Below are 56,207 nucleotides of genomic sequence, written 5' to 3'. Positions count from 1 at the left end.
CATCCTTGTGGCCGATTTCCTTGCGGAGATTGAAGAGGATGGGATCGATCTCGTAAACAACTTTTCCTTCAACGAAGCGGGGCGCTGCTATCTTCGAACCCTCATGGCTACCCGTAGCAAGCTGCGCAACTGCGACGTTGCTGAGGCATTGAGCCGACATTTCAAGCGCGAGATTGAAGTTGAGCAAGAAGCTTTGAGACGGCGTCGAGAGGAAAGCATTGCGCGACTCAAGGCCCAAGGTTGATTTCGGGTAACGTTTCCCGGCCCTCTCGCATCTGTTTTAGGTTTACCAGCAGCTCCAAGAGCCCCAATATGAATGCACGCATGCCCCATGTCTTCCCCGTGATCCACCACCTGGATGCGACAACCACTTTCTCCGAGATTCTTGTTTCGCGGGCCTGTGGCGCTGCCGGTGTTTTCCTGATCTCGCATGAGGGCGCGGATCTCGAATTGTTGGACATCGCGCGCACCGCCATCCAAGAAAACGCAGGCTTCCCGATAGGGTTGAATCTGCTTTCCATGCGATGCGTCAAGGCAGCGAGGATGGCTATCGAAGTGGGGGCCCCGATGGTATGGGCGGACGACATGGGCGTTGACTCCCAAGGGCTGACGGCTGATGGCCGCGCGATGGCATCCATAGCCCGGGAAGAGCCCCAGTTGAAGCTTTTCGCGAGCGTTGCGTTCAAGTACCGTCCTCACGAAATCGACCCTGTCGGAGCCGCAGCTCAAGCGCGTGAGGCTGGCTTTATCCCCACTACCAGCGGTGAGGCCACTGGCCACGCTCCAGACCCGAAGAAGATCGTGTCAATGGGGGAGGGCGGGGCTCTTGCTATCGCCAGCGGTATGACACCAGAGAACGTGCATATCTATGCCCCGGCCCTGACTCACATCCTCGTAGCTACTGGGGTGTCCCGTTCCGAGCACCACATCGACCCTGCGAAGCTCTCTACGCTCATTGGCAAAGTTCGACCAGCAGTGCTCGTCTAAAGGCTGGAACTGGAGCCCCCGTGAGTCGCAGACTGCATACCATCCGCGGGAAAAACACTTTTTGCGGGCCAGCGGCCATCGCATCTGTTCTGGGGCTGACAACAGACCATGCGGCGCGTGTGTTGCGTTCCATAAGTGGGGATAGGCGCGTGACCGGCGTCTACCCGATGCATTTCCTTCAGGCCATGCGCACCCTCGGGTGCGAGGTAGAGCATTTCTTGATACCTCCAGCGCATCGCGTGCACGTGCGGAAGTGGCTGGTTGAACACGTCAACCTCTTCGCTGAAAAGCACGTCGTCATTGACTTCGCAAACCACTATGGCGTTGTCCTGGGTGGACAGTACCAGTGTGGTGTTTCACTAGGCCCTGTTGACTGGGCGACTCAGCTCATCCCGTGGGAGCGAGGCGAGGTGAGTGAGTACATGGTGATCAATCGCTTGCCCATGGCAGTACCCGGTGACACCGTCGCATCGGACCGTAGGCTGCTTCAACGTGCGCGCAAGCTCGCAGCCAGGTACGGAATCGATATTGCCCATGAATACGCTGGAAGCTTTGTGGTGTCATGCCCTGCGCTGGAGGATGATGACCCCCATGAGGGCTGGAGGGAGGCCGAAACTGCGCGGCAGGTGTTGGACCAGGTTGAGGACTATGTCGCCTGCCTGCTCAATGGGTACCTTGAGGCTGTTACCGATCCGCGCTTGTGGGAGAGCTCTACAGAGCAAGGATGGCTACCACTTTCAACCGCCCGAGCGGCGGACCGAGTAGGCCACTAGGCTGGCCCAGGACTTTACGGGACTTTAGCCCTGCAAGCAGTCTCTGGGTCGCGTAGCAATGTGGTTGTGGACGATGGTTCATTGCTGAATTGGACGCATGTTCATTGTAGAATTGGACGAAGAACCAATGCGTAATTGGACGATCCTTCCCCACCCAAATCTTCATGTCCGCTGCGTCCCAAGACCTGATCTATCGTCACCTCACTGGCTGGGTGAGCCTGTCGTTGATGGACACACCCGTTGTGATGGTGAATGGGCCTCGTCAGTGCGGCAAAACCACCCTGGTAAAACAGTTCGCCCAAGGAATGGCATCTACCGTTCCTGAAGCCCCGGAGCAGGTCCCATCGGAGGGCATGCCCTATTTGACTCTGGATGACCCAGCCTTACTCGATGCGGCCAGGAATGACCCGGTCGGGCTCATCAAGCAGCTCGACCGCGCGATCATTGATGAGGTGCAACGCGCGCCTCAGCTGCTGCTGGCCTTGAAGCAGTCGGTCGACCAAGACCGCCGCCCAGGCCGGTTTCTCCTCACGGGCTCAGCTAACCTGATGGCGCTGCCCCAAATCGCTGACAGCTTGTCTGGACGCGTGGAGATCCACACTCTGCTCCCCCTGTCGCAAAGTGAGCTACAAGGGCGCGCCAGCGACTTCCTGCAGCGTGCTCAAGAGCAGAACTGGCCCCTTACCAACAGCGAATGGGTGACACCTGCGGTGAACGGGGAGTCGGACACCGTCCTGAACGCCTTGGCAGGCGGATACCCTGAAATGCGGGCTCGCCTGAGTGCAGCGCGGCGTACTGCGTGGGCAAGGTCCTATATCCGCACCCTGGTGGAGCGGGACGTCCAAGATATCGCGCAGATCGAGCACCTGGACCAAATCCCTCGTCTGCTGGATGTGGCCGCGGCGCACTGCGGTCAGCTCTTCAATGCCTCGCAGATAGGCGGTCAACTCTCGATGGACAACCGCAGGGTGGAAAAGTACCTGGGCATTCTCGAAAAGCTGTTCCTAGTGCAGCGCTTGCCGGCGTGGGGGCGCAACGAGCTGGGCCGCCTGATCAAGACGCCGAAGCTGCATTTCCTGGACGCGGGGCTGCAGGCAACTCTCATGCGCCTCACCCCCGACATGCTGATCAAACACCGGGACCGCTGGGGCTCGACCCTGGAAACCTGGGTGTATGCGGAGCTGCGCAAAATCTTGGCCATGAACGACGAGGCCTGGTACTTGGCTCACTACCGAGACAAGGACCAGGTGGAGGTGGACTTCGTGATGGAGTCTCCACTGCGGCAGATCATCGGCATTGAGGCGAAGGCAGCGGCCACCGTGGGCGCCCAAGACTTCAAGGGCCTCAGGCGGCTGCAGTCCCAGACGGCCAAGGACTTCATCACTGGCATCGTCCTCTATGACGGCGACAAGGCCCTCTCCTTTGGTGAAGGCATGTGGGCTGTGCCGCTGGCCGCACTATGAGCCCCAAGCCCCAGCGCAACCAGAACAGAAGCCCCGAGGCTGTAGCAGCCCGAGCAGTGCACCTGTTGGACGCCCTTCCGCTGGAGTGCGATGGTCTGACACGCTCACTCTCCCATCTCCTGATGCGCGAGGGCATCGAGCACGTGATTCATATCGGTTCGCTGGAAGTGGGTGGGGTAGGGCACATCACTCTTCACTGGTGGATCGAGCTTCCAACGGGACAGATCTGCGACGCACGCGCACGCATGTGGTTGGGAGACGATCCCCGTGTGCCCCATGGGGTGTTTGAGCCCCGAGATGGTCTGCGCTACGTTAGCAAAGCGGTCAAGAGTTTCGACTACTCGCCCGTGATTTTCTGGGCGATCACCGAGAAGCCGATTGAAGAGTTCAACCTGCACGCGGACTAGGTGTGGATCAGTCTGAAGAAGGCCTGTGACCCTGCGGCGCCAAGCGGAGAATTCCAGGCCAGGCTGTCACCCGCGGTGTTGAGTACCCCAGTTGCTGGTGGAGCGCATTCATCGCCGTGGCAATTGCAGGTGCAGGTACCACATACCCCTTCAGCTCAAGGTCAGGAATGCCGCAGACGCGAGACAAAGCGGTTTCCCATCCCGGGAAATGTGGCCATGGCACGAGCACGTGGGTGCCGTTGTGGTGCGTGACTCGCACCCAATACTGACCTTCTCGTGAGCTGAATAGTGCCACCGACGTGTTTTGGCGATGCTGCCACGGCCAAGGGTGTTCTGGCCGAGGAGGTGGCGGTGGCGGGGCAGGGCGTCGCACCGGGGCAACTTGAGCGGCTGTCTGATATGGCATCACTCGAAGCCGCGCTTGCGAAGCTGCTGCAGCCGCAATCAAGGCCTCCTGCTCTGCCTTGAAGCGCGCGATCAACTCGGCGGTGTTGGTCGCCAGCATGTTGCGCTCTTCGTCAGTGAGGGGATTGCCCTTGTCGCCCCCGCCTCGACCTGCATACAAAGCCTCTCCCAGCGCAGTAGCTCCACCGTACCTTTTGGCAAAACATGTTGAGCCCAGCACAAGAAGATCCTCTTCTTCCTGCACCACGTGAATCGCTGCATACACCTTGTGGCCGCAACCAGGCTGCTGGCACTGGACGGTCTTATTTGGATGCACGGACACGATTGCGAGAAGGCGGCCGGGGGTAGTCATCGGTAGCTCAAACGTTGGGGGTCAGTTACGCACCTTTTTCTCATCTTCTCAGTGTAAAACGGGAGATTCATACTGTTACATTCACTGCGCTAGTTTGTGAAAAGGGTTGGGATGAAAACAAATCGTGCGATGACTACGCTCAAATCGCTTGTGCGGTTGCTTGCGATTGCTTCTGCTGCTGCGCAGGTACACGCTGCTGCGTTGAGCGACCTCAGCGACGGCACGACTGGCCGGTTTGAATACGAGTCCTTCAGTCCGCCCAACCGGCACCTTTACGCGCGGCAAATCAAGGCCGGTTCGACGCCGGCAACGATCTCCGCAGAGCTGCTGATGCCGAAGGGCATGGCCAAGGACGCCAAGGTGCCGGCAGTGGTGCTCAGCCATGGCAGCGGTGGAGTAGAGAGCAACATGCGTGACGTCTGGGCCAAGGAATTGAATGCCGTGGGCTATGCGGTGCTGATTGCAGACAGCTACAAGCCTCGGGGCGTGACAGAGACCAACACGAACCAGGAGCGGGTTCCATACCCAGCCCACGTGGCCGACACCATGAATGCGTTGCGAATGCTGGTGACCCATCCGCAGATCGATGCGGCGCGGATTTTCAACATCGGCTTTTCTCGTGGCGGCAGTACCGCATTCGACACTGCCTGGCCCACGTGGTCTGACCCCGTGAACACAAGTGCGGTGAAGTTCGCGGGGCATGTGTCGTTCTACCCTGGCAACTGCAACATCCGCTACCGCACCGACGACAGGGAAAAAGCGACCGCTCCTATTCTGGTCTTGTTGGCAGAACGGGATTTGGAAGAAGCGCAGGACGTTGGGGTTTGCCGCCGCTGGTATGACGAGCTGATCGCCAAAGGCAACAACATTCGATACAAGGAATTCAAGGGCGCTCGCCACGGTTTCGACACGTTGAACTTCGCGTACCGGGTCAATCCACGCACCACCAGCGCCAAGAATTGCGACATGGAGATGTACATGACCATGAAGGCGGGTAGCGGCCTTGGGAATAACGTCTACGATTTCAAGAAGAAGCAGTCCATGACCACCGGGCCGGAATTCACTGCTGCGGCTAATGAGTGCCAGGCAATAGTTCCGGGTTCGCGCGGCGGCGGGGAGGCAAAAGCAATCCAAGCGGAAGCCGTACTGGACACCATCACATTCTTGAAGAGCATTCCCTGAGCCCCTTCCCTATGCCAACTGCACGCCAGTCCCTCTGGGAGTAGCCATGGACGAAATCCGAGATGCCATCCGCGTGCTTGCAAAGCACAAGTACAGGTCCATGTCCAACGTGGTCGGCGAATTCATCGAGAGAGAAGTCGCCCTGGTGCTTGAAGGCGTGCAGGCCAGCCACTGCATGAAGGGCTTCGACGTTATGACCAAAGAGCAGCGCAGGGTAGAGGTCAAGTCACGCAACGCTGAAGCCAAATCGTGGCTGTGCCAGCTCCCCGCTCACAAGGTGGATGCGATGGATGACTTCGTGCTGGCCATCGTGCGGGAGGGGGAGATCGAGAAGGTTTTGCTCTTCAGAAAAGAGACTTTGCTTTCCCTGCGCGGACCATCCGGCATGGTCTACATCGACAAGGGTCAGCACGGGCACGGGGAGGACATTACCCACCTGTTTCGCACACGGGAACCAATCTCTGAAGAGCTTGCCGTCCTTACAGCGGGCAAAGCTAAAAACACGCAGTAGCCTTCAGGACTAAAGAAAAACTAAAGGAAGGAATGTGAATGCCGTTGCCCCTCATTGCTGTCATTGCAGCCCTTAAAGTGGGCGGCAGTCTGGTTCCCCACGCTGCTGGTGGATTGATCGTTACCAGTGCTGGTGGGTATGTGGCGGGCACATATCTGAGTTCGGCTGCAATCTATTCCCTGGTTGCTGGCACAAGCGCAGTGCTTGGTGCAGGGGTGCTGACCGTAACGGGCGTTGCGAGCGCAATCATTGGGAGCGCGGGATACTTCGGAACCACCCTAGGGGCAAGCGGGCTCACGGGGATCTTGATGTCGGCGGGAATCCTGCCCGCCACTCCCATCGTCGTTCCCGTCGTTGCAGGCCTAGGCATGAGCGGTGGGTTGGGTTACCTGACCTACTTGCTGTTGAGGCTGCGGAAGAAGCTAAAGGCTGCGGGCAGAGGTGATGAGGTTCAATTTACCGAGGCTGAGGCAAAGATCTTCGAGGCCCTCATCCGACGCTTCGCGAAAAAATCGGGGGACGGCGCCAATGCTCAGACGTGAATTGGACTTGGTGCGCCGATGATCGCACCAAGAGTTGAGTAAGGCGATGACTTCTCAGTAGCCCAGTTCGCGCATAGCCTCATCCTCAAGCTCTCCTTGCGGCGGAACGTGTATGAGATCGCTGCTTGTTGAAGAACTCGGCTTTCTCCCGCCTGCGCCGTCTTTAACTTTCGGCTTTTGACGTGGGAATCGGTTCCGCAGACTGTGCTGTCAAGGCTCAGTAAATCTGTGGGGCTCAACCCTCCGCGCTACGGCTATGTGATGCTCCACTGTCTATACGCGCGCACGTGGTCGAGAACTTCCTGCGCTGAAATTTCGGACGCAATAAGTAAGACCAACGACACGCTCTTCAGGGCCCCCAGGTCATATAAAACTGGATTGGCCGCGTAGTCGCGCTCCAAGGCGCATTCGATCTCATCCGGAAAACTGAAGTCCTTCGACAGTTCGCCGTATTCCATCATCAGCGCCGTTCGCGTCTTCGTTGGCATGACTATGGTGCCTTGGTCAAAGCCCCAAGAGGGCACCCATGCGCTCCTGAAGGCTCTTTGCAGGTATCGTCCGTGCCGCTGGCTCCAGGTGCTCTGCCGCCACGGGGTTTTGCTTCGATTGCAAGAAGACGCGACGGAGGGTCTGGTTTTCTTGCTCCAGCGCCCGGTACCGCTCCTCCAGGGCATCTATCTCACCCTGACGGGCCTCGAATCCCTCATTCCATTCGTAGGTAAGGGCGTCCTGATGTTTTCTCGCACGGGCTGCTTCTGCTGCTGACAGCAGGACTTCAGTTTCGAAGAGCAGATCCGCGCCCAAGGACCTGATGGAGCCCCTGGTGCTTTCGTCCAAAATGGGTTCAGACTTTTCCGCCTCTTCATCATCGTTGGCGCGCTGCGCAGCCTCCATCAGGCTTGCTATGGCCATTTCAGTGAAGCTGGTGCCCCTGGCTATTCGATGAGCGATGAGAAGATGGCCGAGGCCGGGCCACAGGTCATTGCGCCAGATGCGGGTGTCAAGACGGTGCCAGCCCTTTGGCGTTACGTAGAACGCTTCGGGCTCATCCTTGGCATCGGTGGTGGAAGCAATGGCAAAGTGGACAGCCAGGTCCCTCACCTCGACCCCGAAAAAGTAGGCACCTTGACTGGGCTCGGGGTCGAGCTCCTTTGCCAACTTGTGAACGACCTCATCCGGGAGCCAATAGGACGAGAGCATCGCGAACAGAGGAAATGGGGATGACGAAAAGCGTGTTCCCCCGTCTCCGTTCAAGAACACCCGCCCCTGGAGACCCAAGCCCGCGCAGTCACTTTCCGCGTCCTCGCGAAGGAGGGCCACCATGCGAGAAGTGCGTTGCTTGATCTCTGCCCACTCGGGGCTTTGGAAGCGTGATTCCCTCTCACTCACGGCCACGCTTTGCCCACCACCAACTCGCAACACCGCTTCATCCAGATCCTGTTGCTGAGCCACCCCTTCCAGGGCGTTGGTGAGGGTCATCAACAGACCGCTGAATTTCTTGTTGTGCCGGTTCTCTTCATGGGCGCGGCGCAGTTGTAGCTTGCGCTCCTCGCGTTTTTTCTTTTCTCGCTTCTGGTCCTTTGTGAGCTTCGACGCCATGACCGTGCCTTACGTGTAACTGGTAGGGAGGTGGGAAGGCATGTGCCCGACGATGACCTTTTGCTCCTCCTCGTCGTAGCAAAAGTACACCCTCATGCAAAAGCGTGGATCTCGGGCATTTCCCTTGATGAGGTGCTGATCCAGAAATCTGCGCCTTCCTCCCCTGCGAACGAAGTACAGCTCACCCATTTCGCCGGCAACGCTCGGGTCAACGGAACCCCCAAAGTCGATACCAATTGAGCGGGCCTTGTCCCTGAAGGCATTTCGGTCGGCCTTGCCAGTTTTCACCTGGGTGTACTCGTTGGCCAGCAGCTCCAGGCATTCGTAGAGCAGGGCGGGTTGCTCAAAGGTGCTGCGCTTTGTGGCCGAAATCGCCCGTTGCATGATGACGATGCGATGTTCGTTCGCTTGGGCCCACTCTGCTATGTCCTTCAGCTGCCACTGCCGGGGGGCTCCGGCCGAGTCAGGCGGTGCAGGCGGCGCCAGGAATGCAGGGGGAGGGGAGTAGGTGCTCTCTGCGGCAATTGCGGCCTTGCTGAGCGATTTAGCCAGGTGCTTCCAATACTCCACGTCGGCTTGCAGCCGTGCGAGCAGGGTGGTTTCCTCTCGAACTGCAGTGACACCAGCGGGGTTGCTCCCAGCGGCCACCAGCTCGGAAAACGTGGGATATCGGGCGGCGGGGTGCGTTTCCGATAGCAAGCCCGCGAAGACGTCCATCCACAGCTCATCCAGGGCGTCGCTCGCTGGCGTGTCGCCCATGCACAGGCGGCGCCCCACCAGAGGCTGTCCGGTGCTAGCCGGCAAGAGGAAAGCTTCCCACACCCCTTGTGTTGCTGCGTCCATCACCTGAGCGGCAAACCACTTACCAGTGGGGTCACACCACCACTGGACATGCAGGCGATCACCAGTCATCGACCCGATGGTGTCACCTGCAGGCGCGCGCAAATGCGGGTCGAGGGTGGCCAGCATTTCCCAGAAAGACTGCGCCAGCGCTGGGTAGCCTGCGTGGCTGCTGTCCAGGCCGCAAACCTCGCCTCGCCGGCATCCTGTACTGACCTGAGCGTTTAAGTCCATAGCGGAATTTGACCACGGGTTTGAGACGGTGTACGGGTTCAGTTGGGTGCGTGGCCTATGCAGATTCAATACGCGGGTGTCATATGGGGCTCGGGTGTTGCGTGGTAAGTTAACTGTCGTTTTTGTGAAAATCGTTAGTCAACCTTTTGTTGACTGTGCAACAAATCTTGTTATATAAAACTATTGTTTTCTCTAAAAACGACAGTTAACTATCTATGCAAACACTCAGCGCATTTGCCGCAGCGATGACAGAAGCGCAGAAGGCGCGGAAGATCACCGCCAACGCGCTTGCTGAGCGCACAGGGCTCACTCCGCAGGCTGTCCGGCAGATCCTTTCCGGCCAAGCAGCTCCCCGCTTGACCAATGCCATGGCCCTCGCCTCGGAGCTGGGGCTGGAACTGGTCCTGTTGCCCAAGGAAGCGGCCCATTCGCTGACACAAGCTCCCCGCGCCGAGCGCGCTGTGCTAACCGACGTGGAACGCCGTCTCGGCCTCGGAAGGGGATAGATATGCAGTACCGCGCTGTGAACGTCTTCCTTGGGCCGCAAAAGCGTCTTGTGGGGCTCCTATTCCAGTACGGCACGGGGCCAAACGCCATCACCCGCCTTGTGCCCGAGCCCCAGTTCTGGAACGACAACGAAGCCCCAGTGTTCTCTCAAAACGCACTGGTGGCAGATCCGCAGGCCCGCGCTGCCTTCTTGGCGGAGTACACGGCCCAGCCATTCTTCAACGGGGAGGGTGACCAGCTGCCGCCGTTCTTCCTGAACCTGCTGCCAGAGGGGCCGCTGCGGCGCCACCTGGAGCAGATCGGCCACCTCGACAAGGGTGACGACTTCGGCCTGCTCAGCCTGTGCGGCACGGATCTCCCCGGCGCGGTGTACGTGGAGCAAGCCCCGTTGGACAACAAGAGCGTGGCCAAGGTGGTCACGCAGGACAACGATGCGCTGGAGATGACGGTGACGCCGATACCGCTGCCCGAAGCAACGTCCCTGTCTGGCGTGCAACCCAAGCTCTCCCTCGTGCAGTCAGGCGGGCGGTACGTCGCTCGGACAAAGAACGCACGAGGCATCCACATCATTGCCAAGCTTCCAACGGTGGAATACCCGCTGCTTCCCCAAGTGGAGGAACTGTCCATGCGCCTGGCTGCGGTGGCCGGTGTGAACGTGTGCGAGGTGGAGCTGGCGCCGCTGGAGAACATCGAGGCCGACCAGCCGTTCGTGCTGGGGGAAGGGCGGCAGTTCCTTGCGGTGAAACGCTTTGACCGCACCGAGTCGGCGCACATCCATTGCGAGGACTTCGCCCAGATTTTCGGAGTGCGGCCAGAGCTCAAATACAGCCACCCGCTGGCGAGCTATGCAGCCGTGCTGCGGGTTCTGGTGCAAACGCCGGGGCTGGGCATGGACGCTGCGCACGAGATGCTGCGCCGCATCGTGGTCAACGACTTGCTGGGCAACTACGACGCACACCTCAAGAACCACGGGCTGATCTACCGCGATGGCCGGACGCCCGAGCTGTCACCCGCCTATGACGTGGTGGCGTACGCCGCGTACCTGGCGGGCCGGGGGCACGCACTTCGGTTTGCGTCGGCTGGGCCAAAACATGCGCGAGTCACACCCCAGGTGATTCGACAGCTCTGCAACGAGGTTCCGGGTCTGCTGGAGCCGAAGGTGAACGCCCTGCTCAGAGAGACAGTACGCAAGGCTTTCGATGCTTGGCCCGACATGATCGCCGCGTCAACACTCTTGGACGAGCAGAAAAGCCGCTTGCTCAAGCACTTCGAAGCCACGCCAGCCATCGCCTCACTGCGCAAGCGCGCCAGCAAGATTTCCGGAGAAAAGCCATGACCGTCATAGAAAAGCCCGAAGCCTCGACCAAAGCGACCGTCGCCGTGGAGGAAACAGCCGTAGCGCGAGAGGTAGCCACGCTCTGGCCGCACCTGTTCGGCCCCGGTGTGTTCGTGCCGCTCAAGGTAGGCATCGACAAGGCCCTGGCCATCGACGCTGAGCGCCGGGGCTCACTCCTGACGCGCGCCAAAATCCGCTTGTTCCTGGGATGGCATGTGCGCAGGGTTGGATACCTGGAGGCCGCGAAGGAAGGGGTTCCACGTCACGGCGTGAAGGGAATTCCCGAAATCGCGCGAGTCATCACGGAGGCCAACGTCGCCTATGCGCTGGAGAAGCTGCAGGCGGTTTTGAAACGTGATGACGCACCATCAGTGTCCGACGTCGATGGGGAAGAGGGCATGGCGTGGTGGAATGGTCTCGACCGCCGAGAGCGGGCCAAATGGATGAAGGCTGCGGGCGAGACAGCTGTTGCAGCCGATGCCTGGAATGCGTTCAAAGTGGCTCTTATGTCGCTGGTTTGACGAGCTCGGCGAATGAATGTTGAGCCACCTTTGTCCTTTCGCGGATCTCCTGACCCGCGTGCGTTCATCGACCCAGGCTGGAAACCCCTGCTGACCCAGATCACCACGCTCAAAGACGCACTGGACCACGCCTTCCGTTGGCAAGGCGAGGGAGGCAACGAAGAGTGGATCAACGCCGTGCTGAGGCGTCACGGGCTGGCGCTTGAGCACTTCAAAGGAACATCCCACCAAGAGGGCCCGCATTTCGCGGATCGCTTCGTTTTCATGCTTCTCGGCGTGGAGTTTCGTTCGAAGTTCGGAAACGGCGGCGATCAGATGATGACTATCCCGCCATGGGCAGTTCTGGGATGGGTGCGCAAGGAGTCATACAGAGACACACCCTCCGCCCCCATGAAGAAATTGAAGTTTGAAGCGCGGGATGCGAATGAATGGGACCCCGAGGGGTACACCAGCTTTTGGAGTGGTTTTCCCTTGTTCCTGGCCGGCGAAGGAAAGAACCGGACGCAGTTGCATCGTCTTGCAGGCGTGCACAGGCGGGCGCCTGTTCATGAGATGCCGTTTCCGGTCATCGAAGGTTTTGTGGCTAGTCCAGTTCCGTTTTTCCCGTGGGCGGTTGCCATCCGCAGCGAAACTCATCCCGTGCAGGTGCTTCCGTTTCGGGGGCTCACCCAAGATCTGGTCGGCAGATTGGGGCTTCAGTGGAGCCACAAACCCTGCTGGCGCGCCCTTGCGAAGCTCATGGGGATGGTGCGACCACTGGAGTTCGCGCGATGGAGAAAGCTCGGCCCAGGTAGAGGTCTTGGTGTCTATCTGCAGATGCGCTTGATTCGCGCAGCGCGATGAGGTGAGCCGCTGGGACGCACGATATCTACTCCTGACTGATGTGAAGTGGGCTCGACTGAACAGCGATGAGATGTAGCTGCGCCTCATCGCGAGAGGCGCTTCATAAGGCCGATTTACAGCACTTTTCTCATAACGTTCAGTTTTAGCGTGCTTTTCAGCCCTGTTTGAAGCGGGTGCGCCGGTAACACTTTGTGCATAGGTGGTGAGCCTTTTTTGGTTCATCAATCGATTGCTTCAAAGACCGGTCACCAAGTGCTTTCTTCTTCACTGCTTTTCGATTTGCGATGCGCAATAACTTGCGCATGCAGCTTCTTCGTTTGCTCCACCGTGCAGGCGGCAGACGTATTTGCACCCCCGGCTGCTGCAGTTCCCAGTGTTTCGGCCGAGCAAGAAAGTCGCATTGCGCGGCTTGAGGCATCGCTCGCCAGCGCCATCGAAAAGATCGGCAAATCGAATGATTCGGTAAAGCCTCCAGACAGCGGGATCAAGCTTAGTGATCCCCTGCCTCTGCCCCTCCCATCGAAGGGCAGCGCGCCTGGCTCCTTCGTCATCGCCAAAACCTCGACCGAGCTGGTGAAGGAGCAAGAACGCGTCCTGGGGGTGATGAACGACTTCGAGATCTACGTCTATGAAGGCGTCGTTCGCAAACGGCCCGCCGAGGCATCCACCCTCACGCTGCCCAAGATTGCAGGGGGTGGCAAATGAAAGTCGCTTCTTTCCGACTGCTGCCACTGCTATCACTCGCCGGTGTGTTGGCTGGATGCGCGGCATTTCCTGATTCCGTAGACAAGCTTCCAGTCCGCAGTGAAGTGACCAGTGAGATGGAATCGAAGTGGGCCAGCTTGCCTGCAGTCCAGTACGTGCGTGCTGAGACCGGAAAGAGTGTGCGCAAGAGGGCGCCTTTGCCGAGCAGCGTGGCGCAGATGCCCCTGAAGTTCTCGCTCAGCGCCAAGGCAACGTTGGCTGAGCTGGTCAGTGCGATTGAGCTGCAGCGCGTCCGAGTCGTGCTCAAGGCCAGCGAGGAGAAGCGGAATGAAACGGTCCAGATGACCGCTTTCAATGGCACCGTAGCTGAGTTCCTCGACTCCTTCGCGCTCGTCCACGACCTCGACTACGAATTCATTGATGGAGTGCTGCTCGTACGGCAGGGCGTTCGATACATGGTGACGGTCCCTCAGAACAGGGAGCTGATGGAGCGTATTCCTGTGGCCATGGGCGGGCTCGGTGCTACCAACATCAAGGCCGACATTGACTCGGGGCTTGTGACGTACGACGCGACCTCGACCGTCAGCAGGGATGTGGATTTGTACCTCCAGCGCATGGCTGCTAACGCGTCCATGGTGGCTCTGCAGATCGCCGTGATCGATGTGCGGCTCAACCGTGATGCGGGCCACGGCTTCGACTGGAACGAATTCTCGGCCAAGTGGGGCTCCGGCATTGATAAGCCAGTGGCGACCGGCGTGAACATTCCTGTCACTCCACAAGGCGTCGGCGCTGCAGCTGCGGCTGTGGTGACCCAGCGCGTCCTTGGCTCAGTTGCGTCGCTGACCGGTGGGGGCTTCGGGATAAAGATCGACGACGCGAAGTTCTCTCTGGTTGCCGCTATCAAGCTGCTTTCCAAGTACGGCAAGGCCCAGACAAACCAAGACGTCCTCATCAGCACACTCAGTGGTGCACCGGTAAAAATCAGCTCGGGCAGTCAGATCCCCTACGTCAGCAGCGTCGGCGCCGTCGCTGCGGTAGGTGGTGCAGTGGCAGGCTCAGTCAACACGAGCACGGTGAACTCGGGGCTCAAGATTGACATTGTTCCCAGATACGACGCTTCCGAGCACCTTGTCGTCACGAACGTCAAAGCCAAGCTCTCCTCTCTCGTGCGTTTCCGCGAGCTGAGCGCCGGCAACGCCGTGGGCACGATCAGCCAGCCCGAAATCCAAGAACTCGAATTCGAGAACATCAGCCGCATGCGGCCTGGGCAAATCATCATGCTCGGCGGCATCTCGTACGACCAGGTCAGCGAAAGCTACACATCGCTGACGGGGCTTGAGAAATCGAAAATCGGCAGCGAGGCATTGACGACCAACCGTCACGCCATCTTCATCGTGATTCGCCCGTCCATCACGATCTTCGGCGCAGATGTCGAAGCGCAGGCCACTCCACAGAGTGGAAGCTGAGGAGCCACCATGCGCCGAAACAAAAGCGTAAGTGCCTCCGACGCACAGGAATTCCTCGGTCGCCTGCCAATGCTGCTCGTCGTGGGCGCAATGGATGCCGAGAGCCATGCGGATGTGCTTGCCTATGCCCGCGGGCTCGCGGAGTCACAGGTGATCGCCAAGGACGCGTGCTTCATTGACGTCGTTAGCCACAACGGACGAAAAATCTTCGAAGTCCAGGAAGGCGGTCTTGGCCGCTCCATCACCGCTTGGGCACTGCAGTTGCTGGAAACCGAGCCTGGCGCTCGGGTCGACGTCCCACTGACGGAATTTCGTGTTGCCTCGATACGCCAGACAGGGACAGACCTGATCACCGTCATTCACCCCCCGGATGAGATTCGCCACGCAAAAGCTGCAGAGGGTATCGGGTCGCTCTTCTTGGGCAAGCCACTGGCGCCTTTCTACGGAACAGCACGCGCTATCCGTAGCGCAATGACAGCGCTACTCGTGACGAGCGCCGTCGTGTTCAGCGTCGCAGGGGGGGTGTATTTCCTCAAAGGGTCGGCCCTTGACGCGGGACGCTATACGCATCGGTTTGCTGCAATTAACCCCTCTTACAGAACCGACATAACCAATCTGCCAAGCACGCAGCTTGATATTGCCATTCAAAAGTTGACGACCAACGGCGGTTATCTGTCTTACATCAAGTACGGGCAGGGCCGCTGGTCCTGGGCGCAGGCAACTGGGTCTGCCGCGTCGCCGAAGAAGGGGGGCGCCAATGATTGAGCGTGCGGTGAACATTCGAATTGCCGTTGCCTTTGCAATCGCCTCAGCTTTTTTGCTGCTGACTTCTGCCTTTTTTATTTACGCTGCGAGCTCCGTGGGAAAAGCGCAGTCCAAGGAAATACTAGCTTCGCAATGCGTTAAGGAATTTGAGGCCTATGGCATTAAGTCTGCCATTCGGGCCCACGATCATGCAATCGTGTCATATCAGCCTACTACTGATTTGATGCAGGATCGCGTGAAGTCTTCGTCAATTGTTATCGGCCGCTGTGCCGGTTACAAGCTGGCGGAGTTTTGTGCTGGGAGCGGTTGCGCTAAACCCGGCGTGTTTTTTATTCTGGAACCTGTCTGAGGAAAATATGTTTAGCTTGATTATTTCTATCGTTTCGATTGCTCTGGTGGTTGCCCTCGCAGCTGCGACTATGTACTACGGCGGCGATGCCCTTTCGCAAGGTCGTAGCAGCGCCGATGCAACCGCGTACGTTACTGCCGCACAGCAAATCGGCGGCGCTGCCGTAATGCACATCACCACTCAGCCAGCAAACCCTGCAAGCGTTGCTGACCTGGTGACCAGCAATAACCTGAGCGGCGTTCCCAACGTCAAATCGCGCGTCGAAGGTACCAATGACTGGGTTCTCGTTGACGCTGTGGCAGGTACGTCGCCCCGCATGATCACCATCAACCTGGCCGGCACCCCCGCTTCCAATCAGAAGCTGTGCGACCAGATCAACAAAAACGCTGGTGCAACAGGCATGAACGCAACTACCGGCGTGATTGCAGCCCTGGGCACGCTCCCCTACGCATGCGTGGCTGGTGCTACTGGCACTGATCCACAAGTCTTCCAGTTCAAGTTCTAAAACGCGATCTAGGTAATCAAGCCCCGCCGCTCTGCGGCGTGGGCATAAAGGTCGTTCTGATGAGTAAGTTCAATAAAGCCCAGCACTACGCCAGATTCATGGACGGTTTACTCGCCGTCATTTCTGGCCTGATGACTATTTGGTACTTGATCACAGGGGATTGGGTCGCAGTGGTGTTCTGGGGCTTGGGTACGGTAATCAGTTTTGCGGCTTATAAATATCAACCTGCCAAGTGGCTGCTCAAGCACTTGACGGTGCGATAAGTTGGGATTGAAACATGTTTAGTTTGATTATTGCGGTCGTGAGTATTGTTCTGGTGGTCGCCTTAGTTGCTGCATCATTTTATTATGGTGGGGATGCCATGGCTGATGGCAAAAAACAGGCTGACACGGCAGGCCTTATCAATCAGTCTCAACAAATTGCTGCCGCCTTTGAAATGTACATTGCGGACAACCCATCCGTAACCTCTGTGAGCATCTCGGACCTTGCTCCCATTTATCTCACCTCTGTGCCTGATGGATGGACTCTTTCGTCCGTGCCGATGCCAGCCCTAAATGGGTATGTCGCGTATCCGATTGCGGGCACGGACTCGGCAAAACTTCAAACGTGCACGGAAGTAAACAAGAAAATGGGTATTACAGGGCCAGTTCCTTCTTGTTCTACCGTTTCCGCCAATTTTGCAGGTTGCTGCACCCAATAAATAGTCAGCAGTCCGGCTGAGCCATTCAAAAATGAAAATTCCTATTAAAAATTGTTTGGCACTTCTGGCGGCTGCAACCGTTCTTTGTGCTGCGCTTCCCGCCGCTGGCCAGAATTACTGGGTTATCAAGCCGGTCCCCGGTCTGAAGAACAAAACTGGCGACGTAGACACTGAGCCATCGATCAAACTTGATGCCGGTACCCTGCCGGATGCGGTGGAAGGCAAGGCGTTCATCTTTGACCTTAAGACGTACACGCACGTGACGGGCGGGCCCGGCATCACCTCTGTCCAATACGCCCTCGGCGGAGGATCGGTTCCATCCGGGATTTCGCTGAGCAGCGATGGTCAATTGGCAGGCACTCCCACCGCAAAGACCACGGCACAGGGCGCGAGCTTTACGGTGGTGGGCACCTATGAAATGAAAACAGGGCAACAGGTCTACACCCTCAAGGTAGGTGAGGCAGTTCTACAGGTGGTTCAGATCGCAACCTCATATGCGATGACGCTGAACTCCCATGCCTGCGCAGTAACGACTTCTGGAGCGGCCAAATGCTGGGGCACAAACAGCTTTGGCCAGCTGGGTGACGGGACAACTACCAACTCCAACGTACCTGTGCCGGTGGTTGGACTCAGTGCTGGCGTGAGCAGCATCTCAGTAAGTGGCAACACGACCTGCGCGGTCGTGGCGGGCGCCGCGAAATGTTGGGGGAACAACAGCTTCGGTCAGGTGGGGAACGGCACAACCGGCGTATCGCTTTTGCCTGCGCAGGTAGTAGGTCTTGCTTCGGGTGTTGCCAGTGTGTCTGCAGGGCACGGTTTCGCATGTGCAGCGACCACTTCGGGCTCCGCGAAGTGCTGGGGTAGCAATGCGAGCGGTCAGTTGGGCGATGGAACATCGGCCAACTCCAACGTGCCAGTGCAGGTGGCTGGCCTGGATGCGGGGGTCACCAGTATTTCCGCTTCTTCGGCGCATGCGTGCGCGACAGTAGGCGGGAGCGCCAAATGCTGGGGCTCGAACTTCAACGGCAACCTCGGTGACGGCACGACGCAAGACTCCAACGTGCCAAAACAAGTAGCCGGCTTGACTTCGGGAGTTTCGAGCCTTGTGGCGGGCTCATCTCACAGCTGTGCAGTTGTCTCGGGTGCTGCGAAATGCTGGGGATTAAACGGCCACGGCCAGCTCGGTGATGGATCTACAAATAGCTCCAGCACGCCCGTCGCAGTTGCGGGACTGAGCACCGGCGTGAGCAGCGTTTCTCCGGGTGGCTCTCTTACCTGCGCCGTAGCGTCAGGCGCGGCCAAATGCTGGGGCTTCAATCACTACGGGCAACTGGGTGATGGCTCGACGGCCCCTTCCGCGGTGCCGGTGCAGGTGCTTGGCTTGGCAACCGGCGTTACCCAGGTGTCAGCAGGCACCGTCTTCTCCTGCGCAGTCGTGAACAGTGCGGTCAAGTGCTGGGGATGGAACAACAACGGTCAGCTGGGCGACGGCTCCAACAACGCCTCTGGTGTTCCCGTGAACATCAAAGCAGGCCGCTAAACATTAACCACCTCAAACCAGATTAGAGCCATGTCGAACTATCGCCGCTTTTTTCTTCCGTGCCTCATAGCACTGTCCGCTCTTCACACTTCCGGTTTTGCGCAAACGCAGAACTACTGGATGTTGAAAGCAGTTCCAGCTCTCAAGCCCAAAGGGTCGGCTGGACCCATCGAGCCCGCTGTAACCTTGGACTCTGGTGCGCTGCCGGACGCGATGGAGGGCGCGGGATACAACTTTGACCTCAAGACCATCACTCGGGTGACAGCTGGGCCAGGTATCTCAAGTGTGCAGTACGCGCTGGACGGAGGAGGTTTGCCAGCGGGTATTTCGCTGAGCAACGATGGACTGCTCGCAGGTACGCCCACGACTAAGACCGGTCCGCAGGGAGCAAGCTTCACGGTTGTTGGCACATACGTGAACAAGACAGGCCAGCAGGTTTACACCATCAAGGTGGGCGAGTCGGTCCTGCAGGTGGTCCAAATTTCGCACTCGTATTTCTCAGCACTTACTTCGCACGTCTGCGCAATTACCACTGCAGGCGCAGCGAAATGTTGGGGCAACAACAATCTGGGGCAGCTCGGGAATGGTGGCGCTACCGCCTCCAATGTTCCGGTCTCAGTGCAAGGGCTGACCTCTGGTGTCACTACCATTTCTGCTACCGGTAACACTACTTGCGCCGTCGTGTCAGGCGCAGCGAAATGCTGGGGTAACAACAGTTCGGGCCAGCTGGGCGATGGAGGCAATACTGCCTCTCGCGTACCTGTCCAGGTGGCGGGTTTGGAGACGGGTGTGGCCTCCGTTGCAGCCGGACAGGCATTCAGCTGCGCAGTCACGTTGGCAGGCTCCGTCAAGTGTTGGGGCAACAACAGCGGAGGTCAGCTGGGCGACGGTACCACTACGAACTCTTTTTTGCCTGTGCAAGTTGCAGGGTTGACTTCAGGTGCCAGTGCCGTGTCTGCCTCTTCTGGGAGCGCATGCGCCATTGTGAACGGTGGGGTACGGTGCTGGGGCTCCAACACGTCGGGAAATCTTGGCGATGGATCTACGGTGTCCTCCAGCGTCCCCGTGCAGGTGTCAGGTTTGACTTCAGGGGTCACAAGCGTGAAGGCAACCACAAGCCACGGCTGCGCTGTTGTCAATGGCGCTGCCAAATGCTGGGGACTTAACGCCCAAGGCCAGCTAGGGGATGGAACGACGACTAGCTCCAGCGTTCCCCAACAGGTGGTCGGACTTACATCAGGAGTGAGCAGCATTTCGGCGGGCAACGGCGTCTCCTGCGCAGTTGTTTCAGGGGCCGCCAAATGCTGGGGAGCCAATGGCAGTGGCCAATTGGGAGATGGCACCACCACCGCATCAAGCGTTCCGGTTCAGGTTGTAGGCTTTACAGCAGGCGTGAGCCGTATTTCCATCGGCATCAATTCAGCCTGTGCCTCGATGAACGGCACGGTGAAGTGTTGGGGGAGCAACAATACAGGGCAGCTTGGCGATGGTACAAACACCTCGTCACTGGCTCCCGTCAGCACCAAGGCGGGCAGCTGATGACCACCCCGTCACTGGCCAGCAAACCGCTGGGCGAGATATTGATTGAGCGCGGCCTGATCAATCGGGACAAGCTCAATGCCGCGCTTCAGGAGCAGGGGGTTACAGGTGCCAGGTTAGGGAAAATCTTGGTGCGCAACGGGTTTCTGCGTCAAAAACGATTGCTTGAAATCCTGCACGAGGTCTCACCGGAATCGATGCACGAGGAATCGGTATACCTGCCTGAAGTGCCCTTTGAGTTGCTGATCTCGACTCGCACGATGATCACCGCTGACATTGGCGAGCAGATCTACGTTGCAACGCTCGGCTCACCCAATGTCGTGCGCGCCAAGCTGCAAGAGGTCTTGGGCGAACGTGAAATCATTTTCGCGCCTTGTAACCCAGCTCGACTCGCCGAGTATCTCGACAAGGCTTCTGAGATTGGCAACGGCTCTCCCTCGGGGAAGGGGGGCGCCTGGGAGGCTGTCGTTCGCAATGCGATGAACAAGGAAGCCTCTGACATTCACATCATCCCTCGCCAAGCAAGCTACACCGTCATGCTGCGGCGTCATGGCGTTTTGAGCCCTGACCATGAGGGATCGCTGGAGGAGTACACGGCCCTGGCCTCGCGCATCAAAGACTTGGCTCGGATGGATATGGCTGAGCGCCGCAAGCCCCAGGACGGGGGCTTCTCGGTTGAACACAACGGCCGAATCGTGTACCTGCGCGTAGTTGCAGTCCCAACGACCGACGGTGAGCGAATCGTCGTGCGTTTGTTGGACCCGGACTCGATGAACCTGTCCCTCGATGATCTCGGGATCACGCGAGTTGCCGACTGGCGCAAAGCGGTATCACGTCCCTACGGGCTTTGTCTCATCTGTGGGCCCACCGGCTCGGGCAAGACCACGACATTGAATGCCACAGCCCGCGAAATGAACTTCCTGGAGCGGGCTATCTACACGGCAGAGGACCCCGTGGAGTACCGCATCGCCTATGCAGGTCAGGTCAACATCAACAAGACCGTGAACCTCGATTTCTCCGAGGCGGTGAAGACGTTCATGCGGGCCGACCCAGACGTCATCATCGTTGGCGAGGTTCGCGACATTGAGACAGCCCGCAATGCCATCAAAGCCGCCGAAACAGGCCACCTGGTGATCGCCACGCTTCACACGGGTTCGATTTTGGGCGCGGTGGGTCGGCTGCGGGATATCGGGGTGGCCTCGTATGAGCTGCTTCACCTTTTGAGGGGCGTCATGGTCCAGAGGCTTGTGCGGACGATCTGCAAACCCTGCGCAGGGGCAGGATGTCGTGAATGCAGAGACACCGGCTATCGCGGCCGAACCATCGTGTCAGAAGCCACCTATCTGCCCAACGAAGAGGCGGTCGCCAAAGTCCTGAACAGCGAGCGCAACTGGCCCACCATCGTTGACGATGCCCTGGCAAAACTGCAGGCGGGTGAGACCGATATGCGTGAGATCCGCCGCGTGTTTGGTGCCGAAGTAGACGACGCGATAGAGATCCCTGTTCCCTAGGCCTGAGGTGGCACGCAACTTTGCTGCAAGCTCCGCCTTCCCACAAACCCAGCCCCCACATCCCTATGTTCAGCATTCTGATGGTGCTCATGTCCATTGCCATGTTCACCGCACTCACTGCCGCGACCTTGAGCTACTTGCCTGTCGACGCTCTCATTGCCTACAAAGCGAGATCGAAGGCGCAGGATGGGCTTCACCGCCTCTCTGACGGTGCCATTCGCTACATCAAGAGCGTCTCCGATGGGAACGGAAACGTTGCCTTGCCAGCACCGGGCACCGACCTGATCCCGACGCTGCAGCCCACGTTTGCCTTTCTGCCACCGGCACCACAAGGCATGGCCTGGTCCGTTCAAAGCTCGCAGTACGCGGGATTGCCGGCCGTCGCGATCTGCTTGTACCCGCAGATCGCGGTTGAAAACGCGGTTGCCAGCGGCGTCAAGAGCGCCAAAGCAGGATTTCCGGCCCAGGCGATGTTCGTGGGTACCTCGTGCAACGCAGTGTCCAACAGCGAGGGGGCATACGTCACCTACTGGGTCATCGCCAACCACCACGGGTGAACAGAATGCGCTCCTACAAGGCAACGATCAAGTCCTCGAAGGGCATTGAGTCCATCCTGGTGGCCGCGCGAGATCTGGAGGCGGCAAAGTACGAGGCCGCACGCAAGGGCAGGGTGATAAGGATCAAATTGGTTCCTCGGCTGGTCTTTGGCGGTGGGATGTCGATCAGTGATCGCACCGTGTTCTTCCAGCGGCTGAGCAGCATGGTTGCTTCTCGCGTGAGCATGTCCGAGGCGCTGCAGATCATTCACAGCTCTTTCAGTGGGAACGTACGCGAAGTCTCGGCCATCCTTCGCCAGCACATCGAATCGGGATCATCTTTGCCAGAGGCAATGGAACTCGCAGGTGTGCGTTTCTTTCCAGAAGCTGTGCAGGCATTGGTGCGGACTGGTGCACATGGTGGGGATATTGCCCATGCGCTGCGCGAAGCGGCGCGGTTCGAACTGGAACTCGAAAGCGTCAAGAAGGAATCCGGCCGGGGCCTGTGGAGCGCCGGTATGGGCTTCTTGGCGGGTGTCGCAACCCTGTTCGGGAGCACCTTGTACGTCGGCCCGATGATCATGGAGTCGGACCTCATGAAGATGGGGAAGAGCTCGGTGGACATTGGGTGGGTCACGACTCTCTCCAGCACACTCAATTGGACACTCGGTGTGCTGGTGGGCCTTTTCCTGGCAGCGTTTTTCTCGCTGATGATTCTTCGACCGATCATCCCCTCTGCTGTCGACCGGGTGATCCTGAGAATCCCGTTCTACCGCGACCTGCTTCTGGCCAAGCAGAACTACATTGTCTTTTTCGGCCTTGGCGTGCTTCTCACGGCTGGCCTGAGGCTCGAAGAGTGCCTGCGCCTCTCCCGTGACAACTCACCAAGGGGGGAGCTTCGGGATGACCTCGAACGGGCCAGGAAGACCATCGTAGGGGGTAGCGCAAGCCCCTGGCCGTACGTGATGACTACGCTCCATCCCACTGACAAAGCCGCCCTCGCCACTGCACAAGACCGTACGCAGATTGCCACGACCATCGGAGAGCTGGCCTTCCAGTACCGGAACTTGTATCGTCAGCGGATAGCGGTGTTCGTACCCGTTACCCAGGTCTTGGCCGCACTGTTTCTTTCCCTGGCAGGGGTGGTTCTATTCGGCGTTGCCATCGTTCCTTTGCTCCAGATGACGAGCGGGATCTTGAACGCCGTTTGAAGTCGCTGTTGCTGGGAAACTGGGATCAAGCAACATGATGCGCGGTGCCACGAAATCGGATTTTGACGTTGTAAAACCTTTGGGTATCAGCGCTTTGAACACGGGAAGGAACTTTGATGGCACCAGTTCGGCATCGCAGACATGGAAGGCGACGGAGCACCGAGCGGCAGGGCTCACTCATATTGGTGGCTGGCATCATGCTGCTCCTTTGGCTGTTATTCCGGTAGCGATAGAGCTTTAAGCGACTCTCTGGCACAAGCGCCATGCAGACGCGCCGCTAATGCCACACGGAGTCTGATGGCGGCAGCGGCGTGAGCATGCCATCGGGGCGAAAGATGAACTTCTGAACGGCCGGGGGAGTGCTCGCGACGGACTTCTCTGGGCACTTCTCGTAGTAACCCGCCGTCATCCTTGCATCGAGCCGCGCCCTAAGTTCAGTTTGGAACTGAATCACCTTGGCTGGCGGCATCGACATACAAATCGAGAAGTGAACGACTTTCGGTTTAAGCCGGACCACCTCGTCCACGCCCGGCGTAGCAAGCTCCGAGCGGACGCTACCGACGACGTACTCAGTCGGCAGGACCTGGACGTTGACGCTCCCTGGATTGCTCGCGCAGCCAGCGAACAGAGCGACTGTCAGAAGAAGTTTTCGATGAAGCATGGCAATGTGCGTCAGAGGATTTTCAAAGAGTATTCCAGCAGCACCAACTCGCGCTGTAAGCATTGGTCACCACCGCGTAGCCAGCTGGCCCCAGCATTCTTCGCGAGGCCTTGACGAATAATTTCTGACAAATATGAATTGCTATTGCTTTGCAATTGAGTGCAATTGATAATTGCACTCAAAGCAATTCAATATCATGTACCTTTCCCATCACGATGACATTTGCGCTAGCCCGTCGCAAGATCTAAAAGGGCTGCTCTCGGAAGACTGCCCCAGGTGTGCACCCACTGACAAACCCGCCCATGACGAGCCGGTAATTGCCGCTCCCCATCAACTGAAATCTGCCGGTCTCGACCAGGTGATGCGCGCCCTTCGCGCCGGGGGCTCAGTAGCTGTTCTGGCCAGCAGTTTCTACAGCGGGGGTTACAGCTACACCCACATCCTCACGACGAAGCGCGGAAAACAGTACCGGGTCAGCAAGCAGGTGATGCGAAGTGTTCCCGTGACCACAAGCCCCGCCCTGACCCAGTCCTAATCGAACGCGCGCGAACACTCATTGGAAAACCCATGTCCCTGACCGTCAGCCCAGAACTCATCGCCGCCACGAAATCCAGTGTGTTTCAAGCCAATCGCCAAGATGCCCAGAGAGTCCAGCGCGACATAGTGATCAACACAGAGAAGTTGATCGGTGAGGGCATGAGTGACCTGATCGCTGCAGCGCAAGCGGTGCAAGACAACAAGACCGCTCGCGCCTTGGAGTCAATCCTGTTGGCCAGGGCAGGCAAGTTCGACAAGCCGGTACCGAATTTCAAGGCTTTCCAGGCGGTGCTGTTGGCCTTTCTCAAGAGCGATCTCATCGACGGATGGATCTATGTCTCTGGGCCCGATGAGAAGCTTTACCCCCAGCTCGTCACAAATGTCACTTTCGAAAGCGGGCAAGACTATCGGCGCAACGGAACCCCCACCGTGACGATTGAAACCGCCAGCTACGGTTTCAGTCGAGACGGCAATTACAAAGCCACTTTCGGCGTGTTCACGCGCCGGCACGCGTTCCATCCCCAAATAGTTGCCAAGCGCCGTGTCGCGGACATTCTGGCGGAAGAGGGCATCTACAAAGAAACGCACGCGCTGAAGGCTGCGCATCAGTCGAGCCTCAAGCGACACAATGAATGCATTCAAAGCGCCTTTGCGGAGCAATTCCGCATCACAGGAAAAGCCTTCCACTGTGAGGCACGTCAAGGAAATGACGGCGATGACATGACGGGGCGCCGCGTGGTCCACGATCTGGAGTCCAAGGACTATGGCGCAGTGGTGCGCCATACCGACTCCACGTTATTTGATTCGGACGATGGCGTGGGTCAAGTGCCCGAGCATCCAGTGGTGAGGGTCTTTGACCTGAGTGGCCACAGTTACTACTGGGTTCACGCGGACAACATGGGTCCCTATGTCTATGACGAAACGCTGCGCCACAAGCTAGTGCTTCCAGACACCCACCGCGATCTTCTGGACGTGCTCACCACGGACCTCGATGCTTTCGTGAACGACTTCATTGAGGCCAAGAGCGCCACCAACGTGATCCTGTGCAAGGGCGTGGCAGGGGTAGGTAAGACGCTGACGGCCGAGGTGTATGCCGAGCTGATCAAGCGGCCCCTGTACGCGATCCACGCCGGCACACTGGGCACCACCGCTGAGGAGATCGAAAAAAACCTGAAGACGGTCTTCGACCGCGCAACGCGCTGGGATTGCGTGTTGCTGCTGGATGAGGCGGATGTGTTCGTAGTCAAGCGCGGCGACAGCATCGAGCAGAACGCCATCGTGGCTGTGTTCCTGCGGGTGTTGGAGTACACGAAGGCGCTGATGTTCATGACCAGCAACCGGGCGAACGACATTGACGACGCCATCATTTCCCGTTGCGCTGCCATCATCGACTACACCGTTCCAGGCGCGGAAGACGCAGCGGCAATCTGGCGGGTGATGGCAACCCAGTTCAACGCTGAATTGACCCCCGACCTTATCGCCCAGCTGGTGGATCTTTTCCCAGGCATAGCTCCGCGCGACATCAAGATGCTGCTGAGGCTGGCCTTGCGCGTCTCGAAGGCCCATGGCGATCCCCTTGATGTGGCCACATTCCGCCGCTGCGCCATGTTCCGTGCCATCACCATGAAAGCGGATACCTGAGCCATGACCCAACATCCCCTGGCGCATTCCGAAGCCGAGGTTCACTCGCTGGCGCGATTCCAGACGCTTCAGGCGGGCCAGTATTGGCGTGCCCTGGACAACGTGCCCGAAGAGGGCATTGACGCAGGGATGGTGCTGTTGATCCAGTCGATACGGCTGGCGGATGACAAGCCCCACACGGTAGTTCTGCGACCTCACCCGCTCAAGATCGGCCAGGACGTCTATCTGGAGGTCCCGAAGGAGGAGGGGGGAACACAGCGCACATGGTTCCGCTACGACGAACACCGGTTTTTGCTGAACGACTTCCTGAGCCGGTTCGAATTCGAGCCGGATCACGAGAAGATCCGCCACGCTGAGGTGCAGGCGGTGCAGTCCCGTATCGCCGACCTTCAAGGCGAGTTGGTGCAGGGCCAGAGTAACCCCGTCCTGATCGCCGCTCTGGTGCAGGAAGATGAGGCGGCGAAAACCGCGAAGGCGGCTCAGGACAAGAAAGCAACCCCCTCTGACACCCCCGGAAGCGCGCAGGAGCCCCCGAAGGTGCTGGCGACCCTTGCACCCCCAGTCAACGCGGCCGAGGTGGTGGGTATGGCCACCGGGACGGTTGCAGAGGCCATCGCGGGGGGGCTGTCGCCCGAGCGGATGGCGGCACTGCGTGCTGCAGCGAACCACCAGCATCAAATTGCCTCTGTACGAGCGAAGTGGATCGAGGGCAAGACGAAGGAAATTGCCAGCGTCATCCAGCAGCTAACCCCCTTCTACGCTGAACAGGCGGCTGCTGCTCTTGCGCAGACAGAGGATGTGCGCGCCTTCGTCTCCGATCTCCTCAGGGGGATAGAGTCACTGGACTTGTACCTGGGCAAGGACGTGGATGTTCTGACTGTGCGAGAAGGCAAGGGGGCTCACCGTGATGTGCCCCTGACCTTCGTGCAGCGCAAGTTGCTCGCCGACGAGGAGCTTGCCGTCTGGGCGGACGTCGACGAGCGCTTCGACCACTCGAATGTAGATCAGCTTTTCGATGCGCTGCGCGAACATGACGGCCTGGTGGAGCAGATCTTCCCGACCGAGCGCTGCGTACTGGTGATGGCAACCACGCGGCGCTACATCGACTACGGTGACGCGTTTTCTAACATGGCCCGCAACGCCCAGAACAAAGAGGTGTTCCTGCTTGTGCGCGACGGGATGAACATCCACAGGGTGTTTTCGCCGGTTGAGTCGCATTTGGGCGCAGCCAGGTTGTTCCCCACCCAGAACGATCAGGAGGGCATTTTTCGGGGGCTCGACGGCACCCGCATCAAGTTCGAGGACGTGGCCTATACAGACCGCCTGCGCAAGCATGAGCTCTTCGCCCTGCACTTCAAGCGCTTCCTGCTCCTGGCCTGCGGGCTGGATCATCGACTGAAATTGTTCGGTGACTTCTACGACGGCCCTGCATCGCTAGACTTCGTGTCCCTGGGGTTTCAGGAGCGGCACTGCCGTTTCCTGCATGACGACGATGCCAGCAACATGATCGCGGGCGGGCCCAAGCGTCCCGGATTCGAAGAATGGCTCACCAGCATGAACGGCTACCTGCGTTCTGGCTCGCGGGTTCTGTGCAACTGGTACAGCCTGATGACCCCTCAGACAGCACCAGGGGCTTGCAAGTCTTTCAGTGGCAGGAGCCGAGATGGCATTGAGTTCCGAGCCAGGCCCCTCGCGCGGGTCGAATGCGCTGTTGTCTACCGCGAGGCCGACCAACTGTGCGTCGACGCACGGGTGCAGAAGGACTCGTATCGCAGCGACCGTCAGTTCAACTGCAAGGTGTCACTGCTCAAGCTGGCGCGCTCTGACTGGGCTGGCGACGAGGTGCCCTACCTGGTACTGGATGCGGTCGACCCGGATGAGTTGCGCTGGTACATCCAGCACCGGGGAACACGGGCGAGGCATCTGGAGTACATCCGGTTCTTCAAGCGGGCGTTGAAGCTCATTGAGAGCGACCGAGCGGCCGAGTCCGGGGCGCGTTCCCAATTGCTGCAGGCCCTGCTTGACGGTGGCGTCGGAGAGGTATCGGAGCGCCCCAAGCTGGTGGACCGCGCGGTGATCGCCTGGCGGGCAGCGAACCGGGGCCAAGCGCTCCCGCGTTTCGACGGTTCCATCCCCAGCGAGGCCAAGGCCTGGAAATCGCTGCTGGACCAGATGTTCCTGATTGCGGGCGACGGCAACGAGGATGCTCGCAAGGCCGAAGCCGAGGCCTTGGCACGCAGCTTGGGCTATGAGCCCCTGAGACTGGTTCTCTCTGGCGGCGCGAGGTACATGCTCTACGCGGCGCCCAAGGTGGAAGAATGCGACAACCGACTGGAACCCCATGCGTGGGTGCACAGAATCAGCTTGGAGCGTGGCACAAAAGGCTTTACCGAGCTGCGACGTCGCTGGGAGGTACTGCCCAAGCTCGACGCCTCTGTCACAGTCCTCGCGCAGTGGCCCGATCCGCATGGGTGGACGGCGCGGCGCAGTCGGTTTGCCAGCGTCGGCCGTAAGGGTGCCATCTTCGCGGTGGTGGAGCGTTGGCGCGAGCAGCTCGCTCCTTTCACGGCGCCCATGGATGAGGCGACCTTTGAACACGCGGTGTCCCAATGGCAGCGCTCTCGCGATAGCTTGAAAGACACAGGCTACGTGCGAGAGATGCACCTTGCCATCCCGGTTGGCGCCATGCTGCAGGACGGAGAGGCTTGGTACCTGTGTGTTGGATCTGCCCAGCCCCAGGTGATCATGTCCCGACTGGCCCCGGACGCCAAAGTAGTCGAGCACTTCAAAAGTCTCTTCGTGAAGCCCTACCTGGACAAGGGAAGGGGACGGGCGATCTTCGCCGGGAACTCTGATCACCACGCGTGGCGGCTCTGCGCAGTACCTGCCGCTGACTACCTCGACCATGACACGGTTTTCGTGCACGACGACATGGGCGTCAGCATCGAAAAGCTCGCAGGTGAGTCCATCAGCCCGCTGCTGGGAGACTGGTTTTCAAGCTGGCGCACGCGCTTTCCCAATTCGGCCTTGTGGATGGCTCCAGGCGTGAGCGATCCCAACGGTCGGCTGGATGTTGACGCCGTCTTGTCCATTGCCCTGCCAGAGGATTACGAACCGGTTCATGTCCACGAAATCACACTGCGACCGCATGGCGACCGGGACAACACCCCCGTCTACGGGCACTGGTTTGACCTAGCGCCGCAGCCGGAAAACTCGAACGGGGGCCGGCGGAAAGGGTTGGGAGGCCATGATGAGGTCGACGAGTTGGTACGGGGCCCGAAGGCGATAGCGGGGGATCAGTGTGGCTGGTCCTGCAATTCGTGGGACGCGATCAGCCCCTCGAAGGCCATCGCCAAGATCCAGCGGGAAAACGCTCGCGTAGTCGCTGCTGGAGATCTACCCGAAGCTCCCCAGCCGCCCGCGGGCTACGTGCGCTGGTATGTCTTGCGCGAGTAAAACCCTATTCATGTGCTGTATAAATCGACTGTCACAACAAGTAACAGGCACCAGGCATGCAGTTCATTCCAGCGATTTGTCCACAGTGTTCAGGGAAACTGCAGGTGCCTTCCGGGCAAGTGTCCGCCCAATGCGAATACTGCGGTACTGACGTTTTCGTTCGCGAGGTGGAGAAATCTGACGCCAACAGGTCTGCACACTTAATCGAGCTTGCCAACGCTGCAGCGACCGCTGGAAACCATCAAGAGGCGTTTGGGTACTTCACCAGTGTCCTTGAGATCGACAGCAAGAATGTTTTGGCTTGGGTAGGTAAAGGGACCAGTGCTGGATACCTCTCAACCCTGGCCCACTCGCGTATTCCCGAGACGATGGAGTGCTACCGGACAGCAGTCAGGCTTGCTGAAAACGATGCGATGAAGAAAGTCGCAAGCATGGATTGCGCTGTGGGAGCGGTAGCTATTGCAAACGCCTACTACCAAACGTCTTTGAAGCACACGATGGAGTTCATCGCTGTGCCGGATACCCCGTATGAGCACGCAACTCGGTGCGTTGAGGCCGTTCAACTTTGCAAGCTCGCGCTATCTCTCGACCCCGAGGTCCCAGGTGCTTCTGACTTCATTCATACCGTCGCATCCCGAACCTTGAAAGTTGGGAAGCTGAGCGCAGACGAAAAATTGTTTTTGGCGGGCGAGCAGAGCAAGCATGCCCCCGCATCCTCGCCCGCTTCGACCTCAGAGAAAAGTGCTGACCAAACGAGCGCGGACGCGCTGATGAAATTTGGCATGCTGTTATTTTTTGGGGCCACCTACGCTGCGTCGTATTACCTCGTGAAAGAGATGGGTGTAGAGAGGACCTTCTGGGCAATTTTGTTCGCTGGTTTCCTGACCATCCCTATCTCAACCGGTGTCGGTCTGCTTGGCCTTTTGGCAGTTATGAAGATCCGCCAGAAAACGTCAAAGGCAGGCGCCTAGGGGCTAACTCTCAGCCAGAAGGCGCATCAGGGTCAGGGCGTTCCGCTGTCCCTGGTCCTCCTTATTCACATTGAAGACTATGTGCATGGCGTCTACCCGAGCGGCAATGCTCCGGATCTGCGGCACCAGCTCGCGCAACTCGTCGTCGGTGTAGTCGTAGTTGAACCTGTCCGAGGCCGCTTCACCCTTGATGTTCCAGGTCTCCTCATTGCGCCCGTGCAAGCGCAGCAACGCCAGCCGGGTACTGCTGATATCCCACACCGGCTCGACGCTGTTGTAGGTGTGCGTGGGGCTGTCAACGATGACGTGTGCAACCCCCAGCTCTCGTTCGAACTCCAGCGTGTCCGCGCGGTGCGCCTCGTCCAGCCAGGTCTTGTTGCGAAACTCGACCGCGAGCAGCTGGTCGCCCATGCGCTCAACGCACTCGCGCACGTGGGCATGGCCATCCCTGTTGTTGATGACCCATGGGGCGAACTGAAAATGCACAGCCCCGAGCTTTCCCGCCGCCGCAAGAGGCTCCAAGCACTCTTTGAACCTCCGCCATAGTTCATCGAGCACCGGGAGGGGAAGGTCCTTGTAGTAGAGGTTCTTCTTGGACGCCAGGGGCTCAGGCAGGGCCTTGCGAATGTCGGTGTGCAGCACCTTGGGCTCTGTCGCGTGCCCGGTGAAGAGCCGGAAGGACTTCACGTTGAAAACAAAGTCATCCGGAGTGCGCTCGGCCCAGAGCTGCGCAGTGGAAGCGCTGGGCATGGCGTAGTAGGACGAATCCACCTCCACCATGGGGAACAGGCTCGCGTAGTACCGAAGGCGGGCCTCGGCCGTCTTGGCTTTAGGGGGATAGAACTTTCCTGAAGCGATGAGCGACTTGTCTGTCCAGGAGGCGGTACCAACGAGGATGTTCACTTCGTGGGGCTCCGCTTGCTCGGGGGCTTGAACCCCATGGTTTTCATAGCGCCAGCAAGGCTCGTCGCCGCCTTGTCGTAGCCCTCCCAGCGAGAGTTGCCCACTCGCAGCCTCTGATCGAAGCTACGCACGGTCCAATGAGCCCCGCTGGTGAGCCCCGAAAGCTCATCCCAACCCACAGGTACCGAGATACCCATGCCGGGGCGCGCGCGGGCCGTCCAGGCGCTTGCAGTGGTGGCTCCGAAGCCATTGCGCAGGTAGTCGACGAAGATCTTGCCCACGCGGTTGCTAGGCCCCGACTTGACGACGAACCGCTGGGGGATGGTGCGGGCGAGGTGCGCCACCAGGTGGCGCGAGAAGTCTTTGACGGTGTCCCAGTCATGCAGCCGCTTGATAGGGACCACCACATGGAGCCCCTTGCCGCCGCTGGTCTTGAGGAAGCAGGGCAGATCGAGCTCGCTCAGGATGGTTCGTACAAGCCGCGCCCCCTCTTGCATATGCTCCCAAGGCACGTTTTCGCCGGGGTCAAGGTCGAATGTCATCCGGTCGGGCTTTCCGATCAGATCCTTGCGCGCGTTCCAGGTGTGGAACTCGATGGCGTTCATCTGGGCAGCGGCTGCGAGCCCCTCCAGCTGCACCACCTCCAGCAGGGGCTGATGGCCGGGGTTGAGGGAAGGAGGCATTTCACTGATGCCGGCGATGGAGCCCTTGTCCAGGTGCTTCTGAAAAAACATCTCGCCCCCGACGCCCTCCGGCGCCCGCACGAGGGAAACCGGCCGTCCAGCTAGGTGCTCCAGCATCAGCGGCGCGACGGTCGCGTAGTAGCGAACCAGCTCCATTTTGGTGATCCCCGTGCTCTTGTCGATGACGCGCTCAGGGTTGGACACCCGCAAGCCGGCGCCGGGGGGCCCGCTGGGGCTTTCGCTCGGGGGCTTCCCAGCTCGCATGCGCTTGGGCACCTCGCGCACGATGTGCTCTGGCCGCTTGTCGGATCGGACGCCGCGGAAGACGGCATGCCGAACCTTCCCTTCCTTGGTCCACTCTGCAAAGGAGACCTCGGCGAGCAACTTGGGCTCTACCCAGTGGACGTTCTTGGTGATGGCACTGGGATTGGAGAAGGGGCAGTCTGCGGTCTGGATGGCGCCCAGCTTGTCGTACAGATCCGCGAGGACACGGGCACTGAAGCCCGAGCCCACGCTGCCGGCGTACTTGAGGCCCGCATTGCCTGTGTGGACGCCAAGGATGAGTGAGCCGACGCCGTTGCGTGACCCTTTTGGGTCAGTGAAGCCCCCGATCACGAACTCCTGCCTGTTGCTGCACTTGAGCTTGATCCAGTCGGTGCTGCGGGTTGAGACATAACGGCCGTTGCGTCGTTTTCCAATCACGCCTTCAAAGCCCAATTTGCAGGCGCTAGCCACCAGGTGTGCCGGGGGATGCTCGAATGCTTCGCTAAAGCGGACCCGTTCCTCAGCAGCGCTAGAGATGATTGCCTCCAATTGCTCGCGCCGCTGCTCATTGGTCAGGTCGCGCAGATCCCGACCGTCACAATAGGGAAGGTCAAACGCAAAGTACAAGAGATCCTTGGATCTGCGGTTGTCGAACGAGTTTTGCAAAGCCCCAAAGTCGGGAACGCCGTTGTGGTCCATGACGATCACCTCGCCGTCGATCCAGGCGCTCTTGACGGGCAGTTTGCTAATTGCTGCAGCCAGCTCTGGCATCTTGGCGGTCCAGTCGTGACCGTTCCGAGTGAAGAGGCGAACTGTGCCGATCTCAATTCGCGCAAGGAGCCTAAACCCATCCCACTTCAACTCCCAGCCCCAGGCTGCAGGGTCAGGAGGCAGGCCATCCGCAAGGGTCGCAAGCTGGGGTGCCAGTGCGAAGGGGAGGGGGCTCAGGGGAGCCTCAGGGGTCCCTTTGTCCGCACGGCGGGGCATGGTTAGCCCCTCTTCTGGCCTGACAGGTGCTGGCGCACGGCTTCTGCCGAGTTGCCCACGGCCTTCACTGCAGCTCGCAGCTCATCTTCAGAGCAACCCAACGACTTGGTCCAGTCGCGCAACTCGTACTCTTGCTCAAGGCTGATGAGCTTGCGGTCTTGAGACGTGCTTTGCTTGTTGTCGGACATGAGGTCTCCTGCATTATGAAAATTCGATCCTAGACAAACCACATTGATGAGTTTGTAGGATCACTTCCATTGGGACTGGGCGCTGGCAAAGCAATTGGGCTCGTTCTTTGGACGTGGCCATTGCAGTGAACGGTCCAACGAGCAAAACGGTTCTGGCCGCGGATGGGGCCTTTCATCTGTTCATTAAATTGGACAAAACAAGGCGTTTCGCCTAGTATTCTGAACAGATGAAAACTGATCCTGCCGACTCTCCTGTCCTGCATCGACAGCTGCTGCTTCAGCTGGGTGATCGCCTTCGTCGGTTGAGGAAGGCTCGCAAGATGACGGCCGTCGAGATGGCCAATAGCGCAGGCATTTCCAGAACGACGCTCTATGCGGTCGAGGCTGGCGATCCGGGCCCGTCCATCGGCACGTACCTGCGCGTCATGGGGGTGCTTGGAGTGGCTGCAGACCTGGCTTTTCTGGCCGGAGACATGGTTCATGCCGCCCCGGCCGATTCTGCAGCCGCACGCTCTTTCAAGCCAATCCCCCAGGTGCAGATCACAGTCAGTACGGACAATAGGAGACACCAGGCTCAGGATCTACAAAGCTTGGTGCTTCACGAGCGAGCCGTGGAGCTGGTTCGCGAGAACCCAGAACTCCTCGATGAAGCCAAAGAAACGATTGTTCGTTGGCTCAGAGGTGGCAATAAGCAATCGCACGCCCTTTTTGAGGAGTGGTCGAAGATTCTCGGCGACAAACAGTGGAGCAAGGTGCTGGGTCGATCTCGGCATGCGCAAGAGTTGCGCCAGGCGTCTCCGCTCCCTACGGTGCTGCCCAAAGAAGTGCGCGAGAGCATCTTGAGCGACATAGCCAGCCTCAAGAAGGGGGTGGTGGTAGGTGGGGAAAGGTCGTCTCATGAACCGTGACGAGCTTGAGCACCTGATCCGCGCCAGTGGGGCGATCACCAACGAGTATGAATTCGTGATCATCGGCAGTCAGTCCATCCTTGGTCAGATTCCTTACCCGGAGCCGGAATTCAAAATGTCGGCTGAGGCGGACATATATCCCCGGTACGCCCCTGAGCTGGCCGACAAGATAGACGGTGGCATCGGGGAAGGTTCGGACTTCCACCACACCTACGGTTTCTACGCCCAAGGGGTCGGACCCGAAACCGCCTTCCTTCCAGACGGTTGGGAAACGAGGTTGTGGAGAGTGCAGAACGGAAACACGGATAGCCGAATAGGCTGGTGCCTGGACGTCACCGATTTGTTCATGTCAAAGGCAGCTGCAGCAAGAGACAAGGACCAAGACTACTGCTTGGCGCTCTTGCGCAACGGGTATGTTTCACTGGAGGCGGCACTGGAATTGGCGCCCGGTATGCCATTGGAGCCGGAGGAGCTGGAGCGCTTGATCGCGCGGATCAAGCGGTGGGCAAAGTTGGTTTAGGCCAGGCCTCGGTGAAGCGCAGGACAGCACCAACATCAAGAGAATGACCCTTGAATAGCTACCCTCAGTACAAACCACTTCGGAATCTGCTGCGCCAGTACAACCTGCGTGGCTCACTCGAAGACTTATGGTGGTATTTCCAAGCAGTGGACCATCCAACGAACAAAGAGTCGGTATGGACTGACGAGGGGTTTCGGAGTCTGAAGTCGCTCGTCTTCAAGTGGGAAATCTCCATCCTCGCGCGTGAAATCGTCCTGCACGCGGCGCCTAACGGAAAACTCCGGATGCGTCCGTGGAATGGCATGGCAAATGCAATCAACACGCTGCGCCGGGTAGGCAACGAGATGGCTATCGCGAACATGACGCCGGAGAGCTCGTTCAACAGCCTAAACCCCATAGGGCATCAACAGTTTCCCTGGCAACGACAACGCTTGTTCAATTCGCTCATGAGGCACTTCAAAGTGTTTTCAGCACCCGATGTTGAGCGGTTGGTAGTGCGCGAGACGGGTGTCAGCACGCGGGAATGGTTTTTTGTCGGCTTCGCGGCTGCTGGCCTTTTGAACAAAGAGCCAGCCATGTCCATTCGCCAGGATTACCGCGCCTTCGATATCGAACTTGAGCGAAGCGACACGATTCTTGAAAAGCTATCGCAGCCGCTGGCTGACCTCAGAGAACAAATCGTTGCTGCCGCTAGGCACGACGAAACTTGGGCTTACACGTGGAACCCGCTCGAAGCTCGACCACTCGTGAGTTTGGACCCGATGAGACCGGAACGAATGCACTGTCCAATTCCTCACTTCGTCATCCGGCGCGCCAGCCAAGGCCTCTTCTACGACATTGCACGGGCAGAGGGTTTCAACAACCCTTTTGGAGCATCATTCCAGGCCTACTTTGGAGACGTGCTGTCGGCAACATTCTCAAGCCCTAAGTTCACCATCAGCGAGGAGCGTGTCTACCACGTGGGGCGTGACAGGAAAGACGGTGTGGACTGGATATTGGCCGACGAAACGGGAAGCTTATTCGTCGAATGCAAAGCGAAACGCATGACTGTCGGCGCGAAGTCATCCATAGACCCATTGATCATCGGTCAGCAGGTCGAATTCCTGGCGAAGGCAGTGATCCAGCTCTACAAAAACATCGCTGACGCCCTCGAAGGACACACTCACTGGGCGCCCAATGGGTTAGCTATCTATCCGCTCGTTGTGACTCTTGAGGATTGGTACCTATTTGGACCTGCCGCGGGTCTCCTGGCCGAAGGAGTGAGGGTGAAAATGGAGGAGGCGAATCTTGATCTAAGCTGGCTGGACAGCATGCCTTACACCGTCACTTCCTGCGCTGAGTTTGAAGAAGTGAGCCCGACGATTGGCCAGGTAGGGATCGAGGCATTCTTCAACCTAAAGCACTCGGGTGACCAACGCGGTTGGATGTTGCGAGAGTTCGCGAACGAACAGTTCGGCGAGGTCTATCAGAGGACGTGCCGCCGTGACCTATTCAAGCACGAATGGGTCCGAATCCTGCCGGAGAACGTACTTCCCTTTAAGGTCCCAAGCGCTGGCGAGGTCTAGCAGCCTGGCCTGGCTCATTGATGAGCTTGTCGCAATCAAGTTTGATCGCAAAACGTTCATCAGTGATCTGTTGGCGGATCACGGCGTGCGCTGTCCAGCCGTATCAACGCGGCAGACCTTCATCTTCTGCGCAACCATGATCGCCCACTTGGAACCGTAATCGGCAGAGCCCCGCGCCATGCGCTCGGCAGCTTCAACGTCTTCAAACGTCGGTGCGGTCAGTCCATGCTCTTGGGCGTACTGGGCAGCAGCTGCGAAAACCGCCTGCAGCTCCAGCTTGATCCACTCATCTAGCTCACGGTTTTTGCGGTGCAGCGCTTCTGCCTGGAATGCGTCGTAGAGGATGCTGGCTGGCGCTGTGCGCGGCCTGAAGACGTCGTAATGTTGGGTTGTGTGAGCCACTGTCATCTCCACTTTGTGCCTGAGCGAAAGCCCTCGGCAAAAGCAATGCGAACGATTTCTTGAATGGCTTCTTTAGGCGGTCCCATCGCCAAGGCCGCTTCGATCATCGACCCCGCGTTCGAAGTCATCATCCAGTGTTGGGCGATCAAGTCGGAGGCGACATGAAGTGCGCTCTCGCAATCCTCCTCGGCGCCGGTTTCCACCATTTCGACAGTGGTGAGCCACTCGTCAAATTCGTCCCAGAAGGCGCAACCCGCGTGGCCGGGGTCGGCAACAGTGGCTCGGTCACGGACCAGCACATCGAGCGCAGTGGCCATATCGGCTGGTACGGCTATCGGTCCCTGGAAATTGACCAGCTCGCTCCGGCTGAGAGCAGGCTCAGCTTTACCGCCCTTCTTGAACAGCATGATGGTGAGGTCACCCGACTCCGGCAGGAAGAGCAGTACGCGAAACCCCTGAAAGTCCGTGGTGGGGCTCACTGCCTCAAAACAGAAGCCCACCTCACCGTTGCCTGTCAGGGCGTTGTAGGCGGTCGTGGCGTGACCTACGGTCCCAGCGACCAGCAGGCACCCGCCGTCGGCATCGAAAAACACCTCCGGACCCTCTTCATCCCGGACTGGCAGCATGCCGACGAGGGTCTGGTACTCCTCTTCTCCAATGGGGGCCTCCAGGGCTAGCCATGCCTTCATGTCTGCAGGTGTGACACCGACCTCTTCGCAGAAGACCTTGGAACCGGATGGCCACATTGCGATGATCGCTTCGAGGGCCGGGGCTTCGTGGTCAAGCCAGACGGGCTCAGCAAAGGCTCTTTGTTTCTGCGGACTGATCTTCAAAACCAAGGCAGTCGAGTCCCAGTCAGCTTCTACGGTGTGATGCTCATGCAGGTAGCCCTGGCCTCGGTGGAGCCAGTGCGAGAACATGCTCAGATCGGCCTGTTTCATTCCTGGCCGCATCCCTTTCACCATGACCTCAATCGCCCGGTTGTCAAAGGCAGCGAGAGCATCGTTGGCATCGCTGAGAGGCTGGGGAAGGGATTCGCCCCGGCCTCGTCCGTCCAGCGCGGCAAATGCCACATCCAGGATGGAGGATGAATAGGCGGCGATGGCTTTGGTGTGCTGCACGGGACCACACTGCACGTCGATTTCCTGGGCCCATCCGACGAATCCCCGGTCGGACTCCAGTAGCCAGGGTTTCATCTCCAGCCGTTGGGGCATTCCAAGCATGCGATTGATGCCCCACGCCTGATTGAGGAATTCCGACACAGAGATGGGGGCGGCGGCATCGACCAGCATGCGGATCTGGCATCGGAAAGCCGGGACCACGATGGAATACACCAGCAGAGGCGTCAGCCCGGGATCAACCTCGGCGGCAATGCTGTCGTACGGCGTGACGCGTTTCTTAGGGTCGAGCCCCACATTCCGGGCCTGCTCGATGAGCAGGTACTGCATTTCCGCGTCGTAGATTTTTGCGGGCATTGGGGTCTCCTGGATCTATTTTCGCTGCTTCCGATAGGCGAAAGCAGGGGGCTACCAGCCGGGGCTTTCCTGCCGCAGCGGAGCCCACATAGCGCTCACGGTTTGCGTTTAAGCACGTAAGCCGTTGAATTGGTTCACCAGTTCGGGGTAAGGAGGCCTCTGCACGGATTGCGTTTAAGCACTTTTCGCGGCATTTCAGGGCGACTGTGTCTGCGCGTGATGTCTGTGAATCCTCCATGCCCCTGCGAATGCAGCACCAGCAGCCAAACACCCGGTCGCGAACTGCCAGGGTGACTCATAAATGATCGCATTGGAGAGCCAGAGCAGGCAGTTCATGCCGATCACCAGCCGGAGTCGGACCCCAGCGAGGAAGAAAAAGGCATAGGTGACACACGAGCTGCCCACGGCAAGGACTACCGAAATCGGCCCGCTCCATGTCACCGCAGCCGCAACCCACGTTGCGCCCATGAATGCGCTGCACAGAACCACCTTTTTCCGCAACGACAGCTTATCTGGGCGAATGGCCATGTAATTGCGCAGAAAGATTATTGAGCACAACGCTGTAGCTGTTGCAGAACCAATCGACGCGTTATGTGCGATGGTAAATAACGACGCCCAAAAGGCGTTTCTGCGTAATGCAGAATCATTTTTGACGATAAGCCCCGCAACGTTCAGGACTAATGCGATAATCCCTGTCGCATGGGCTGAGAGAAATAACCAGTCTATTTTTTCCATCCAATCCACTCCCCGATACCTGAAAATTATAAATGATGCAACCTGCAAATCTAAATCCAGAACTGATCATTCGTCTTGCCACAGACGAAGATATCGAATCAGTGGATCTGCTGCGCATTGGCGCTTACAAAAGTGCGACATGGTTCGCGGCTGAAGACTACGACCGCCTGAAAATGGCATCCGACCCCGAAGGAACTGTCGTTCTTGTGGCTGAGCCCCATGATCAACCCGGTACGCTGCTCGGAACAGTGGCCATCGCAGTCTCCCAGGACCGGCAGTCGCTGGAGAAAGCGGTCGGCGCCAGCCTGGAAGGCCGCAGCCTTCAGTTCCCCTGCGCTACTGTTATGCGCCTCGCTACCGCTGAGAAAGCCCGAGGCATGTGTATTAATCACATTCTCCGGGCCTGTTTTGTTGGACAGGCACTGCAGGATGGCTGGGAATTCTTCTGCTCCTCGCAGGCCAAAGGAACCCCTAATATCGAAGCCATGAAGCAACTGGGTTACCGCTTTGAAGAAGTGCCGTCAGCATTGATGAGTACCGTAAAGGTTGCCGACGACTCTCTAATGCTCAATTGGCTATATCGCGAAGACTTTATCGACACTCTGTGCAAGATAAACGAATACTTGGCGGCTAAAAATGCACCGCGCTGGCAACTGGTTGAACACCAAACCAACTAAAAGCGTCTTTTGAACTCATCGCCTCGTCCGTCATTGGTGCCGGCGAGTGCGAACACAGAGGAGAGCCATTCAGAAAAATTGGGGTGGCAATCTGGTGCTGGCCCAGATGGTCCTTCTGAACCAGCCCCAGTGGTTCAACTTGTGGATGAGCCAACGCCTGGACGACGGAATTGACACTGGAGCAGGCGATTCCTCGCGATCCCAAAATGGCCTCCCACTCCTGCGCATCCAGGCGTGAGAACGCCACCTGGAGGATGGCATTCAGCTCACCAGCACGATCTAGGCGCACGTGGTGCTCGGCGAAGTCGAGAGCAACGTGCTCTCCGACTCCCAGCAAATTGCAGAGGGTCGTGAATTGCTGATCGGACCCGATGGTCAGCATCAGGTAGGTGCCCTGATCGCAAAGGAAACGGCCGAACGGGCTGATAAACGGGTTGGCATTCCCGACAAGCGTCGGGCTGCGCCCAGTGAGCAATGTGGACTGAGCGAAAGGCCCAAGGAGCGCGAACCCCGAGGAGAACAGGTTCGCTTCCACTTGCCCGCCCTGGCCGGTGGCCTGGCGCTGGTGGAGCTTGGCCACAATGCCCAGCGCAGCGAAAAGACCGGTGGACTGGTCCAGGATCGGCGGCGCTGCCTTCATCGGACCGCAATCAGCGTTGCCAGTCAGGCTCATCCACCCGGAAGCGGCCTGCGCAATGGCGTCGTACCCAGGGCGGTGCGCGAATGGGCCAGAGCCCCCAAAGCCGGTGATCGAGCACCAGATGAGTTTTTTGTGCTCCTGCATGAGCTGATCTTTGCAGAGCCCCAGTCTCTTCAGCGATCCCACTTTGAAGTTTTCCACCACCACGTCGGCCTTGGCGATCAACTCACGGATGTGCTCCAGATCCGTCGGGTCTTGCAAATCCAGATGCATCAGCCGTTTGCCTCGATTGGCTGCGAGAAAGTGCGGAGCCACCTGCTCACGGTGAAAAGGAGGGCCCCACTTGCGCGCCTGGTCGGGGCTTTGCGGGGACTCCACCTTCAACACCTGAGCGCCCAGATCCGCCAGCAGCATCGCGCAGTACGGGCCAGAGAGAATCCGGCTGAGATCGACAACTCGGATTCCCTGGAGTGGGAGGGGCTGGTGCATGTGAATTCGCTTTCGGCTTGGACTTTAGGAGCTGTCGCGGCCCATGCCCACTTGAACCAAAAGCAGGCGCGCGGGTGCGCGGGTCTAGGCACTGATCTCCGAGGGGAGGGCTGTACGCGCAGCCGTTCAGCTGTCGGAGGCTGAGGTCAATGCCGCTTAGGATTATCCGAAGCCGCCCCCGCGTAAAGGGGGGCGAAAAGCACGCAAAACGCCTCTGTTTAAGGGTGGAGGCCGTTATTCGCTTGGAGATGCTGCGGGCGACCCGTCGGTGACTGAGTTCTCGCCCTCAAAATTTTTACGACACGCAAAGGTGTCTGCACAGGCTACGCTTGACGAAGCTGATATTTCTGAGATGCTGCGAGGGCTGAGTAGGCGGTTCGGCAAATCAATGCTGCCGCCTAGAACTGCGCACTCACCATTCAAGAAGGAGAGGGAAGTATGAGAAAGCTGGTTATCTTCGCAGTGGCTATTTTTTCTTTAATACGAATTGGAGAGGTTCAGGCCCAAGAAAAAACAAGTGGACTGCAGTGTATGGCTGAGCAACTGTCTAGCTGTAAACTGACAAATACAAGCGTGAATGCATCAGCTCTAAATACTTACAGTAGGGCATTCAATTGCATGAAATATGGCAGCACAAGTGGGACAAATTTTAATTTCAGTATTCCTATTCCGGAAGTTGGTCCGGTGGGATTTGGTTATGGGAACTCCGCTCAATATTCGACCGAGATATGTCGCGAAGAGATAAAGAAATTGGAATCCTCTAGCTTCGTTAAGACATATAGCGAGGTTTTCAGCGCTGATTGTGGAAAAACACTGGCAGGGCAGTACGAGCAATGCCTCGCAAAAAAGGTCGAGCTTGAAAAAATAGGCACTCCGGCGATTCAAAGTCTGCAGTGCAATGCCGTTCAATCTAGCCGGAATATGGTGATCAATCTGCGCTATACGCCTGCTGTGCAAGAGGTACCATCTAACTATACAGTCAGCTCGGTTGGCGGTGTAGCAGGTTTATCCTGTGAAAAAGGAGTTGTTCCAGGTATATACTCACCCACGTCTATGCACTGTGAGGTACCTCAAAACACTGGTAGCGAAACAATTATTGTGCGACTGGCGAATACAGTCTCTTGCCAAGTTCCCTTGAGAACGGAACGGGCCGTTGAAATATCTTCCGCAAGAAAGAATTCGTGTGCCAGTGTTCTCGGTAAACCAAACATCCTGGGAGACCTTGAGCCTATTGTTCGAATGAACGCAATCGGCATGTGTGACTCATGCTTGGCTGCAAATCTCGAAACTCCTGATAGCGACCAACGCACACTTGCAAGTCGATTGAGGGGATGCCTTGTATGGGCCACTCAGAACATTAGTGGAACTTCTTTTTGCTCAGCGCCGCCAATGTCGACAACGGGAACACCTGGATTCTCAAACCCGTTTGATACGGCCTCGATACCAACATTAGGCTCTCCAATCGGTTTTGTAAATCCATTTCAATCACCTGCCGATAACCAAAATGCAAAATGGGGCCACATTTCTATGAGTCAAATTTCCCCCGCTGAAATGCAGATCAAAACCAATCATGCAAAAAATCTCTGCATCACGTCAAGTGATACTGAGGTTCTTGTGCGTCGTTTATCAAATTCCCAAAAGATTCCTATTGACTATCTGGCCTCTCCGGAAGGGCAAAACCCTATGTTGGCAGAGCTCATAAAGGCAATAGATAAGGAAATTAAGTAATAAATGCGACTTGGGGTGGCGCTGCATAGTTTTTTGCCATGATCCATCCCGTCGTTTTATTCACTTGTGGCCTGTTGGATTGTCCAGTGATCGATTTATCGGGTAATATTACTAGTATTAGCCGATAAGTATGGTGTGACGCCCGCGAAATGAACAACACTCTTGCCGTTACGCCTTGCCGACTTCAACATCTTGAAGACGGGTCTCTTTCAGCGATGAAGGAGCTCCATGTGGTGTTTGATCTGTCCGTCGCAGTGTCTGTGGGTCGCCACTTTGTCTGCCTCGATCCTTTGTCGGCGACGGCGAGGCATGAAGTGACCAACCTGCTGGGCCGATGATGGGTTTGACCCCACCCCGCATTGACGTGACGGTTGTCACCGATTCTGGCGATACCCTCGTGGTGCCGCGTAGCGCCCTGTTGCAGGTGCCATTGATCGCTACGGTCGTGGACGTGACCCACGCCAACTACCCTTCAGGGGTGAAAACCAAAATCACTCTCACCGAGCAGATAAACGGCGTGGACGGCCAGCGCGGCTCTCGCACGTTCATGGTGATGGAGAGCTACCAAGCGGTGTGCATGCTGATCAAACACGCGGAAAACCATGACCACACCTGAGATCAGCGCTGAGGCGACGCTGAACGACACGCTCAAGCTGCTGGAGGAGGTGTCCGCCTACCTCAAGCGCTTGCCGCACGTTCCGATCACGGCCGAGTTGGTGCGCAAACTGGACGCGCACTTGCAGACGCCCGAGACCATGTCAGCCAGGCGCTTGGCCGAGGAGCATGAAAGAGCGCAACGCGCTCGGGGAGCCGCAATCTTGTCGCCGCTGGGTGTCCCATTGGTGGAGCTGGAGGTCTACGCAGATCGAGTGAAGATCCAGATCACGCCGGTGGAGCAATTCCAGGGCCATGCGTTTCAACGGCTGGTGTCACGAGAATTCATTGAGCTGCCACTGGGCCCGCCGCGCGAGGGGGGAAGCGTTTTCCGACGGCGGAAGCCGCCTCAGTAGGAGACACGGCGATTCAGAATCTCGGCTGCAGGGAAGGTCAGTTTTTGGCGGGAGCCGAATACCAGTAGTTTTCAAACACCAACTTGAAGATCATCCACCAGGCATAGATACCTTGGTGACTGCTTGGCGCACCAGGTGGAAGAAGGCCGTGAGCCAAGTCGTTGCGAATGTTGGGGCCCGTCTGATCACAAAAGACGGCTGAGATTTCAAACGTCCTGTCTGGGCCAAAAATGGACAACATCTCAGGCTTGGCGATGAGTGTGCTCAAGCCGTGCTCCATTGCCACGCCGTCCTCTTCCGGCCATGCCGTTACGACATTCTTACGCTTGAGCTGACAACGCACCATGTGTTCCAGCTGTGGTACCAAGAGGTGGAGTGCGGTGTCAAAGTCTCCTTCGAACCCCGCCTTCAGTCCTTTGGCCACCAATGGCGCACGCTCGTTTGGGACGACCGAGGAAAACGAGCAAATCCCCAAGAGATCCTGTTCCTCGATGAGGTGATCCAGAACAAGCTGATGCCACGCGGGAAGGATTGCCCCGTGACAGACGAGCTTCACCGAGATCATATGGTGCTCCACCATCTTGCGCGAGATCGCGGCGTTGTTCGTACCGCTGTCCGCTGTTGCGCCGGTGTCATAGGCTGGCGTTTTACGCACCACGCGCCCTCCGTCAGCTAGATTTACTGTGGCGAACAAGGAGCCGGCGACGTATTTCTCCAAGCTCTGTATCGCTTCCTGGCGGGCTGAGGCGAAGTGAGTCCAATGGTGGATTTCTGAGAAGGCGAGCAAAGCGTCAAGCAGTTCTTTGTTCTCCACAGAGGAGATAGCTGCGTCCGCGACCTCGCTTAAATCCCATGAAGGCCCATGACCGATAGGAAATTCCTCCAGCGACCTTGCTTGCGCTTCACCGTGAAGCCGCAACAGCTCATCAAGTTTGGCTTGAACGCCCCTGGTAGCGCGAAGCCGCGTTGGAATCGTCAGTAGTTCGTGACGTGCATCGTTGTACCAGTCCACGGCCGAGAAGAAGCTTGGACGTGGCGCACTGATGCGTCGTGTGGCTTCATCAATGTAAATTTCAGAGATCAAGACCGAAACGTCGGAAGTACCTTCATGGTCGTGCAGCAGGCGATACAGTCTTTTTGCAAGAGTGAGATGAGCCGTCGCCTGATAAAAGTTTCCCTGAATGCGTGCTTGTCTTGAGCGATCCACCAGCAGCCCAGCCAGGCTTTGATAACTGGTCGAGCCGAGGCTGAAATCGATCAACATGCCGACGACCGACAAGCTGATGTTCGTCTCGTTGCCAGGTGCCAGCTCAGATTCACAAACACCCACGAGTTTGTCGGTAACGCTTGAAATGTACTTCTCGCCTTCGTCCCTCTTGTACACCTGCAATGCAAGCGTTAGCCCGCGACGCCAGCATTGTTCACTGCCAAGTGTCAGCCATGAATCCAGGTCGAGGGGCATCTTGAAATAGGCTTGCATGGCAGCTTGTGCATGCAGGGGGTTTCTCTTGGGCTTTCCGGCGAGCCATGCAATATCCGCCAGGCGAGCCCTGAGCGCTGCGTCATTCACAACAGGGTAGACGCTGGCGATCAGCGAAACGTACGCTTCAAAGCTGCCCACGTCGCGCGGCATGTTGAATTCGGTGCGAGCTCTCGGGTGAAAAGGTTCATTCCGGAACTCCGCGCGCAGCTGGAGCGAACACGCATCGGCAAGGAGATAGATCGCTCTTGCTGTGCGGAATTCACCTCGTTTGTGTGCCTGTGATCCCAGGTCTCGAAGGAGGGTCCACCAGTCGTCGACGCTACGAGGAGGACCAGGTTCCAAGCCCCAACAGCTCGGAGTGAAATCCTCCATGGTGATCTCGGTTGCGTCGTGAGGGCGATGGTCGGAGAACATAAGGGTGATGGGCGAGGAATTGGCGGCTGTCCGTCGACCCACCGAACGCAGAAAAATGGTCAATGTCACATTGTCGACGTCAGTCCCATGCTCTCAGATACCCGTCCACCCGTGGCAACCCAAAAAAAGCTATTTGGATTACACGACGTCGCCGCCTCGCTGGCGCTCGGCTGCGTACTTCTGGGGCTATAACACCATCGGCCGATTGCGACGTCCGCAAATCGTGAGTGCTTCGCACTACAGGAAGGGAGCACTCCTGGGGAGGGGGGAGGGTAGTCCATCCTACCCAAACCCGCAGGTGGTCCTTATACTGTAGTTATGTACAGTGATCGCCTCCTCATAGCACCGCAACCCCTGGCCATCGAGTCTGGCCTGTTGGAGTTGCCGCTGGCGGGCGCCACGGTGCGCGCAGGCTTCCCATCGCCGGCAGAGGACTTCGCGGTTGACCGTCTGGACTTGGCCTCGATCCTCATCACGCACCCTCAGGCAACGTACTTCATCGGCGTCAGGGGGGACAGCATGCAGGGGGTAGGAATCTTTGACCGAGATCTATTGGTGGTGAACCGGGCATTGCGCCCCACCCACAACGACGTGGTCGTAGCTGTGATTGACGGCGAGTTCACGTGCAAGACCTACTGGCGCCGGAATGGCCGCGTCAAGCTTGTTGCGGCCAACCCGACCTTCCCCGACATAGTGCCCAAGGACGGGCAAGTAATCGAGGTGTGGGGGGTTGTGACTGCCACGATAAAGCGTTTCCGGCAGGGAAAGTAATTATCATGCCGATAATTTCCCTTATTGATGCGAATAACTTTTATTGTAGTGCTGAGGAAGCCTTCAGACCTAGCCTAAGAATAAAGCCGTTAGTTGTATTATCAAATAATGACGGCTGCTGCGTGGCTCGAAATGGCCTTGCAAAGCAACTTGGGATAAAAATGGGCGACCCCTGGTTCAAGGTCGCGAAAATGGTGGAAACTGATGGTTTGGTGGGCCTTAGTTCGAACTATCAGCTTTACGGGGACATGAGCAATCGAATGATGAGCCTTGCCGCGGGTTATGGACCTATACAATCCGTATATTCGATAGACGAAAGTTTCGTCAGCCTTGACGGCGTCCGTGGCGACTTGGTCGAAAGGGGTCTCAAAATCCGCGCTCGCATTTTGCAGTGGACTGGACTGACTTGCGGAATCGGTATTGGACCGACAAAAACGCTCGCCAAGCTGGCCAATCACATTGCAAAGAGTGCCGAACGCAAGCCTGGAAGCTATCCGGCTCACCTAGCGCGCGTTTGCAATCTTGCCGCCCAATCTCCCGGTGACCTCGAAGCCTTGCTTGGGGCAACGCCCGTCGGCGAGGTGTGGGGAGTGGGGCGCCGCATCGGGGCCCAGCTTGCAGAAGCCGGAGTTCTCACCGCGCTCGACCTGGCCAAGATGCATGCGCCGACAGTCCGCCGCAGGTGGAGCGTCATCCTCGAAAAGACCGTGCTGGAGCTGCGAGGAACGGCTTGCATCGAGATGGAAGAGATCCCCAGTGAAAAAAAGCAGATCGCGGTCACGCGGTCCTTTGGCAAGACCGTGACAGAGCTGGAGCCGCTTCTTGAGGCGGTCAGCGAATTTGCTTCGCGCGCCGGAGAGAAGCTGCGCAAGCAGGGGAGCTACGCCGGCGAGGTATACGTTTTTGCCCACACCTCGCCGTTTCGTCAAACGCCGCAGTTTTCGCGCGGGATGGTGGTTCCGCTTCGCAGACCCACGGCCGATACCCAACTGCTCGTGGCCGCAGCGTGCGAGGGGATGCGTCGCATCTACGAACCAGGGTTCCAGTTGGCCAAAGCGGGAGTAATGCTGCTCGATCTCGGCCCATCGACGTTGCACCAAGGTGAGCTGGATCTGGAGGAGCCAACCGGCAAGGACATGTCGGGGCTCATGAGTGCCATCGACGGAATCAATTCCCGATACGGAAAGCGAACGGTTTTCGTAGGGAGCGCGGGAATGGCCGAAGAACACCAGTGGGCTATGCGGCAGGAGCGCCGCACGCCGCAATACACGACGCGACTGGCAGACATTCCCATCGCGCGAGCGTGAAGGTTCAACCAGGGACCAACGACCGAATGTGATCCCCGGCATTTTCATCATCGTCCGTCGAGTACGAGTCGGCGATGCAGGCGCACTGCTCGACCACCGCAACGGTAAAGGCAAGCAGCTCGCGACTCATTTGCTGATCCGGGGCGAGCACACCGTGCGAACGAGCCATTTCTTCGAAATCCTCAATCCCAAGCGCGTGGGTTCGTTTCAGCCAGTTGTCCACGAGAGTTCCTTTCGATTAAGCCTACCAGGCTCAGTTTCCCCATTGTGGGTCAAACCTGAGCCACCGTCACGCCGGTTTGATGCCACTAATCCTGAAAGAGCCTTCACTGGATCAAAGCAGCAGGAGCATGAATTCATGTTTCCGAGCTGTCGAGCGGGAGAGGTTGATTTCAATGAAAAGCGCGTATAAAAGTAAGTTGGCGCATTGACGGATACTAGCGTTAATCAGAAAATGTCATATAAGCAAAAGACAACAGGATTCAATCAATGAAAATGGCGGGCGAACGGAAATTCCGACTCAGTCGATTCGGGGTAACACTTGCGGGTGTTTACTTCTTGGCAGCTGCTTTTTGTGTCTGTTATTCGATTGCAAATAAGGCAGACTCCAAAGGCAGCTATGTGTTAATGCAACTGCCTATCGCAATACAGGGCTCTTGGCTGCATCAAATGGGAGCGACGAGTTTTTTGCGCACGCTGTCGTGGCCTGAGGCTTATTTGGTGATTGCGGCGCCCACGATGCTCGTCTTATATGGAATCGGACACCTATTCGGAGCAGCATTGACCCGGCTGAGGGGTTTTTTCTGAGCAAAGGCCAAAATGAAGCTTTACGACGTAATCGAGTTCGACTGCGGACACGGCTGTTCGTCGGAAGGATTGGTTGTTTCAGTTGATGAGGAAACTGAGCGAGTAAAAGCCGTGGACTTCCTGGATGGGTCAGTTTGGGCCGGGTCAATGGACAACGCCCGAGTTTTGGCGCCCGAAGAAATCAATGAAGCTCTTATTCACGCAGGGGCGCAAATACGGCGGCTATTGCCGCCATACGGGCCATCAAAACCAAAAGATGAATTTGAAGCAGGCGGAAAGCCCTTTTAGCCCAGAGTGCGCCGCATCGGGATCAAAAAGCGGGGTAGAGGCTGTGAGGCCATAGGACGGCCAGGAAGCCCCGGAAGGCCGAAGTCCACCCTGCACCCTGTGGCGCCCGTTTTCGATCCCTTGGCGGGCCTGCAATCGCGTGCCTCATATCTTGACGCGTCAAGGCGGGAAAGTCCGCCCACCACCGGGGGTACAGCCGCGAAGAGCGATCACCCTGTGAATTCCGCTCGAAGGCAGGCCCACAGGCGAAGGGCCCAGGCGCCGGGCGCAGCAGGCGGCTGCAGCTCGTGTCAGAACACCGTAGCGCGGAACCTCTAGCCCCCAAAACCCAACCCAGCCAGTCGGTGCCTTCCGAGTGGGAAGCCCGGGACAAAGCGCCAGGTCGACCAAAGGCCCGTGCCAGAAGCCGAAGCCAGGAAGCAGCCGGCGTAACGCAGAGAGGTTGGCGGCGAGGATTCCAAGGGAGATTGAACGGCCCGAGCAATCCTGATTACGGCGCCGGGAACAGGTCTGAGCCCGATTTTGGCCGTGACGTCGGGGGCGTTTCGTCGGGAAAAACGGAAGGGCGACCGAAAACCATCAGCAGCCTGCATATCCACGCGGACAAAGCCATCCGCACGCGGCAGAAAGAAAACAATGCACTTTCATAGTCGCCAACTCCATCGAGCCCGAGAACATTAAACCGGGAGGAGCGCTGAGACGTCACTCTATGCATTTCTCATAAGCCCAGTATCAACACGCCGGGGGAAATGAAAGCAGGCGGGCGCGGGATGAAGTCCATCGGAGCCGTGGAAGCACTAAAACATCATCCCGTGAAAACGATAGCGGAATCGAAGGGTGCAAATCGAATTTAAGGCCTCGAAACCAGCACCTCGAAAGACAGCCCGGGGAACCGAACTCCAAATCGAGGGGAAGCAAGCCCGAAAACTCAGGTACTGAAGCCAAGGGGCCCAGTAAACATCAAGAGAGAGCATCGACCCTTAATGCATTTCTCATAAGGCCGGGAAATAAAGGCCGTGAAGACTAGAAAGGCGCCCCCCGAATGAAAACGGGGTGATATGCATCTACATGGTCCCGCCATCAGCCGACAGTTGTTGAATGACCCATCGAGCATCCACCCAATTCGCTGAGTCAATCCGAGGATGCTTCATCGACGGACTCTTTTGGAAACCTCATGACATGTCGAATCGACGTCGCTGCATTCACAATGTGCTTTGCTTTTCGTCGTACTACCTGAAGTTTCCTTTCGGTCTCAACGACCTTATCTATCTCCCAATCTTTTGCGAACTCCTTGAGCTTGTCAATACTGAATGAGCCATCAATACCTTTCTTGATGGGTACTCGAATGCTCACTCGCTTGTTCTTGGGTCCGTACCATTTGATGCCGGTCCACTTAAGGTCTAACGAGTTGCCTTTCTTGGTGCACGAGAGCTGAAGGGTGCTACGGGAATCCCAACCCTTGGCTTTAGCTTCGACAGCGTCAACGTGACTCAAGTACCCGTCTTGTGCTCTCACGGCTTCGTCAAAGAGCTCCCGGACACATGCCTCGATAGCGTCCATTGCATTGGTGTAGACGGAATTCTCAGGGTGGGGTACATCCATATGTTTACCGTGTGTTGATCTACCCGGTACTTCCATCCTATAGCTCCGAGGTGTTTAGCGGATCGTTTCTTCAGGATAGATGTACCAGGCCAAATTCATCCTAATAGGATGGAAGTACCGTTCATCTTAGCATACACAATACGGTAGCGGCCTCATCGGGATGGATTCACCCAGTCAATCCATCCGACTACAGGATGGAAGTATCTTAAGCACCAAAATTCGCGCAGTGGGGTTGAACGAAGCGGCGGACGTCTAGACACATGACAATAGTCGGGATGGATTCACCCGGTCAATCCACACTATTAGGAGTGAGAGACCATCAAACGAATGTGTCTCGCAGGCTCACCTGTTAGAGTCTTCTATAGGGGGGATTTGTGGGGTAGATCCATCCTATTACAGGATTGAATTGCATCAGTTTCTGGGGTTCAAGTCGAACTTGGTTGGGAGTACGTAGCTTGCACGGATTAGGAGCGACTGTGGAGCGACAGACCTAGTAGCGACCTGCGTACTGAGGGGCGACTGTGGTGATGGTGATGCGAATTGCTGATTGCAATTCGTGTACAATTAAATTGCAATATTGCACAGGAGGGAAAATGAACGTTGTTGGCATTGATATCGGCTACTCAGGTCTGAAATTGGCGTACGGTCCATCTGATGGCAAAATGAAAACAGTGTTGCGTCCAGCGGGTGCCGCCCCAGCGGATCGATTTGGAAGTCGCTTTGACGGGCGGTCGCAAGATGAGTTTTTGCATGTGATGGTAGATGGAGTCCCATTTATCGCGGGCGTTTCCACTGATCGGGCTGAGATGTGGGAGAGGTCACTTCATGCCGATTATGCAAAAACCGATTCGTACAAGGCGCTATTTCATGCTGGCCTCTTGCTTTCCGAAATGAAAGAAATCGACTTGCTGGTGACGGGTTTACCCGTCAATCAGTTCCAAGACGACGCCCGCCGTAAAGAATTGGAAATGCGTTTCACTGGTGAGCACCAGATCACGCCAAAGCGGACTGTGATCGTCAAAAAAGTGAAAGTCGTTGCACAGCCAATTGGTGGGATGCTGGACTACATTAACCAGGCTCAAGCAGACAATGACCACGTCGAAATTACCGATGAGCACCGGGTTCTCGTGGTGGACCCAGGTTTCTATTCGCTCGACTGGGTGCTGGTGAGCAATGGGCAACTTCAGCGTCAATCCAGTGGAACGAGCATCAAGGCTTCATCAGTGCTTCTGGAGCAAGCCGGAATTCTGATTGCTCAAGAATATGGGTCCAAGCCATCTATAGAGGCTATTGAAAATGCACTTCGGAATGGCAAAGACACAATTCTTCTGGCTGGAGATCGTGTGGAATTGAAGCCGTACCTGTCGAAGGCTAGTGAATCGCTGGCGTCGGTGACAGCGACTTCAATTCAAAAGTCTCTTCGGGTTGAATCCATGTCGCCTGACGTCGTTGTGTTAGTCGGTGGTGGTGCCCCACTTTTCCATGACGCTATTCAGGGCGCTTTTCCCAAGCTTAAAGTTGTCACGCCCAAAGACCCAGTTTTGGCGAATGCCCGCGGGTTCTGGTTGATGGGCGCATCCACATGAAACAGGGGAGCCTCAAAGTCGTCGTAGCGATTACTGAGGCCTACCCAACACTTATCTTCGCTTTGGGTCAGGTGCCTGAAGGGGTCCGCTCTGAGCGACTGAGAATCTTGGCTCTGCTGGGCTTACAGGTCGAGAATGGTTCTGTAGTTGTCTCTGCACCTGTCTCGGTCAAGACTGCAGATGCGGAATTAATGGCTTCGGGCCAGCCGCTGAAATTCGCTGTGGTGCTAAACGCGGCCCAGCCGCGTCTGTACGCTGAAATTGAAGCAACACCCTCTCGTTTTCGCGCAGAGAGGTTGCGATCATTGGCAGCGATTGGATGGCAAATAGAAAGTGGTGGGCTTGTGACTTCGGCCGCTTCCGTCAATCCGCACCCAACCAAAACACCGCATGTACAAATCGCAGAGTCCAAGCAAAGAGAACTTCCACAACGCAAGGTTGAAACTCCCTCTGTCGTGGTGCCATCATCAGCATCGTTGTCAGGCGAGAACGCGGCATTAGCTCAGAGTTCTGGCGAAGGGAGGGAAAAAGAAATGGACGCCAACGCGGTAGGGTCGAAAGTTCGTAAGTTCGCAAAGTTACTCGGCGGTCTAGATTGATTATGAGCAACTCAAAAAAGAAGGCATCACCTACTCAAACCCAGCAGGATGCCCCGAACGGCTGGCACATGGGGGAGCCGCCAGAGGGTGAAATGGTGGCTATGGCGTGCAGAAAGTGGTTTGCGATGCACGAAGGGAAATACATCGAGGTGATAGCGGGCGACCCGAAGCGTTATCTTGAAGGGTTGGCGCTACAGATCATGATGCAACCCACCGTCACTGTTATCTATGGTCGAATCTACATGCAGGGCGAGTTCCCATTTGTTCTAGACGAGCGTGGATCACCGGTTGCCGTGTATCCAAATTCTGTACTCGCCTGGAGCTATGTGCCTGACACACTTTGGAATCTTCAGGCAGTCGCCCTTACTGACATGGCCGTTCGCGTGGCGAAGGTGCCCCCTGAGTCAAGAAAAGACGCGTGATGGGTAAATTCCCTCGCTGGGATGTGGCCGTGCCGCTGGTTGGCCGTTTGCCAGCACGAGACAAAAACTTCGCGGATTTCAGCGGCACGACGCTCGCTAGGTAATGGGCCGATCCATTTCTTTCGCATCATCCTGGCAGCGAAGCTGGGTAATAGGGGTCTCCTCGTTTTCAGTGCAATAAGTGACGGTACGCAAAGCTAGCACTGGCGCGGGGGTGGTCTGGGTAGACCGTTGATTTCATTGACTTTCCTGTTCGCTTTGTAAACGGGTATGGTGGCCTCCCACTTTTGAGGTTCACGATGCAGGGTTGGCACACAACGTTTTTGGGGATGCGTGGGCTCCCCCGCGATATCAGCGACTTCGAGATGAAGGCATTTTTCACCTTCGATGGTGCCGAGCGCGACGCAATCAATGCACGCCGAGGTGATTCCCACAAGCTTGGTCTGGCGCTCCATATTGGTTTCCTGCGCATGAGTGGGCGTTTGCTCGGTGCCTTTCGGGTAATTCCAGTAGCCTTGTGGCGCCACCTTGGCAACGAGCTTGGCATTGCAGCACCAGAAGTCGCCTCGCTGAGAGCCATGTATGAACGCGGGCGCACGCTATTCGATCACCAACAAGTAGCCTGCACGGTCCTTGGATTCCAGTGGATGAGCGAGCACCAGCGCCGCTCACTGGTACGTGAACTGCGCGACGAAGTGGCGCGCTGCGCCGACCGCGATCAGCTACTCGTGCGGGCGCGTCAATGGCTGTACAAGAACAAGCTGGTGATCGTGCACGAGCGGGCAATTCGGACACTGATTGCGGCGGCACTTGCCCAGCTTGAAGTTGAAACAGGCACCGCCATCGCCGCCAGCGTTGATCCAGCAACACTTGATCGCTGGCGAGCCTCAGTTTCAGAGCTGCGCCCAGATGGACAAACCCAGCAGAGTTGGCTATGGGCTGCACCGGCGAAACACTCAACCCGCCAAATCAGCGAGGTACTGGAGCGCATCGACCTGCTTTACACGCTGGACGTTCATAAGCACCTGGCAGACATCCCCGATCTCATCTTGCGCCGCTACGCGCGCCGACTTGTCTCCAGGCCGCCCTCAGCCGGAGCCAAGATCAAAGAGCCAGCGCGCACCGTGGAGGTCGCATGCTTTCTTCGGTATTGCCTGTTCACCACCACAGACCAGTTGATCCTTATGGTGCAGCGCCGGATCGCCGATCTGTGGCGTCAGGCTGCCGCCGATGTCCCCGCTACCGTCAATTGGGCCGCAATGTACAAAACGCTGCTCGGCGAACTTGTTGCCTTGAGCGCGCAAGGTGCGGTGCCAGATGCTGAGTTGCGTGCCCGTCTTGAAGCCTTGATCACCGAAACCCAGAAACGCAAACCACCGAGCAGGGCCTCCCTGGTCCGCGAGGGATTGATTGATGGAATTCGCCCCGTGCGGTCGTTGCTCGTCGCCATTGCAAAGCTGCCCTGGCAGGCCACCGGCGAGCATCCTGCCATCGAGTACCTTGCCAAGCTGCAAGCTTTATATCTCAAAGGATCCAGAAAGCTGCCAGTTGAAGTGGTGGCACCAAGTCTGGGAATGATCTGGCAGGTTTCGATCTCCAGCCCAGACCGGGAACGGGCGTTTCAGGCGTTGGAGGTGGCCACCCTGTTTGCCCTGCGCCGCGCGGTGCGCAATGGCTCGGTCTGGATTGAGCACAGCCTGAGCTTTCGGGGTCGTGCGCGCTTGTTCTTCACGGACGAGCGTTGGCAGGCAGAGTCCAAGAAACACTATGCCCGTCTATCGTTACCCAGCAAGGCTGCCACTTTCTTGAAGCCTTTGCTGGCCAGAGTAACTGCCGGTGTCGATGCGGTGGCCGCTGCAGCCCGCAGTGGCGTACTGCGCGTGGATGATGAACTCCATTTGTCGCCATTGCCCGCAGAGGACGAAGACCCAGAAGTGACCAAGCTGCGCGCGGCTTTGGATCACCGCATCGGTGAGGTTCAATTGCCGGAAGTGATTCTGGCCGTTGACGCCCAGGTGCGCTTTAGCTGGATCATGCTCGGACGTGAGCCGCGCTCTACCGACGAGCTGCTGATGGTCTATGCCGGCATCATGGCCCACGGCACCAGTCTGACTGCGGTCGAATGCGCGCGCATGATTCCGCAATTGTCTGCCACCAGCATTCGCCAGGCCATGCGCTGGGCGCGGGACGAACGGCGTCTGAGCCAGGCCTGCCAGGCTGTGCTGGAATTCATGCAGCGACACCCGATTGCCGCCACCTGGGGGCGGTCCGATTTGGCATCTTCTGACATGATGAGCATGGAGACCACCAAACGGGTGTGGCAAGCCCGGCTTGATCCTCGGCGCAACACACCTTCCATTGGAATCTACTCCCATGTAAAAGACCGGTGGGGCATCTTCCATGCGCAGCCCTTTGTGCTCAATGAGCGCCAGGCGGGCGTGGCCATTGAAGGTGTCATCCGCCAAGAAAAGCTGGAGACCAGCCAGCTTGCTGTGGATACCCATGGCTACACCGACTTTGCCATGTCACATGCCCGTTTGCTTGGTTTTGATCTTTGCCCGCGGTTGAAGGAACTCAAACAGCGCCACCTCTTTGTGCCACGCGGCACCAAAGTGCCCGCAGAAATCGCTGCGGTGTGCGAAGCCAATGTCGACGTCGCTTTGATCGAAAAGCATTGGGATAGTCTGGTGCACCTGGCAGCCTCGGTCATGAGCGGACATGCCAGTGCGGTGGCAGCTCTTGCGCGGTTCGGTTCTGCCGCCCAGGGCGATCCAATCTATGAGGCTGGCGTGCAATTGGGGCGGTTGCTGCGTACGGCGTTTTTGGCTGACTACTTTGTCAAGGACGCTTTCAGGAACGAGTTGCGCCGGGTGCTCAATCGGGGCGAGGCTGTTAACGCCCTCAAGCGCGCCATTTATACCGGCCGGATCAGCCCGGCGCAGGCCAAACGTGTCGATGAAATGCAGGCTGTGGCCGATGCGTTGAGCCTGATGGCCAACATCGTGATGGCGTGGAATACCTCACAGATGCAGGCGGTCCTGGATCGCTGGTCGAACCGCCGCCAGGTCATTCCACCGGAACTGATCGGGAAGATTGCGCCCACCAGGCTGGAGAGCATCAACTTGCGGGGTGTGTTTCGCTTCCCGGTTGACCGCTATG

55 protein-coding genes (1 of these 55 running past the window's edge) are annotated in these 56,207 nt (G+C 57.8%); 41 read left to right on the top strand and 14 right to left on the bottom strand.

Annotated features, from left to right (window positions below):
• From ACSQ3N_RS26540 to ACSQ3N_RS26505, 8 genes are all read left to right on the top strand, one after another.
• Positions 1 to 244, top strand: the 3' portion of a protein-coding gene (locus ACSQ3N_RS26540) for a hypothetical protein (RefSeq protein ID WP_436137127.1). 254 nt of this gene lie to the left of the window's left edge; only the last 244 of its 498 coding nucleotides appear in the window; its start codon lies beyond the left edge, outside the window; it ends in the stop codon at positions 242 to 244.
• Between the two features lie 80 nt (positions 245 to 324).
• Positions 325 to 987: a hypothetical protein gene (locus ACSQ3N_RS26535; RefSeq protein ID WP_436148022.1), complete on the top strand. Its 663-nt coding sequence runs from the start codon at positions 325 to 327 to the stop codon at positions 985 to 987.
• Between the two features lie 149 nt (positions 988 to 1,136).
• Positions 1,137 to 1,760, top strand: coding sequence for a hypothetical protein (locus tag ACSQ3N_RS26530; protein ID WP_436137125.1), 624 nt, complete (start codon positions 1,137 to 1,139; stop codon positions 1,758 to 1,760).
• A 164-nt stretch (positions 1,761 to 1,924) separates the two neighbouring features.
• Complete coding sequence (locus tag ACSQ3N_RS26525) at positions 1,925 to 3,223, top strand: ATP-binding protein (RefSeq protein WP_436137124.1); 1,299 nt, start codon at positions 1,925 to 1,927, stop codon at positions 3,221 to 3,223.
• A gap of 122 nt (positions 3,224 to 3,345) precedes the next feature.
• Positions 3,346 to 3,630 (top strand): hypothetical protein, encoded by a 285-nt coding sequence (locus tag ACSQ3N_RS26520; protein ID WP_436148021.1) that lies wholly within the window; start codon positions 3,346 to 3,348, stop codon positions 3,628 to 3,630.
• Between the two features lie 886 nt (positions 3,631 to 4,516).
• On the top strand, positions 4,517 to 5,569 hold the full coding sequence (locus tag ACSQ3N_RS26515) for a dienelactone hydrolase family protein (RefSeq protein ID WP_436137122.1): 1,053 nt from the start codon (positions 4,517 to 4,519) through the stop codon (positions 5,567 to 5,569).
• Between the two features lie 46 nt (positions 5,570 to 5,615).
• Positions 5,616 to 6,080, top strand: coding sequence for a hypothetical protein (locus tag ACSQ3N_RS26510; protein ID WP_436137121.1), 465 nt, complete (start codon positions 5,616 to 5,618; stop codon positions 6,078 to 6,080).
• A 38-nt stretch (positions 6,081 to 6,118) separates the two neighbouring features.
• Entirely contained in the window at positions 6,119 to 6,622 is a 504-nt protein-coding gene (locus ACSQ3N_RS26505) for a hypothetical protein (protein WP_436137120.1), read from the top strand.
• A 254-nt stretch (positions 6,623 to 6,876) separates the two neighbouring features.
• On the opposite strand, the gene ACSQ3N_RS26500 is transcribed toward ACSQ3N_RS26505, so the two are convergent.
• From ACSQ3N_RS26500 to ACSQ3N_RS26490, 3 genes are read right to left on the bottom strand one after another with little or no spacing between them, the layout of a single operon-like run.
• Positions 6,877 to 7,110: a hypothetical protein gene (locus ACSQ3N_RS26500; protein ID WP_436137119.1), complete on the bottom strand. Its 234-nt coding sequence runs from the start codon at positions 7,108 to 7,110 to the stop codon at positions 6,877 to 6,879.
• 16 nt (positions 7,111 to 7,126) lie between these two features.
• Complete coding sequence (locus ACSQ3N_RS26495) at positions 7,127 to 8,221, bottom strand: hypothetical protein (RefSeq protein WP_436137118.1); 1,095 nt, start codon at positions 8,219 to 8,221, stop codon at positions 7,127 to 7,129.
• A gap of 9 nt (positions 8,222 to 8,230) precedes the next feature.
• Positions 8,231 to 9,190 (bottom strand): hypothetical protein, encoded by a 960-nt coding sequence (locus ACSQ3N_RS26490; protein WP_436137117.1) that lies wholly within the window; start codon positions 9,188 to 9,190, stop codon positions 8,231 to 8,233.
• Between the two features lie 320 nt (positions 9,191 to 9,510).
• Here ACSQ3N_RS26490 and ACSQ3N_RS26485 point away from each other — a divergent pair, with 320 nt between their 5' ends.
• From ACSQ3N_RS26485 to ACSQ3N_RS26410, 16 genes are all read left to right on the top strand, one after another.
• The gene (locus ACSQ3N_RS26485) at positions 9,511 to 9,801 is read left to right on the top strand and encodes a helix-turn-helix domain-containing protein (protein ID WP_436137116.1); all 291 of its coding nucleotides are present in this window, start codon (positions 9,511 to 9,513) and stop codon (positions 9,799 to 9,801) included.
• A gap of 2 nt (positions 9,802 to 9,803) precedes the next feature.
• A complete protein-coding gene (locus ACSQ3N_RS26480; RefSeq protein WP_436137115.1) occupies positions 9,804 to 11,138 on the top strand; it encodes a type II toxin-antitoxin system HipA family toxin in 1,335 nt (444 codons plus the stop codon).
• Positions 11,135 to 11,659 carry a ProQ/FINO family protein gene (locus ACSQ3N_RS26475; RefSeq protein WP_436137114.1) on the top strand — a complete coding sequence of 175 codons (525 nt, stop codon included), beginning with the start codon at positions 11,135 to 11,137 and terminating at the stop codon, positions 11,657 to 11,659. The genes ACSQ3N_RS26480 and ACSQ3N_RS26475 overlap by 4 nt, the downstream gene beginning before the upstream one ends.
• Positions 11,660 to 11,671: 12 nt before the next feature.
• Positions 11,672 to 12,502 carry a hypothetical protein gene (locus ACSQ3N_RS26470; RefSeq protein WP_436137113.1) on the top strand — a complete coding sequence of 277 codons (831 nt, stop codon included), beginning with the start codon at positions 11,672 to 11,674 and terminating at the stop codon, positions 12,500 to 12,502.
• A 327-nt stretch (positions 12,503 to 12,829) separates the two neighbouring features.
• Positions 12,830 to 13,207 (top strand): hypothetical protein, encoded by a 378-nt coding sequence (locus ACSQ3N_RS26465; RefSeq protein WP_436137112.1) that lies wholly within the window; start codon positions 12,830 to 12,832, stop codon positions 13,205 to 13,207.
• A complete protein-coding gene (locus ACSQ3N_RS26460; RefSeq protein WP_436137111.1) occupies positions 13,204 to 14,673 on the top strand; it encodes a type II secretion system protein GspD in 1,470 nt (489 codons plus the stop codon). The genes ACSQ3N_RS26465 and ACSQ3N_RS26460 overlap by 4 nt, the downstream gene beginning before the upstream one ends.
• A 9-nt stretch (positions 14,674 to 14,682) precedes the next feature.
• Positions 14,683 to 15,438, top strand: a complete 756-nt coding sequence (locus tag ACSQ3N_RS26455) for a hypothetical protein (protein WP_436137110.1) — start codon at positions 14,683 to 14,685, stop codon at positions 15,436 to 15,438.
• Entirely contained in the window at positions 15,431 to 15,787 is a 357-nt protein-coding gene (locus tag ACSQ3N_RS26450; protein WP_436137109.1) for a hypothetical protein, read from the top strand. Before ACSQ3N_RS26455 ends, ACSQ3N_RS26450 begins: the two co-directional genes overlap by 8 nt.
• A gap of 16 nt (positions 15,788 to 15,803) precedes the next feature.
• Entirely contained in the window at positions 15,804 to 16,292 is a 489-nt protein-coding gene (locus ACSQ3N_RS26445) for a hypothetical protein (protein ID WP_436148020.1), read from the top strand.
• A 59-nt stretch (positions 16,293 to 16,351) separates the two neighbouring features.
• Complete coding sequence (locus ACSQ3N_RS26440; RefSeq protein ID WP_436137107.1) at positions 16,352 to 16,555, top strand: hypothetical protein; 204 nt, start codon at positions 16,352 to 16,354, stop codon at positions 16,553 to 16,555.
• A 14-nt stretch (positions 16,556 to 16,569) separates the two neighbouring features.
• Complete coding sequence (locus tag ACSQ3N_RS26435) at positions 16,570 to 16,992, top strand: hypothetical protein (protein ID WP_436137106.1); 423 nt, start codon at positions 16,570 to 16,572, stop codon at positions 16,990 to 16,992.
• 31 nt (positions 16,993 to 17,023) lie between these two features.
• A complete protein-coding gene (locus ACSQ3N_RS26430) occupies positions 17,024 to 18,532 on the top strand; it encodes an RCC1 domain-containing protein (RefSeq protein ID WP_436137105.1) in 1,509 nt (502 codons plus the stop codon).
• 30 nt (positions 18,533 to 18,562) lie between these two features.
• Positions 18,563 to 20,071, top strand: a complete 1,509-nt coding sequence (locus ACSQ3N_RS26425) for an RCC1 domain-containing protein (protein ID WP_436137104.1) — start codon at positions 18,563 to 18,565, stop codon at positions 20,069 to 20,071.
• Positions 20,071 to 21,582, top strand: a complete 1,512-nt coding sequence (locus ACSQ3N_RS26420; protein ID WP_436137103.1) for a GspE/PulE family protein — start codon at positions 20,071 to 20,073, stop codon at positions 21,580 to 21,582. Before ACSQ3N_RS26425 ends, ACSQ3N_RS26420 begins: the two co-directional genes overlap by 1 nt.
• Positions 21,583 to 21,647: 65 nt before the next feature.
• Complete coding sequence (locus ACSQ3N_RS26415) at positions 21,648 to 22,139, top strand: hypothetical protein (RefSeq protein ID WP_436137102.1); 492 nt, start codon at positions 21,648 to 21,650, stop codon at positions 22,137 to 22,139.
• Between the two features lie 5 nt (positions 22,140 to 22,144).
• Positions 22,145 to 23,329: a type II secretion system F family protein gene (locus tag ACSQ3N_RS26410; RefSeq protein ID WP_436137101.1), complete on the top strand. Its 1,185-nt coding sequence runs from the start codon at positions 22,145 to 22,147 to the stop codon at positions 23,327 to 23,329.
• A 277-nt stretch (positions 23,330 to 23,606) separates the two neighbouring features.
• Here ACSQ3N_RS26410 and ACSQ3N_RS26405 read toward each other — a convergent pair whose 3' ends face one another.
• Entirely contained in the window at positions 23,607 to 23,990 is a 384-nt protein-coding gene (locus tag ACSQ3N_RS26405) for a hypothetical protein (protein ID WP_436137100.1), read from the bottom strand.
• A 567-nt stretch (positions 23,991 to 24,557) separates the two neighbouring features.
• Between ACSQ3N_RS26405 and ACSQ3N_RS26400 the strand changes: the two genes are divergently transcribed.
• The 3 genes from ACSQ3N_RS26400 to ACSQ3N_RS26390 are packed head-to-tail and all read left to right on the top strand — an operon-like array spanning position 24,558 to position 30,595.
• Complete coding sequence (locus ACSQ3N_RS26400) at positions 24,558 to 26,168, top strand: AAA family ATPase (RefSeq protein WP_436137098.1); 1,611 nt, start codon at positions 24,558 to 24,560, stop codon at positions 26,166 to 26,168.
• Positions 26,169 to 26,171: 3 nt separating this feature from the next.
• On the top strand, positions 26,172 to 29,624 hold the full coding sequence (locus tag ACSQ3N_RS26395) for a hypothetical protein (protein WP_436137097.1): 3,453 nt from the start codon (positions 26,172 to 26,174) through the stop codon (positions 29,622 to 29,624).
• 56 nt (positions 29,625 to 29,680) lie between these two features.
• Positions 29,681 to 30,595 (top strand): hypothetical protein, encoded by a 915-nt coding sequence (locus ACSQ3N_RS26390; RefSeq protein WP_436137096.1) that lies wholly within the window; start codon positions 29,681 to 29,683, stop codon positions 30,593 to 30,595.
• 3 nt (positions 30,596 to 30,598) lie between these two features.
• Here ACSQ3N_RS26390 and ACSQ3N_RS26385 read toward each other — a convergent pair whose 3' ends face one another.
• From ACSQ3N_RS26385 to ACSQ3N_RS26375, 3 genes are read right to left on the bottom strand one after another with little or no spacing between them, the layout of a single operon-like run.
• Positions 30,599 to 31,498: a DUF72 domain-containing protein gene (locus ACSQ3N_RS26385; RefSeq protein WP_436137095.1), complete on the bottom strand. Its 900-nt coding sequence runs from the start codon at positions 31,496 to 31,498 to the stop codon at positions 30,599 to 30,601.
• Positions 31,495 to 33,432: a DNA ligase D gene (gene ligD / locus ACSQ3N_RS26380; protein ID WP_436137094.1), complete on the bottom strand. Its 1,938-nt coding sequence runs from the start codon at positions 33,430 to 33,432 to the stop codon at positions 31,495 to 31,497. Before ligD ends, ACSQ3N_RS26385 begins: the two co-directional genes overlap by 4 nt.
• 2 nt (positions 33,433 to 33,434) lie before the next feature.
• Positions 33,435 to 33,620, bottom strand: coding sequence for a DUF3606 domain-containing protein (locus ACSQ3N_RS26375; protein ID WP_436137093.1), 186 nt, complete (start codon positions 33,618 to 33,620; stop codon positions 33,435 to 33,437).
• Positions 33,621 to 33,847: 227 nt separating this feature from the next.
• Here ACSQ3N_RS26375 and ACSQ3N_RS26370 point away from each other — a divergent pair, with 227 nt between their 5' ends.
• The 3 genes from ACSQ3N_RS26370 to ACSQ3N_RS26360 are packed head-to-tail and all read left to right on the top strand — an operon-like array spanning position 33,848 to position 36,613.
• Complete coding sequence (locus ACSQ3N_RS26370) at positions 33,848 to 34,528, top strand: helix-turn-helix domain-containing protein (protein WP_436137092.1); 681 nt, start codon at positions 33,848 to 33,850, stop codon at positions 34,526 to 34,528.
• A complete protein-coding gene (locus ACSQ3N_RS26365; protein WP_436137091.1) occupies positions 34,518 to 35,048 on the top strand; it encodes a DUF6036 family nucleotidyltransferase in 531 nt (176 codons plus the stop codon). Before ACSQ3N_RS26370 ends, ACSQ3N_RS26365 begins: the two co-directional genes overlap by 11 nt.
• A 50-nt stretch (positions 35,049 to 35,098) precedes the next feature.
• Entirely contained in the window at positions 35,099 to 36,613 is a 1,515-nt protein-coding gene (locus ACSQ3N_RS26360; RefSeq protein WP_436137090.1) for a hypothetical protein, read from the top strand.
• Between the two features lie 78 nt (positions 36,614 to 36,691).
• On the opposite strand, the gene ACSQ3N_RS26355 is transcribed toward ACSQ3N_RS26360, so the two are convergent.
• The 3 genes from ACSQ3N_RS26355 to ACSQ3N_RS26345 all read right to left on the bottom strand — a co-directional run bounded on the left by ACSQ3N_RS26355 (position 36,692) and on the right by ACSQ3N_RS26345 (position 39,225).
• Entirely contained in the window at positions 36,692 to 37,015 is a 324-nt protein-coding gene (locus ACSQ3N_RS26355; RefSeq protein WP_436148019.1) for a hypothetical protein, read from the bottom strand.
• A gap of 2 nt (positions 37,016 to 37,017) precedes the next feature.
• Complete coding sequence (locus ACSQ3N_RS26350) at positions 37,018 to 38,490, bottom strand: hypothetical protein (protein ID WP_436137089.1); 1,473 nt, start codon at positions 38,488 to 38,490, stop codon at positions 37,018 to 37,020.
• Between the two features lie 195 nt (positions 38,491 to 38,685).
• On the bottom strand, positions 38,686 to 39,225 hold the full coding sequence (locus tag ACSQ3N_RS26345) for a YgjV family protein (protein ID WP_436137088.1): 540 nt from the start codon (positions 39,223 to 39,225) through the stop codon (positions 38,686 to 38,688).
• 32 nt (positions 39,226 to 39,257) lie between these two features.
• Here ACSQ3N_RS26345 and ACSQ3N_RS26340 point away from each other — a divergent pair, with 32 nt between their 5' ends.
• On the top strand, positions 39,258 to 39,902 hold the full coding sequence (locus tag ACSQ3N_RS26340) for a hypothetical protein (RefSeq protein ID WP_436137087.1): 645 nt from the start codon (positions 39,258 to 39,260) through the stop codon (positions 39,900 to 39,902).
• On the opposite strand, the gene ACSQ3N_RS26335 is transcribed toward ACSQ3N_RS26340, so the two are convergent.
• A complete protein-coding gene (locus tag ACSQ3N_RS26335) occupies positions 39,856 to 41,031 on the bottom strand; it encodes a CaiB/BaiF CoA transferase family protein (protein WP_436137086.1) in 1,176 nt (391 codons plus the stop codon). The two genes, ACSQ3N_RS26340 and ACSQ3N_RS26335, sit on opposite strands and share 47 nt — an antisense overlap.
• Positions 41,032 to 41,469: 438 nt before the next feature.
• Between ACSQ3N_RS26335 and ACSQ3N_RS26330 the strand changes: the two genes are divergently transcribed.
• The 3 genes from ACSQ3N_RS26330 (at position 41,470) to ACSQ3N_RS26320 (ending at position 43,769) form a co-directional block, all read left to right on the top strand.
• Positions 41,470 to 42,759 (top strand): hypothetical protein, encoded by a 1,290-nt coding sequence (locus tag ACSQ3N_RS26330; RefSeq protein WP_436137085.1) that lies wholly within the window; start codon positions 41,470 to 41,472, stop codon positions 42,757 to 42,759.
• Positions 42,760 to 43,123: 364 nt separating this feature from the next.
• Positions 43,124 to 43,375: a hypothetical protein gene (locus ACSQ3N_RS26325; protein WP_436137084.1), complete on the top strand. Its 252-nt coding sequence runs from the start codon at positions 43,124 to 43,126 to the stop codon at positions 43,373 to 43,375.
• Positions 43,362 to 43,769 (top strand): hypothetical protein, encoded by a 408-nt coding sequence (locus tag ACSQ3N_RS26320; RefSeq protein WP_436137083.1) that lies wholly within the window; start codon positions 43,362 to 43,364, stop codon positions 43,767 to 43,769. Before ACSQ3N_RS26325 ends, ACSQ3N_RS26320 begins: the two co-directional genes overlap by 14 nt.
• A gap of 37 nt (positions 43,770 to 43,806) precedes the next feature.
• Here ACSQ3N_RS26320 and ACSQ3N_RS26315 read toward each other — a convergent pair whose 3' ends face one another.
• The gene (locus ACSQ3N_RS26315) at positions 43,807 to 45,729 is read right to left on the bottom strand and encodes a DUF4209 domain-containing protein (RefSeq protein ID WP_436148018.1); all 1,923 of its coding nucleotides are present in this window, start codon (positions 45,727 to 45,729) and stop codon (positions 43,807 to 43,809) included.
• A 255-nt stretch (positions 45,730 to 45,984) separates the two neighbouring features.
• Between ACSQ3N_RS26315 and ACSQ3N_RS26310 the strand changes: the two genes are divergently transcribed.
• Both ACSQ3N_RS26310 and ACSQ3N_RS26305 read left to right on the top strand, forming a co-directional pair.
• Complete coding sequence (locus ACSQ3N_RS26310; protein ID WP_436137081.1) at positions 45,985 to 46,437, top strand: LexA family protein; 453 nt, start codon at positions 45,985 to 45,987, stop codon at positions 46,435 to 46,437.
• Positions 46,438 to 46,448: 11 nt separating this feature from the next.
• Positions 46,449 to 47,744, top strand: a complete 1,296-nt coding sequence (locus ACSQ3N_RS26305) for a Y-family DNA polymerase (protein WP_436137279.1) — start codon at positions 46,449 to 46,451, stop codon at positions 47,742 to 47,744.
• A gap of 4 nt (positions 47,745 to 47,748) precedes the next feature.
• Here the strand turns inward: ACSQ3N_RS26305 and ACSQ3N_RS26300 are convergent, their stop codons facing one another.
• Positions 47,749 to 47,967: a hypothetical protein gene (locus ACSQ3N_RS26300; RefSeq protein WP_436137080.1), complete on the bottom strand. Its 219-nt coding sequence runs from the start codon at positions 47,965 to 47,967 to the stop codon at positions 47,749 to 47,751.
• Between the two features lie 596 nt (positions 47,968 to 48,563).
• Here ACSQ3N_RS26300 and ACSQ3N_RS26295 point away from each other — a divergent pair.
• Positions 48,564 to 48,839: a hypothetical protein gene (locus tag ACSQ3N_RS26295; RefSeq protein ID WP_436137079.1), complete on the top strand. Its 276-nt coding sequence runs from the start codon at positions 48,564 to 48,566 to the stop codon at positions 48,837 to 48,839.
• Positions 48,840 to 49,970: 1,131 nt separating this feature from the next.
• Here ACSQ3N_RS26295 and mobI read toward each other — a convergent pair.
• Entirely contained in the window at positions 49,971 to 50,441 is a 471-nt protein-coding gene (gene mobI, locus ACSQ3N_RS26290) for a conjugative transfer protein MobI(A/C) (protein WP_436137078.1), read from the bottom strand.
• Positions 50,442 to 51,034: 593 nt separating this feature from the next.
• On the opposite strand from mobI, the gene ACSQ3N_RS26285 reads away from it, so the two are divergent.
• The 4 genes from ACSQ3N_RS26285 to ACSQ3N_RS26270 all read left to right on the top strand — a co-directional run.
• Positions 51,035 to 52,027: a StbA family protein gene (locus ACSQ3N_RS26285; RefSeq protein WP_436137077.1), complete on the top strand. Its 993-nt coding sequence runs from the start codon at positions 51,035 to 51,037 to the stop codon at positions 52,025 to 52,027.
• A complete protein-coding gene (locus ACSQ3N_RS26280) occupies positions 52,024 to 52,626 on the top strand; it encodes a hypothetical protein (RefSeq protein WP_436137076.1) in 603 nt (200 codons plus the stop codon). The genes ACSQ3N_RS26285 and ACSQ3N_RS26280 overlap by 4 nt, the downstream gene beginning before the upstream one ends.
• A 2-nt stretch (positions 52,627 to 52,628) precedes the next feature.
• A complete protein-coding gene (locus ACSQ3N_RS26275; protein ID WP_436137075.1) occupies positions 52,629 to 53,048 on the top strand; it encodes a hypothetical protein in 420 nt (139 codons plus the stop codon).
• A gap of 299 nt (positions 53,049 to 53,347) precedes the next feature.
• Positions 53,348 to 56,207 (top strand): Tn3-like element IS1071 family transposase (locus ACSQ3N_RS26270; protein WP_436137074.1); only part of this gene is annotated, 2,860 nt, incomplete at its 3' end.

It is taken from the genome of Acidovorax sp. LjRoot194 (assembly GCF_964253015.1).
GTDB lineage: Bacteria > Pseudomonadota > Gammaproteobacteria > Burkholderiales > Burkholderiaceae_C > Acidovorax.
Note: the sequence above shows the minus strand (reverse complement) of the source record. Positions and strands in the feature narration are given on the sequence as shown.

Bases quoted from the DNA above. Each gene is read 5' to 3' on its own strand.
- ACSQ3N_RS26535 (WP_436148022.1), top strand. From the start codon at position 325: ATGCCCCATGTCTTCCCCGTGATCCACCACCTGGATGCGACAACCACT.
- ACSQ3N_RS26525 (WP_436137124.1), top strand. From the start codon at position 1,925: ATGTCCGCTGCGTCCCAAGACCTGATCTATCGTCACCTCACTGGCTGG.
- ACSQ3N_RS26520 (WP_436148021.1), top strand. From the start codon at position 3,346: ATGCGCGAGGGCATCGAGCACGTGATTCATATCGGTTCGCTGGAAGTG.
- ACSQ3N_RS26515 (WP_436137122.1), top strand. From the start codon at position 4,517: ATGACTACGCTCAAATCGCTTGTGCGGTTGCTTGCGATTGCTTCTGCT.
- ACSQ3N_RS26510 (WP_436137121.1), top strand. From the start codon at position 5,616: ATGGACGAAATCCGAGATGCCATCCGCGTGCTTGCAAAGCACAAGTAC.
- ACSQ3N_RS26505 (WP_436137120.1), top strand. From the start codon at position 6,119: ATGCCGTTGCCCCTCATTGCTGTCATTGCAGCCCTTAAAGTGGGCGGC.
- ACSQ3N_RS26500 (WP_436137119.1), bottom strand. From the start codon at position 7,110: ATGCCAACGAAGACGCGAACGGCGCTGATGATGGAATACGGCGAACTG.
- ACSQ3N_RS26495 (WP_436137118.1), bottom strand. From the start codon at position 8,221: ATGGCGTCGAAGCTCACAAAGGACCAGAAGCGAGAAAAGAAAAAACGC.
- ACSQ3N_RS26490 (WP_436137117.1), bottom strand. From the start codon at position 9,190: ATGCTGGCCACCCTCGACCCGCATTTGCGCGCGCCTGCAGGTGACACC.
- ACSQ3N_RS26485 (WP_436137116.1), top strand. From the start codon at position 9,511: ATGCAAACACTCAGCGCATTTGCCGCAGCGATGACAGAAGCGCAGAAG.
- ACSQ3N_RS26480 (WP_436137115.1), top strand. From the start codon at position 9,804: ATGCAGTACCGCGCTGTGAACGTCTTCCTTGGGCCGCAAAAGCGTCTT.
- ACSQ3N_RS26475 (WP_436137114.1), top strand. From the start codon at position 11,135: ATGACCGTCATAGAAAAGCCCGAAGCCTCGACCAAAGCGACCGTCGCC.
- ACSQ3N_RS26470 (WP_436137113.1), top strand. From the start codon at position 11,672: ATGAATGTTGAGCCACCTTTGTCCTTTCGCGGATCTCCTGACCCGCGT.
- ACSQ3N_RS26460 (WP_436137111.1), top strand. From the start codon at position 13,204: ATGAAAGTCGCTTCTTTCCGACTGCTGCCACTGCTATCACTCGCCGGT.
- ACSQ3N_RS26455 (WP_436137110.1), top strand. From the start codon at position 14,683: ATGCGCCGAAACAAAAGCGTAAGTGCCTCCGACGCACAGGAATTCCTC.
- ACSQ3N_RS26450 (WP_436137109.1), top strand. From the start codon at position 15,431: ATGATTGAGCGTGCGGTGAACATTCGAATTGCCGTTGCCTTTGCAATC.
- ACSQ3N_RS26440 (WP_436137107.1), top strand. From the start codon at position 16,352: ATGAGTAAGTTCAATAAAGCCCAGCACTACGCCAGATTCATGGACGGT.
- ACSQ3N_RS26435 (WP_436137106.1), top strand. From the start codon at position 16,570: ATGTTTAGTTTGATTATTGCGGTCGTGAGTATTGTTCTGGTGGTCGCC.
- ACSQ3N_RS26430 (WP_436137105.1), top strand. From the start codon at position 17,024: ATGAAAATTCCTATTAAAAATTGTTTGGCACTTCTGGCGGCTGCAACC.
- ACSQ3N_RS26425 (WP_436137104.1), top strand. From the start codon at position 18,563: ATGTCGAACTATCGCCGCTTTTTTCTTCCGTGCCTCATAGCACTGTCC.
- ACSQ3N_RS26420 (WP_436137103.1), top strand. From the start codon at position 20,071: ATGACCACCCCGTCACTGGCCAGCAAACCGCTGGGCGAGATATTGATT.
- ACSQ3N_RS26415 (WP_436137102.1), top strand. From the start codon at position 21,648: ATGTTCAGCATTCTGATGGTGCTCATGTCCATTGCCATGTTCACCGCA.
- ACSQ3N_RS26410 (WP_436137101.1), top strand. From the start codon at position 22,145: ATGCGCTCCTACAAGGCAACGATCAAGTCCTCGAAGGGCATTGAGTCC.
- ACSQ3N_RS26405 (WP_436137100.1), bottom strand. From the start codon at position 23,990: ATGCTTCATCGAAAACTTCTTCTGACAGTCGCTCTGTTCGCTGGCTGC.
- ACSQ3N_RS26400 (WP_436137098.1), top strand. From the start codon at position 24,558: ATGTCCCTGACCGTCAGCCCAGAACTCATCGCCGCCACGAAATCCAGT.
- ACSQ3N_RS26395 (WP_436137097.1), top strand. From the start codon at position 26,172: ATGACCCAACATCCCCTGGCGCATTCCGAAGCCGAGGTTCACTCGCTG.
- ACSQ3N_RS26390 (WP_436137096.1), top strand. From the start codon at position 29,681: ATGCAGTTCATTCCAGCGATTTGTCCACAGTGTTCAGGGAAACTGCAG.
- ligD (WP_436137094.1), bottom strand. From the start codon at position 33,432: ATGCCCCGCCGTGCGGACAAAGGGACCCCTGAGGCTCCCCTGAGCCCC.
- ACSQ3N_RS26375 (WP_436137093.1), bottom strand. From the start codon at position 33,620: ATGTCCGACAACAAGCAAAGCACGTCTCAAGACCGCAAGCTCATCAGC.
- ACSQ3N_RS26370 (WP_436137092.1), top strand. From the start codon at position 33,848: ATGAAAACTGATCCTGCCGACTCTCCTGTCCTGCATCGACAGCTGCTG.
- ACSQ3N_RS26365 (WP_436137091.1), top strand. From the start codon at position 34,518: ATGAACCGTGACGAGCTTGAGCACCTGATCCGCGCCAGTGGGGCGATC.
- ACSQ3N_RS26350 (WP_436137089.1), bottom strand. From the start codon at position 38,490: ATGCCCGCAAAAATCTACGACGCGGAAATGCAGTACCTGCTCATCGAG.
- ACSQ3N_RS26345 (WP_436137088.1), bottom strand. From the start codon at position 39,225: ATGGAAAAAATAGACTGGTTATTTCTCTCAGCCCATGCGACAGGGATT.
- ACSQ3N_RS26340 (WP_436137087.1), top strand. From the start codon at position 39,258: ATGATGCAACCTGCAAATCTAAATCCAGAACTGATCATTCGTCTTGCC.
- ACSQ3N_RS26335 (WP_436137086.1), bottom strand. From the start codon at position 41,031: ATGCACCAGCCCCTCCCACTCCAGGGAATCCGAGTTGTCGATCTCAGC.
- ACSQ3N_RS26330 (WP_436137085.1), top strand. From the start codon at position 41,470: ATGAGAAAGCTGGTTATCTTCGCAGTGGCTATTTTTTCTTTAATACGA.
- ACSQ3N_RS26320 (WP_436137083.1), top strand. From the start codon at position 43,362: ATGACCACACCTGAGATCAGCGCTGAGGCGACGCTGAACGACACGCTC.
- ACSQ3N_RS26310 (WP_436137081.1), top strand. From the start codon at position 45,985: ATGTACAGTGATCGCCTCCTCATAGCACCGCAACCCCTGGCCATCGAG.
- ACSQ3N_RS26295 (WP_436137079.1), top strand. From the start codon at position 48,564: ATGAAGCTTTACGACGTAATCGAGTTCGACTGCGGACACGGCTGTTCG.
- mobI (WP_436137078.1), bottom strand. From the start codon at position 50,441: ATGGATGTACCCCACCCTGAGAATTCCGTCTACACCAATGCAATGGAC.
- ACSQ3N_RS26285 (WP_436137077.1), top strand. From the start codon at position 51,035: ATGAACGTTGTTGGCATTGATATCGGCTACTCAGGTCTGAAATTGGCG.
- ACSQ3N_RS26280 (WP_436137076.1), top strand. From the start codon at position 52,024: ATGAAACAGGGGAGCCTCAAAGTCGTCGTAGCGATTACTGAGGCCTAC.
- ACSQ3N_RS26275 (WP_436137075.1), top strand. From the start codon at position 52,629: ATGAGCAACTCAAAAAAGAAGGCATCACCTACTCAAACCCAGCAGGAT.